This window comes from Sulfurivirga caldicuralii, assembly GCF_900141795.1.
In the GTDB taxonomy this organism is placed as follows: Bacteria; Pseudomonadota; Gammaproteobacteria; order Thiomicrospirales; family Thiomicrospiraceae; genus Sulfurivirga; species Sulfurivirga caldicuralii.
Genome location: NZ_FSRE01000001.1, coordinates 555,545 through 597,711 on the forward strand (window position 1 = coordinate 555,545; position 42,167 = coordinate 597,711).

Consider the following 42,167-nt stretch of genomic DNA (forward strand, 5'->3'; position numbering starts at 1 on the left):
TGTCAATGGTGTGGTCGATAGCCGGCAGCAGGTGGCGATACAGCAGTGTCGCCGCCGCCACGTGAATGGCGGTGGGAATGGTGTCGTTGGAGCTCTGGCTCATGTTCACATGATCGTTGGGGTGCAGCGCCACGCCCAGCTCGCGCTCGGCCAGATGGCTGAGCACCTCGTTCATGTTCATGTTGGTGCTGGTGCCCGAGCCGGTCTGGAAGATATCGATGGGGAACTGGTCCAGATACTCGCCGGCGGCGATCCTTTCTGCCATGCGTGCAATGGCGTCGGCACGGGTAGCGTCCAGCAGGCCCAGCTCGGCATTGGCCTGGGCGCAGGCTTTTTTCACCTGCGCCAGCGCCTGAATGAACGGGGCGGGCAGGGGGCGGCCGCTGATAGGAAAGTTGTTGACGGCACGCTGAGTCTGCGCACCCCACAGGGCATCGGCAGGCACCTCTACAGGGCCCATGGAGTCGGTTTCGATGCGTGTTTTCATGACACGGCGTCCTCGTATTTGGTAACCGCATGCTATTTTAGCGCGCCCGTCGCGGTGCATTCCGCGCCTATGCTAAAATTTGCTATTCAATTTCGAGTTTGGAACCGCTATGGAACTGGGTGGACTCTATTCACGCATCAAGGATTATCGCGAGCGGGCCGAGGGCCTGAAGGACTATCTGCGTCTGGAAGAAAAGCGCGAGCGCCTCGAAGAGGTGAATCGCGAAATGGAAGACCCGGACGTGTGGAACGATCAGGAGCGCGCGCAGGCGCTGGGCCGCGAAAAGGCGCAGCTGGAAAAGGTGGTGGACGGCCTGCAGAACCTGCTCGACGGGCTGGAATCGGCCAAGGAGCTGCTGCAGATGGCGGAAGAGGCCGGTGACGAGGAGCTGGTAGCAGAAGTCACCGAGGAACTGGAGGCATACGGCAAGGTGCTGGAGCAGCTGGAATTCCAGCGCATGTTCTCCGGCGAGATGGACGCCAACAACTGCTACGTGGACATTCAGGCCGGTTCCGGCGGCACCGAGGCGCAGGACTGGGCCAATATGCTGCTGCGCATGTATCTGCGCTGGATCGAGAAAAAGGGCTTCGAGGCCGATCTCATCGAAGTCACGCCGGGTGAAGTGGCCGGTATCAAGTCTGCCACCATTCATGTCAAGGGCGATTTCGCCTACGGCTGGCTGAAGACCGAAACCGGTGTGCACCGTCTGGTGCGCAAGTCGCCGTTCGATTCCGGTAATCGCCGCCATACCTCGTTTGCCTCGGTGTTTGTCACCCCAGAGGTGGACGACAATATCGATATCGAAATCAATCCGGCCGATCTGCGCATCGACGTCTATCGCGCCTCCGGTGCCGGTGGTCAGCACGTCAACCGCACCGAATCGGCGGTGCGCATCACCCACCTGCCCACCGGCATTGTCGTCCAGTGCCAGAACGGCCGCTCGCAGCACCAGAACAAGGATGAGGCCATGCGCCAGCTGCGCGCCAAGCTGTGGGAACATGAGATGCAGAAGCGCAATGCCGAGAAGCAAAAGCTGGAAGAGAGCAAGGCCGACATCGGCTGGGGCAGTCAGATCCGTTCCTATGTGCTCGATTCCGGCCGTATCAAGGATCTGCGCACCGGTGTGGAAACCGGCAATACCCAGGCCGTACTGGACGGCGAGCTGGATCAGTTTGTAGAAGCCAGCCTAAAGGCCGGAATCGGCGAACAGGCGCCCATTTAACCTAATTCACGGACAGCACAAGACCATGACAGAGAAGACAAACGCGCCCGAGCAGCAGGACGAAAACCGCATTATTGCCGAGCGTCGCGCCAAACTGGCGGCGCTGCGCGAACAGGGTCAGGCCTATCCCAACACCTTCCGGCGCGAACATCTGGCGGCGGACATCCACGCTCATTACGACGACTGGGATAACGAGCGCTTCCAGCAGGAAGGGCCGGTGCGCGTCAAAATTGCCGGGCGCATGATGACACGTCGCATCATGGGCAAGGCCAGCTTCGCCACCCTGCAGGACATGAGCGGCCGCATTCAGATATACGTCACCCGCGATGATCTGCCGGAAGGGGTCTATAACCAGCAGTTCAAGAAGTGGGACTTGGGCGACATCATCGGCGTGGAAGGCTATCTGTTCAAAACCAAGACCGGGGAGTTGACCGTCCATGCCGAGCATGTGGAGCTGATCACCAAGGCGATCCGTCCGCTGCCGGACAAGTTCCACGGCCTGCAGGATCAGGAGCTGCGCTATCGCCGCCGCTATCTGGACCTGATCATGAACCCGGAAAGCCGTGAAACCTTTTTGATCCGCTCGCGCATCGTGCAGATGGTGCGCGAGTTCCTCACCCGCCACGGCTTCCTCGAGGTGGAAACCCCCATGATGCAGGTGATCCCGGGCGGGGCGAGCGCCAAGCCGTTTATCACCCATCACAATGCGCTGGACATGCCGCTCTATATGCGTATCGCGCCGGAGCTGTACCTCAAGCGTCTGTTGGTGGGCGGCTTTGAAAAGGTATTCGAGATCAATCGCAACTTCCGCAACGAAGGCCTCTCCACCCGCCACAACCCCGAGTTCACCATGGTGGAGTTCTACGAAGCCTACGCGGACTACCACAAGATGATGGACTACACCGAGGCGCTGTTCAAGGAGATCGCCGAAGCCGTCACCGGCGGGTTTGAGGTCACCTATCAGGGTGAAACCTACGATTTCGGCAAGCCCTTTGCGCGCATGACGCTGAAGGAGTCCATTATCATGCTCAATCCGGGCGTTACCGAAGCGCAACTGGATGACTTCGAGCAGGCAAAGGCGCTGGCGGAGAAGCTGGGCATTGACGTGCAACCGGGCTGGGGGCTGGGTAAGGTGCAGACGGAGATTTTCGAAAAGACCGTCGAGCACAATCTCAAGGATCCCACCTTCATCACCGAATATCCGGCGGAAGTCAGTCCGCTGGCGCGCCGCAACGATCAGAACCCGTTTGTCACCGACCGTTTCGAGCTGTTTGTGGGCGGACGCGAGATCGCCAACGGCTTCTCGGAGCTGAACGACGCCGAGGATCAGGCGGAGCGTTTCCGCAAGCAGGTGGAAGCGAAAGAGGCGGGCGACGAAGAGGCCATGTTCTACGACGAGGACTATATTATCGCGCTGGAGCATGGCATGCCCCCCGCCGCCGGCGAAGGCATCGGCATCGACCGCCTGGTGATGCTGTTTACCGACAGCCCCTCTATCCGCGACGTGATTCTCTTCCCACACATGCGGCCGCAGAAGGATTAAAGGGCGTCAGGGCTGTGAGCCGTGTGTGCGCTTTTACTTCCAGGGTTTTACGCCCGTAGAAGAGGTATTGCCAATAGACTGGTGTCAGGGGTCAAATCCCAAATCTGCTGTAAATTCCCTTGCGCAGGTTTGACATTGCTCCGGTCTCAGTGATCGATACCGACCACCTTATCCGTCTTGTGCTCGGAAGCCTGTTGCGCTTCCCACCATTCGTTAATTTGAGCCGTCGGCGGTATTTCTCCGCCAAGGCCATCACTGCCAGGGCGTCTTCCAGCCCTTCTTCCAGACAGGCCTCCGCCTTGGGGGCTGCATTTTCCATCTCCTCCATCAGGGGGCCTTTTGTCGTGCTTCCTGTGCCGTCTGCGCTCTGAAGATGCGCTTGAGCCCTTCTGTCATGGCCGTTTTGTTCTGTCACCTGTGCAAATTATGCAGGATATGGCGTGGGGAAGCAGTAAAGAAAATATACTCGGAAAATAAAAAAGCCGGCATAAAGCCGGCTTTTTTATGGGTTGGTTGCGGGAGCAGGATTTGAACCTGCGACCTTCGGGTTATGAGCCCGACGAGCTACCAGACTGCTCCATCCCGCGTCATTGGAACGAGGCGTATTATAGGGGCGCCGCGCTCAGGTTTCAACCCTGTTTCAGGCCTGCTGCAGGGATTTTTCAATCTCTACCACCTTCGCCCAGGTGCTGAGCAGGGCGTCCGGGTTCAGGCTGAGGGTGTCGATGCCATGACGCACGAGAAATTCGGCCACTTCGGGGTAGTCCGACGGCCCCTGTCCACAGATGCTGCTGTGGATGCCGTTGCGTTTACAGGCCGCCACTGTCAGTCGCATCATTTCCAGCACGCCTGGGTCGCGCTCGTCGTAGTCAAAGGCCACCTTGTCGGAGTCGCGATCGACGCCCAAGGTCAACTGGGTGAGGTCGTTGGATCCGATGGAAAAACCGTCAAAATGCTGCGCGAAGGCATCGGCCTGAATCACGTTGTTGGGGATTTCGCACATCATGTACACCTTGAGCCCGTTCTTGCCACGCTCAAGGCCGTTGGCTGCCAGGGTCTGCAGGGTGCGTTGCGCCTCATCCACACGTCGGCAGAAGGGGATCATGGGGATGATGTTGTCCATGCCGATGGTTTCCCGGGCCCGCTTGATGGCGGCGCACTCCAGCGCAAAGGCCTCCACATAGTCCGGATGGCTGTAGCGGGCCGCGCCGCGGAAGCCGAGCATGGGGTTATCCTCCTGCGGCTCGAAATGGCGACCACCGATCAGGCGGGCATACTCGTTGGACTTGAAGTCGGAGGTACGCACGACACAGGGTTTGGGCCACACCGCGGCAGCAATGGTGGCAATGCCCTCCGACAGGGTGGTGACGAAAAAGCGGCGGCCATCGCCGTCAAAAGGTCGGGTCAGTTCGGCAGTCTGCGCGCGCTCGCTTTCGTCCAGTTTGTCCGGCTCCAGCAGGGCACGAGGGTGGGCCTGAATGGCCGTGTTGATGATGAATTCCATGCGTGCCAGGCCGATTCCATCGGCTGGCAGTGCCGCATTGGAAAAGGCCTGGTCCGGATTGCCTAGATTGATCATCAGCTCGGTCTGGGGGCGGGGCAGATGGCTCAGGTCGATGCGTTCCACTTTCCAGTTCAGCTTGCCCGGATAGACATGGCCGATTTCTCCTTCGGCGCAGGAGACGGTGACCAGTTCACCCGTGGTCAGACATTCAGTGGCATTGCCAGTGCCGACGATGGCGGGCAGGCCCATTTCCCGCGCCACAATGGCGGCGTGGCAGGTGCGTCCGCCGCTGTTGGTGACGATGGCGCTCGCCCGGCGCATGACCGGTTCCCAGTCGGGCGTAGTGGTGTCTGACACCAGCACTTCACCGTCCTGAAAAGTGGGCAGTTCGCTGACATCGTTGATCACCCGCACGCGGCCGGCAGCGATTTTGGTGCCGACCGCCTGGCCGCTTACCAGTGGCTTGGGATGGTCCAGCAGAATATAGCGTTCCAGAACCGTGCCTTTCTGCTGCGAATGAACGGTTTCCGGGCGTGCCTGCACCATGTAGAGCTGGCCATCGATACCGTCCTTTGCCCATTCCATGTCCATGGGGTGATTGGCGTCCCCATGAATCTGCTGGTAGTGGCGCTCCACCTTGATGGCGTAGTCGGCCAGGATCATGACGTCATCATCGCTGATGGCGTAATGACTGCGCTCGTCATCCGAGGTGGGTACATTGCGGGTGTATTCCACCGCAATATTGTCGGTATTGAGTTCCTCGGAGAGGATCATCTTGATTTTCTTGCTGCCAAGACGGCGTTTGAGTACGGCACGGTAGCCCTTTTCGTAGGTGGGCTTGTGCACATAAAACACATCGGGGTCCACGGCACCCTGCACCACATTTTCGCCCAGCCCGTAGGCAGCATTGATAAACACCACATCGCGGAAACCGGTTTCCGTATCCAGCGAGAACATCACGCCGCTGGCGCCGATGTCGGAGCGCACCATTTTCATGATCACGGCGGAGTTATAGACCTTGAATTGGTCGAAGCCGTGGTCGATCTTGTAGTGGATGGATCGGTCGGTAAACAGGGATGCCATGCAGCGCAGGTAGGCGTCCAGCAGGGCCTGTTCCCCGCGAATGTTCAGGTAGGTGTCATTCTGGCCTGCAAAGGAGGCGTTGGGGGAGTCTTCTGCTGTGGCAGAAGAGCGCACCGCCAGGGAAACATCTTCGCCGTATTCGGCTTTCAGTGCCGCGTAGCCTGCGAGGATTTCTTTTTTCAGATCATCCGGAATGGTGAGCGAGCGGATCAGTTCGCGAGCCGCCTTGCCGCGGCGCTGCAGATCGGCCACGTCATCGGGATCAAGCCCATTGAGAATCTCATGCAGCTTGTCCCAAGCCTGATTAGCAGTCAGCAGGTACCTGTAGGCCTCGCTGGTGACGGCGAAGCCGTTGGGTACGCGCACGCCAAGGGGCGTGAGCGCCCGGTACATTTCACCCAGGTTGGCGTTCTTGCCGCCCACCAGCGGTACATCCTTGATGGAAATTTCCCTGAACCAGCGGATATAACGAGCATTCATAGGACTTCAATCCCTTTTTTGTGGCGGTAGTAGCGTAACACGGCCACCTTGACCGAATCGTTGAAAATAAACCAGCAGGCAGCATACAGCCAGATCGCACCGGCCCATGCCCAGCCAATGGGGGTCATCAGCCCAAAGCCATATACGGCAACAACGGTACCAATAATGGCGGTGGACATGATGGCCCAGAACAGAATACTGCAGGGCTGCGGGCGATGATGCAGCTCATCCTTGACCCGTTCGACGATTTCGCGCACCTGTTGTTCAATCAGCTCACGGTCTGCATCCGGTTCCAGCACGCGGGTCATGGGCGGGCAAGAATTTCCGACAGCGCGATGTATTCCTGCATGGACTGGCCGCGTAGTTCACGCACATCGAGAATCCTGTCGCCGATGTCCAGTTGCCGCGCAATGTATTTGGCCACGGCGAGATTGTCGCCTGTCACCATCTTGACTTCGACGCCCTTGGTCTTGGCTTGCCGGATGGCCTGTTTTGAATCGGGGCGCGGCGGATCGAACAGTGGGATAAGGCCGAGGAAGTGGTAATTGTCTTCGTGGGTTTCCTTCCAGGCGACACCCAGGGTGCGGAAACCCTTTTGCGCAAATGCTTGCCAGTGCAGCGTAGATAAAAAGTGCTTCCGGTGAGGTTTGTCTCAGCAGCCACGGCTCGGCCAGGCTCATGCGGTTCTGCGTAAGGGTGCCGGTCTTGTCGGAGCAGAGGATATCCATCCCCGCCAGTTCTTCAATGGCGGCCAGGGAAACGATAAAGGCGCCCGAAGGCGCCTTTATAACGGATAGAAGGTCCAGGTTTACTGGTTCAGCAGTTCAACGGCTTCCAGAATGTTCAACCCGGCTTCGTTGATGCTGTTCTTGCCAACATAGTGGGCTTCACGTGCCGCCGTATAGGCCTTGTTGAAAGCCTCTTCAGACAGGCCGGAACGCTTGATGGCCTCCTGAATGTTCTTGGGCTGCATGCGAATCTTGCGTTCCTTCACATACAGGGTGCCCACTTCGGAAATGGCCTTGATCACCCGATAGATGGTCGGATTGAGCGGGGCGCCAAAGCCGCTGGGCACACCACTGATGGCCATGTCCACCAGCTCACCAGCCGGGGTTTCCACGATGTTGCCGTCAGCGAGCACTTCTACCCAGCCAAGGGCTTCCAGCTGCTCGAGGGCCCACTTGACCTCTTCCTTGTGCAGCGGGTCGTCATAGAGCGCGAGCAGTTCATCAACCGTGGTGCCATTGGCGCCGATCTTCTTGAAGATTTCTGCTGCAAAGGCGGTCATCAGCGGCAGGCGCTCGATGTTGTCTGCCAGGTCTTCATAGAAGCGGCCGGACTTGGTGGGCCCGAAATCGCCCAGCAGTTTTTCGGCGCGTGCTGCCTGCACCCATTCGATATTGGGGGCGAGGAACAGCTCGTTGGCGTGCATGAGGGATTTCAGCGCCGTGGAGCTGATGCCGCGCGTATCCTGCTTCTGATCTTCCACCACCTGACGGCCGAAGTCGGTCAGGTCAAAGACGGCATGCCCGTTGTCGCTGACGCCTTCGCTGATGAGGTCAAAGGCTTCCAGCGCATAGAGCATTTCGCGCAGGTTGTAGTTTTCCTCGAACCAGCGCATCCTGTCCTTGGTTTCCATAAAGGCCTTCAGCACACGGCTCTTGCGCTTGGGCATGGTCTCCATGTAGCGACCATACTCTTCAGCGAACTTCTTGAACTTGGCGACCTGACGCTCCACCAGTTCGCGATGGATTTCTGCCATGTCCACTAGACGATTGGGGTCGTTGGCGTATTTTTCGTGCAGGTGGTCGATGGTGAGCAGCAGTTCCACTTCTTCTTCGCTCAGGGCAATGGTGTGCAGGTTCTGTTCCGTTTGATCCTTGTAGATGCGCCAGGCTTCCAGTGCGGCTTCACCGGCCGGCGTCAGCTCTTCACCGTTGAAGACCAGATTGAGTTCTTCCAGCGCCACCAGTGCTTCAGGGGCAATCTCCTCGCCGTCGGCCACACGGGCGACATTTTCCAGAATGGAGGCGCTGATGATGTCGCCGTCTTCACGGGTGACACCCATGCGCAGCACTTCTTTGACGGCCTGACCCAGTCCGGTAAAGGTCACCACTTCGCCGTTGGGTACGGAGTAGGCGATCAGGCGCATGGCTTCCAGCTGTTCCTTCATGTTGCCCTCTACCGGCAGGTTGACGGCTTCGGTGGGGCCTTCCGGCGCCTTGTTGATGTATTCCGCCAGTTCCTTGTTGATGGACAGCTCGGGCTCCAGCATGAAATAGACTTCCAGCACCGCCTGACCGGCTTCGTTCACGGCTTTTTTGACAACCTTGGTGTCCTCATCCTTGACTTCGCTGGCCAGTCCGCGTTCGTGCAGGGCGTCCCAGGCCGCATCCGATACCTTGCCTGCGGTCATGCCGGCATCCAGCATGGCGATGACCTCGGAGCCCAGCCAGCGATAGCCGTCCTTCCATTCGCTGACCGGTTTGGTCAGTCCCTTTTGAATGGCTTCGTCGAGTACATGGGCGAGCATGTTGCCGGCGTAGGTGAGGTGAACGGTTGCAGGTGTGGGCAGCGCCACAATACCTGCCATCTGTAGCTCCTGCAGTGCGTTGTCGTTCAGACCTTCAACGGATACGGGCTCTTCGCCGCTTTTCAGCAGGTGTAGCAGTTTTTCAGCGTGAGGTTTTTTGATCAGCATGGTGTGCTCCTTTTCTTGTTGTTTTGTTATCGTTAAATTTGTGGGGGCAGCTTACCGGTTTCCAAGAGCTGCAGGCCGAAAACTTTCGGGTCGGTATAATGCGCGCCATGAAAATGTTTAAGCGTCAGGACTTTGATTTTGAGCTGCCCGAATCGCTGATCGCGCAGCAGCCGACGGCGGAGCGTCCGGCCAGTCGCCTGCTGGTGCTGGGCCCCGATGGCGTGGAAGATCGTATCTTCCGGGATATCGAGGCCTATCTGCAGCCAGGGGATCTGCTGGTTTTCAACGATACGCGCGTAATGCCGGCACGGCTGTTTGGGCAGAAGGCGACTGGCGGCAAGGTGGAGATACTGATCGAGCGGGTCCTCAGTGAGCGTGAAGCGCTGGCTCATGTGCGCGCCAGCCGCAGCCCCAGGCCGGGCAGCGAGCTGCTGATAAAAGGGCAGGTGCCGGTCGCCGTTCTCGGTCGTGAAGCCGAGCTGTTTCGCCTGCAACTGGAAGACGGGGACTGGAAAGGCGTCATGGCGGCCCATGGCCATATCCCCCTGCCGCCCTATATCGCGCGCAGTGACGAGGCGTTTGACCATGAACGCTATCAGACAGTGTATGCCCGCAAGGAAGGTGCCGTCGCTGCCCCCACCGCTGGTCTGCATTTCGATGAGGCCCTGCTGAGCCGACTGAAGGAGAAGGGGGTCGAGCAGGGTTTCGTGACGTTGCACGTGGGGGCGGGCACTTTCAAGCCGGTGCAGGTGGATGATATTCGCGAGCATCGTATGCACAGCGAGTGGATCGAGGTCTCGCCGGAACTGGTGGCCCAGGTGGAGGCCACGCGTGCCCGGGGCGGTCGCGTGGTGGCGGTCGGTACCACCGCGGTGCGCTGTCTGGAAAGTGCCAGTGTTGAGGGACGCCTGCAGCCGATGCAGGGAGAAACGGACATTTTCATTACTCCCGGCTACCGCTTCCAGCAGGTGGATCTGCTGATTACCAATTTTCACCTGCCCGAATCCACGCTGATCATGCTGGTCAGTGCCTTTGCCGGTTATGAACGCACCATGAATGCCTATCGTCACGCGGTGGCAGAGAAGTACCGTTTTTTCAGTTATGGCGACGCCATGCTGGTTTATCCCAAAGAGGATCCTGATGAAATTTGAACTGCTGAAAACGGATGGCCCGGCCCGTCGCGGGCGGATCATATTTGATCGCGGTGTGGTGGAGACGCCGGCGTTCATGCCGGTGGGAACCTATGGCACGGTGAAGGCCATGACCCCGGAGGAACTCAAGGGGATCGGCGCGCAGATTATCCTTGGCAACACCTTTCATCTCGCCTTGCGCCCGGGCACCGAGATTATCCGTGCCCATGGCGATCTGCACGATTTCATGCACTGGGACGGCCCCATTCTGACCGATTCCGGCGGCTTTCAGGTGTTCAGCCTGGGCGAAATGCGCAAGATCCGCGAGGAAGGCGTGACCTTTCGCAGTCCCATCAATGGCGCGAAGATTTTCATGGGACCGGAAGAGTCCATGCAGATTCAGCGCGAGCTGGGCTCTGATATCGTCATGATCTTCGACGAATGCACGCCGTATCCTGCCGATCACGAAACGGCACGCCTGTCCATGGAGCTGTCGCTGCGCTGGGCGGAGCGCAGCAAGCGGGCGCACGCCGACAACCCTGCCGCGCTGTTCGGCATCGTTCAGGGGGGCATGTATGAGGATTTACGCAAGCGTTCTGCCGAGGCACTGCAGCAAATCGGCTTTGACGGTTATGCCATTGGCGGCCTGTCTGTGGGAGAACCCAAGGACGAGATGATGAAGGTGCTCGATTTCACCGCCCCCGAGTTGCCACAGGATCGGCCCCGTTATCTGATGGGCGTGGGCAAGCCGGAAGATCTGGTGGAATCCGTGCGGCGCGGCATGGACATGTTTGATTGTGTGATCCCCACCCGCAATGCCCGCAACGGCTTTCTTTTCACCTCCACCGGCGTCGTCAAGATTCGCAATGCCGTGTACAAGCACAGCACCCAGCCACTGGACCCGGACTGCGACTGCTATACCTGCCGCAACTATACGCGAGCCTACCTGCACCATCTGGATCGCTGCGGCGAAATTCTCGGTGCACGGCTCAATACCATCCACAATCTCCACTACTACCAGCATCTCATGCGGCAGATGCGCGAGGCGATCGAAGCCGGGACATTCGAGGCGTTTGTGGCGGATTTTTATGCGCGCCGCGGGCTGCCGGTGCCACCGCTGGCATAAGCGTGGCCTTTGTGCCACAATAGCGCCGATTTGTCATTTGAATTGAAGGAGTAAACCATGAGTCTGTTTATCAATGAAGCCTGGGCAGAAGGAGCAGCGGGTGCCGCGCAAGCACAGGGTGGCGGCTGGGAAGGCCTGATTCCGCTGCTGATCCTGTTTGTCATTTTCTATTTTCTGTTGATCCGTCCGCAGCAGAAAAAGGTCAAGGAACACAAGGCACTGGTGGAATCTCTCAAGAAAGGGGATGAAGTGGTGACCTACGGCGGCATTGTAGGTAAGATCCGTGATTTGGATGACAACTTTATCGATATGGAAATCGCTGACGGCATCGTGGTCAAGGTCGAGCGCCAGCAGGTTGCGCGCCTGTTGCCGAAGGGCACCCTGAAAGGCAAGGCAGCCGAATAAGTCGATCCGGGATACAGGAAAAGGGGCGCAGGCCCCTTTTTGCGTTTGTGCCAATACGTTAAGAGCTTCTCATGTTTCAAACCAATACCCAGACCATCGCCAATCGTTATCCGCTGTGGAAATATGTGCTGATCGCACTGGTCATTCTCGTCAGCACGCTATATGCGCTGCCCAACCTGTTTGGCGAGGATCCGGCGGTTCAGGTACAGCCGGCCAAGATGGTCAGTTTCGATCAGAAAGTGGTCAACGAGATCGAGCAGGCCCTGCAACAGGCAGGCCTGAAGCCCAGGAAGGTCGAGTTCGACGGCAAGCAGCTGTTGATCCGTTTCGACAATCCGGAAGATCAGCTCAAGGCCAAGTCGGTCATTAAAAAGCTGATCGATCGCAAGGCAGTGGTGGCGCTGAATCTGGCGCCATCCACGCCGGCATGGCTGGAGGCGATTGGTGCCAAGCCCATGTATCTGGGTCTGGATCTGCGCGGCGGGGTGCATTTCCTGCTGGATGTGGACATGGAAGCTGCGGTGGAAAAGGCCTATCGTCGTTTCGGTGAAGAGATCCGCACCCTTTTGCGCGAAAACAGGGTCCGCTACGGCATGATCAAGGGCGAAAAGGATCGTCTGGTAGTGGGCTTTCGCAACGCAGCGGATGCCGAAAAGGCCAAAGCACTGATCCTTGAGCAGTATGGCGAGGATCTGCAGCTGGATGAAAAGGCATCTGACTCGCTGCATCTCGTTTTCCGCCTGACGCCCAAGACGCTCAAGGCTACTAAAGATTATGCGCTGAAGCAGAACATCACCACGCTGCGCAATCGTATCAACGAACTGGGTGTGGCTGAGCCCATCGTGCAGCAGCAGGGTGATCGCCGCATCGTCGTGCAGCTGCCGGGTGTGCAGGATACGGCCCGCGCCAAGGAAATTCTGGGGGCGACCGCCACACTGGAATTCCGTCTGGTGGACGAGCGTCACGACCCTGAGCAGGCGGTGCGTACCGGGCGCGTCCCACCTGGCAGTCGTCTGTATCACTTCCGCGATGGCCGCCCCATTCTGCTGAAGGATCGCGTGATCGTTTCGGGTGAAAACGTGATCAACGCCCAGTCTGGTCTAGAACAGCAGACGGGGACACCAATGGTGTCGGTGACGCTGGATGCAGCGGGCGGACGCAAGATGCTGGCCACCACCAAGAAGAACGTGGGCAAGCGCATGGCGGTGGTCTATATCGAAAACAAGGTGGAGACGGTTGTCGGGCCGGATGGGCGCAAGATCAAGAAACGCAGCGTCAACAAGGATGTGATCAATGCGGCGGTGATTCGCGATCAGTTTGCCAACCGTTTCCAGATTACCGGCCTCGACAGCCCGCAGGAAGCGCAGAATCTGGCGCTGCTGCTGCGTGCTGGCGCGCTGGCCGCACCCATGGAGATCGTAGAAGAGCGTACCATTGGCCCCAGCCTTGGCGCGGACAACATCAAACAGGGCTTCATGTCCGTGGTGGTGGGCTTCCTGCTGGTGCTGGTGTTCATGGTGTGGCGCTACAAGGTCTTCGGCGTGATTGCCGATATCGCGCTGGCGCTGAACCTGATCATCATCGTGGCGGTGCTGTCGCTGCTGCAGGCTACCCTGACGCTGCCAGGCATCGCCGGTATCGTGCTGACTGTGGGGATGGCGGTGGATGCCAACGTGCTGATTTATGAGCGGATCAAGGAAGAACTGCGCAACGGGCAGTCGATTCAGACCGCCATTCATGCCGGCTACGAAAAGGCGTTCATGACCATCGCCGATGCCAACATCACTACGCTGCTGGCGGCGATCGTGCTGTTCAGCTTTGGCACCGGGCCAATCAAGGGCTTTGCGGTGACGCTGTCCATCGGTATCGTCACCTCCATGTTTACCGCCATTATGGTGACCCGCGCCATTGTGAACTGGCTCTACGGCGGCAAGCGCGTCGAAAAGCTCTCCATTTGAGGATTGACCATGTTTGACCTGGGCGACAAGAAAATTGATTTCATGAAGCTGCGCAAGTGGGCGCTGCTGTTTTCAGCCACCCTGATTGCACTCTCCATTCTTGGCATGGTGCTCAAGGGGTTCAATTTCGGCATCGATTTTACGGGCGGCACCGTCATCGAGGTGAGCTACAAAAAGCCGGTTGCCCTGAATGAGGTGCGCGATGTGCTGCGCCAGGGTGGTTTTGACAAGGCGGTCGTGCAGCACTTCGGTTCCGCCACCGATGTGCTCATCCGCATTCAGCCGCGCGAAGGCATGACCAGCGCACAGGTGAGCAATCAGGTGCTGGAGCTGCTGAAAAAACACCATCCCGATGTGGAGCTGCGCCGCGTGGAATATGTGGGTCCTCAGGTGGGGGATGAGCTGAGCGAAGACGGGGTGCTGGCAGTGCTCTATGCCCTGATCGGCATCCTGATCTATGTGGCGTTGCGTTTTGAGTTTCGTTTTGCGCTGGGCTCGATTGCGGCGCTGGTGCACGATGTCATCATCACGCTGGGGGTATTTGCGTGGACCCAGGCGCAGTTCGATCTGACGGTGCTGGCGGCAGTACTGGCGGTCATCGGTTACTCTCTCAACGACACCATCGTCGTATTCGACCGTATCCGCGAGAACTTCCGCATTCTGCGCGACAAGACGCCGGAGGAGGTGATGAACATCTCCATCAACCAGACGCTGTCGCGCACCATCATGACCTCACTGACCACCTTGCTGGTGGTGTTCGCGCTCTATTTCCTGGGCGGCGAGATCATTCACAACTTTGCCCTGGCGCTGATCGTGGGCATTGGTGTGGGAACCTACTCCTCCATCTATGTGGCCTCGGCCCTGGCGCTGATTCTGGGTGTGAGCAAGGAGGACCTGATGGCGCCGCCCAAGGATGAGGTGGACCGCGAGGCGCTGGAGAAAGAGATGCAGCAGGCCTTTCTGGAAGCAGAGGCGCAGCGCAACCGCTCCTGATTTTCCCGTTTGAGAGGGGGGGTCCCCGACTTTTTTAACGCGCGCATTTTTGCGCGCGCTTTGTTTGCAGGATATGCAGGCCAAAATGAGTAATCTGATCGAAGAAATCAATAAACGGCGCACATTCGCCATCATTTCCCACCCGGATGCGGGAAAAACCACCGTCACGGAAAAGCTGTTGCTGTACGGAGGTGCGATTCAGCTGGCGGGTGCGGTCAAGGGCCGCAAGGCGGATCGACACGCCACGTCCGACTGGATGCAGATGGAGCAGGAACGTGGCATTTCCGTCACTTCGTCGGTGATGCAGTTTCCCTACAAGAATGTGGTCATGAACCTGCTGGATACCCCGGGGCACGAGGACTTTTCCGAAGATACCTACCGTACCCTGACGGCGGTGGACTCGGCGCTGATGGTTATCGATGCCGCCAAGGGCGTGGAGGAACGCACCATCAAGCTGATGGAGGTTTGTCGTCTGCGGGATACACCGATTCTCAGTTTTATCAACAAGCTGGACCGGGAAGGGCGTGACCCCATCGATCTGCTGGATGAAATTGAGGAGATTCTCAAGATTCAGTGTGCGCCCATGACCTGGCCCATCGGCATGGGCAAGCGCTTCCGTGGCATTTATCACCTGTATAACGATCAGGTACGCATTTTCGAGCAGGTGGAGAACGAAACGGCTGCCCAAGGGGAGGTGATCGAAGGATTGGATAACCCGCGCCTGGATGAGTTGCTGGGCGATCAGGCAGAGGAGCTGCGCGAGGAGATCGAGCTGGTACGGGGTGCCAGCCATGCATTCGACCTTGAGGCGTTTCTTGAGGGGCGCCTGACTCCGGTCTTTTTTGGCTCTGCCATCAACAACTTTGGCCTGCAGGAACTGCTGGACGCCTTTGCCGTGTATGCCCCGCCGCCCCAGTGTCGCGAGGCGCGTGAGCGGACCGTGTGCCCGGACGAGCCGCAGCTGACCGGGTTTGTCTTCAAGATTCAGGCGAACATGGATCCCAAGCACCGTGATCGCATCGCCTTTATGCGCATCGTCTCCGGTCAGTATCGCAAGGGCATGACGCTGCGGCATGTGCGCATCGGCAAGGATATCAAGATCGCCAAGGCGCTGACCTTTCTGGCCAACGAGCGCGAGCAGGCGGAAACGGCCGTGGCGGGGGATATCATTGGTCTGCACAACCATGGCACCATCCAGATCGGTGATACCTTCACCGAAGGCGAAACGCTCAAGTTTACCGGCATTCCCAATTTCGCCCCCGAGCTGTTCCGGCGAGCTCGCCTGAAGGACCCCATGAAAATGAAGGCGCTGCATAAGGGTCTGCAGCAGCTCTCCGAAGAGGGGGCGACGCAGCTGTTTCGCCCGGTGATGAATAATGACCTCATTCTGGGTGCCGTGGGTGTGCTGCAGTTTGAAGTAGTGGCACAACGGCTCAAGGACGAGTACAAGGTGGCGTGTGACTTCGAGCCGGTTTCGGTCAATACGGCGCGTTGGGTCATCGGGCCGGAAAAGGAAATTGAGCGCTTCAAGGCCAGGGTGCAGGAGCATGTGGCCTACGATGCAGCGGATCAGCTGGTCTATCTTGCGCCCAGCCGTGTAAATCTGCAGTTGATGGAAGAGCGCTGGCCCGAACTGCAATTTGTCGCCACGCGGGAGCACTGATGGGAAAGAAACGAAACAAGCCCATGGAACGCGTCTGCGATGGCTGTACCGCCTGTTGCGATGGGTGGGTGCGTATCACCATTGACGGTCAGGAAGCCTGGCCGGGGCACCCTTGTCCCCACAGTACCGGCAGCGGATGTGCCATTTACGAGAACCGCCCCGACGATCCCTGTCGGCAGTTCTGGTGCGGCTGGATGTTGCCTAACAGTCCCTTGCCGGACTGGATAAAGCCTGATGAGGCGAAGGTCATGGTGCTGTTTGCCAAGCTGACTTGGCAGAGCCTGCCAGTGGATGTGGCCCTGCCGGTGGGTAAACGGATTCCGCCGCGTGCCCTCAACTGGCTGAAGGCCTTTGCCGAACGGGAAATGCGTCCGCTCATCTGGGCAGAGTGCATCGAGGAAAACGGGGAACTGCAGAAGGAACAGCTGCTGTATGCCTGGGGACCACCGGCTTTTCAACAGGCGGTGCAGCAGTGGCAGGCAGAAGGGCGCAAGCTCTGGTAGTTGGCGCGGATTTAACGGGCCCTTGAAAGGCCTTGTGAGCAGGTTGGCCGTTTTCAGGCCTTGCCGAGTACGCCGCCTTGCGGACTGCGGGCGGAAGATTTTCGTCCCAGCTTCTCGGCATAAGTGGGATCGGCTTGCCGTCCCGCCAATAGCGCCAGAAAGCCTTCGTTAATTTGCGCCAGGCGCGTCAGGGTGAGCCCGTTTTCCAGGTGCAGCGCCTGCGCCGCCTCGCTTACCTCGATAAACCGCTTCAGCGTTTGCAGGGTATCGTCGGAGCTGGCATGCACCTTCAGGTAGTGCTGCAGGGAAGTGCCATCGGGCAGGTGCGCCTGCAGGGATTGGGTCGAAGGGGAGATTTGGTCAATCAGGGCGCTTTTCTGTTCACTCAATGCCACGATGGCATCGGCATCCATGCGGGCCAGCGCGTCTTTTTCCTGCTTCAGGACAGACAAAAACTGCTCCAGCAAAGGGAGCAGTTCGTCGATGATTTTGAACAGGTGATCAGTTGTGTTGGCGTGTGCATGCGTCATGCCTTACAGCGTACTGAATAATGCTTCCGTTTGCAGCAGTTTTTTGGCGACCGCCTGAACGTCCACGTCATAGCTGCCTTCGGCAATGGCCTGCTTGAGCGCTTCGATCTTTTCGCGGTTGTCCACCTGCACATCACGTGCCTTTTCATTCAGCGCCTGAGCCTGACGGGAGGCGTCGGTTACGGAAACCTGTTCGGCACCGTTTGTCCCTGCCTGACCGCTGCGAGCCTCGGCGCCTTTGGCTTGTGGTTCGTCCGCCTTGCGTGCCGCATCATTCTGGCGAGTGTTCTGCAGAGCTGAATTGATATGTTTGATGTCCATCAGCGTTGTTCCTGTGTTCTGGTCGGTCGTTATCTTTGTTTTCGGCCGTTCTTAAATAAAGTTTAGCGGAAAATCATGTTTTTCGTGTTTTTTTGCCGTATTCACCGCTGTTATCGGCACTCTGTCGAGGAACTTTAGGGGACGAGCACCGTATTGGGTGCGATCACCATCCCCCGTACTTTCCGTCCTGAACGCAGGTTGCGCACTTCAACCACCTCGTTTTCCACCGCATCACGCAGGGCGATGCCCTTGGTGCGGATTTCGATCGTGCCAATGCGTGTCATGAGAATGACAGGCTTGTTACGAAACACCCAGTAAGGCGGCAGCAACATCTGTGCCGTAATGATTTGCCCCGCTGCAATGGCGCGGCGTGCCCGTTTACCGATGACTTGATCGGGTTGTGTTGCGCCCTGGCGTGGCACCTGGCTGGCATCTATCAGCCGTTGCGCCACCATATCGGCCTTGATGGTCGCCATGCGGGGGATAAGCGTGGTGCTGACCATCACGGGACGCTGGCCGCTAATGCGGTAGCTGATGAATACTTTCCAGTGGGGTTCATTGCAGCGCACCAGCGCTGTGAAACGCCCCGTCAGTTTTCGTCGAGTGTTGTCCGGAAGCTGGATCGAGACGGGTGTTTTACAGGCGGGCAGACGGGTGCGTTTTCCGAGAGGCTGAATGGAAATTTTTGGATTGATCAGATCTTGGCCGATTTTTTGCTTGATCTGGTTGGCAAGCTGTTCATAGGCCGGTGACCAGTCCTGAAACGGCTCAGCTGCCCAGACAGCCGGGGTCAGCAAGGTGAGCAGCGTCAGCAGCAGGAGATTGTGTAGCGGTTGCATTGGTCGCAGGGCCGGTTAAGATGGATTTAAATTTATTCTATGGCAAGACGAGGTAGGCCATGTCGAGTAATTTTCTGAAAAGCGTGGATATGCGCACCTCGCTGGCGGGCATGAACCGCATGGAACTGCTCATGTTCCAGCTGGATGGTCCGCAGCTGTTTGGCATTAATGTGTTCAAGGTGCGCGAGGTCATTCAAACACCCAAGATCTCGCCGGTACCCAAGGCGGACGATCGCATTGTCGGTGTCGCGGATATCCGCGGACAGACCATGCCAATTATCGATCTGCCCAAGGCGCTGGGGTTGAAGCCGATCGATGACCTGGAAAACTCCCTCACGATTGTGACCGAATTCAACTCGGCTATTCAGGGCTTTCTGGTGCGCGCAGTGGATCGCATCGTGCATTTGCGTTGGGAGGACATCATGCCGCCGCCGGATACCTTGGCGCATGTCACCTATCTGACAGCTGTGACCCGCTTTGAGGGACGGATCATCGAAATCCTCGACGTTGAGAAGGTATTGGCTGAAGTGTCCGGCATGGAAGACGTGGTCACCGAAGAGACCATTGCCCTGGCCAGGGAGCGCATCGGCGAAGCGGCGCGCAATTACTTTGTGCTGGCGGCGGATGACTCGGCCGTGGCGCGTCAGCAGCTGCGCACCATCTTTGAGAGTCTCGGCCTCAACTACAAAATCGTGGACAACGGCCGCAAGGCGTATGACCTGTTGAAGAAATGGGCAAAGGATGCCGAAGACGGCATGGCGCCGCCGGTCGCCGAACGCGTTCTCATGCTGGTATCCGATATTGAAATGCCGGAAATGGATGGCTACACACTCACTCGCAAGGTGCGCGAGGACGAGCGTCTCAATGACCTGTTTATCGTTCTGAACAGTTCCCTCTCGGGTGGCTTCAATGAGAACCTTACCAGCAAGGTGGGCGCAAACCGCTTCCTCTCCAAGTGGCACTCTGATGAGCTGGCTCAGCTGGTGATGGAGCGCCTGGAAGAGATGGAAACGAAAAAGGCCCAGGCTGCCGGGTGATGATGGTGCGTGCTGTCCTGTTTCGCCCCGTGCTGTTTCTATTGTTGTGTGTGGCGCAGGCCGTCGCCGTGGCAGCCCCTGCGTGTGAGCAGGCCGATGATCAGGGCTGTGTGATTTCCCGGGGCATGGCGAGTTATCAGGGCAAGGACACCGCATGGGCTCGGCAGATGGCCTTGCGTCAGGCCCTGGAAAATGCAGCCTTGCACTGCAATGCCGAGGTGAGCAGCCTTCAGCAGGCAGAAAACTTTCAGCTGACCCACTCTCAGGTAAGCGTGCGCACTCGCGCCGTGGTCAGGGGCTTCAATATTCTTGAGGAGGATGCGGATCCCGAGACGCATCTTTATACGGTACGCGTCAAGGCGTGCCTTGCCCCAGCCAAATCCGCATGCTCCAATCCCATGGCGGCCGACTACATGCCGCGCGTGGTGATCGTGACGCCCGCCCTCATTGACCCTTATCAGGCGCGGGACCTGCGGGAGCTGTTGCCGGGCTGGGTAAGCGGGCTGGAAGCCGCTTTCCGTCAACAGGGATATCGGAATGTCACCACCGATGACATCGATGCAGGACTCTTTCCGGGAGCTCAGGTGAGACCGAATCTGGATCCGGCTGTGCTCGAGCGGCTGCAGGAAGATACCGGAGCACAGTTTGCCCTGCTGACGGTTTTTCGGGATCTTTCCACGCAGTATCAGCCGGACAATCCCTATATTCCGGATGCAGTGGAGCAGGTGGGGCACAAGATCGCGCGCAGTTATACCTATGATGAATCCCCCAATACACGCATCGTTTCGGTGGACTGGTACCTGGTGGATGTCAACCATGGCCGCATCGTCCGCCAGGGGCATATCGACTGCGTGGCAAAAGGGGCGGTGCGGGTAAGCCGCGATCTCGTGTTTGGCAGTGGTGCCTTTGCTGCCACGCCGACAGGGCGTGCACTGATGGACGCCTTGCAGGCGGAGCTTCGGCAGGCGCTTGATCCGTTGAAGTGTGCCGTGCTCGCGAGTCGCATCCTTGAAGTTCGCAACGAAAACGGCAAGAAGCAGGTCATCTTTTTCGCCACACCCGAAAGCGGATTGCGCAAAGGGGATCAGCTGACTGTTTACCATCGTCAGGGGGCAGAGGTGCGCATGGGTGGGCGCAATCTGGGTGCCGATGAGGTGCCGGCTGGCTTCGTGCGTGTGGTGCGGGTGCTGGATCGCTTTGCCATCGCCGAGGTGATCGCAGAAAAGGAGCCGCTGAGCGTGGGCGACTGGCTGCGCAGCTGGTAAGCCGAGCAGACATTCCATTTTTTCAAGGCGCGCTTCGGCGCGTTTTTTTGTGTCTAGAAGAAAAGGCTAAAGTTTTGCCGCCTGCTGCCGATAGCGGCAACTTTTTGCCGACTTTAGTAAAAAAACATCCTTTTCGCACGTTTTGGCATTGGCCTTGCTTAATCCCTTCACAGAAGAAGGGAGTGTTGGAAACATGGCACATTCACTGTTTGGCATTCATGAGCAGGCACTGCAGGTTCGTTCCGAGCGCGCCAAGCTGCTGGCACAGAATCTAGCCAATGCCGATACCCCAAACTACAAGGCACGGGATATAGATTGGCGGGGTGCGCTCACGCAGGCGCAGCAGGGGCTGAAGAGCGAGCCGCCGGTGCATCTGGCTCGTACGAACTCACGGCATATCGATGCCCAGGGCGAGCCGATGGATGGTGATTCATTTGTCAAATACCGTATGCCGACCCAGCCTTCGCTGGATGGCAATACGGTAGAGCCGCACATTGAAAAGGCGCAGTTCATGGAGAACGCCATCCAGTATCAGACTACGCTGGAATTTATCAACGGGCGCATCAAGGGCATCCGTAACGCCCTGCGCGGCGGTAACTGAGGGAGCATGAGCCATGAGCATGTTTGACATCCTCGACATTTCAGCCACGGGCATGCATGCCCAGACCGTGCGGCTGAATACCACCGCCTCCAATCTGGCCAATGCCGATTCGGTCAGTTCCAATGCCGAGGAAACCTATCGGGCGAAAAAACCGGTTTTTCAGACGATTCTGGAGTCCCAGGCCGAAACGGGCATTGATCCACGCGGGGGCGTGCGTATCAAGGAGATTGTGGAGTCGCAGGCACCGCTGAAAATGGAGTACAACCCCAACCACCCCATGGCAAACAAGGACGGCTATATCTTTCGACCCAACGTCAATGTGGTGGAAGAGATGGCCGACATGCTGTCTGCTTCGCGCTCCTATCAGACCAATATCGAAGTAATGAATACCTCCAAGCAGCTGATGCTGCGCACCATCCAGCTGGGCAAATAAGGAACTGAATCATGGAGATAAATACCGCTCCCACATTACCCACGACGCAGCCCTCACCCGATGAGCTGCTGTCTGCGCTCAATGCGCCATCGGACCCGTCGAAACTTAAAAATGGCATGCAGCAGCTGGGGCAGGAAGATTTCCTGCGCCTGTTGACCACGCAGTTGCAAAACCAGGACCCAACCGATCCGCTGGATCCCAAGGACATGATCACCGACCTGACCGGCTTCAACCAGCTGGAAGCGACGCTGAAGCTCAACAAGTCCATGGCCGAAGTGGTGCAGGGCTTTGCCAATCTGCAGACCATGCAGGCGGCCACGCTGATCGGCAAGCATGTGAAGGTTCAGGCAGAGTCGCTGGAGCATGTGGCAGGACAGCCGGAGCAGATCAAGCTGGATATTGCCACCCCTCTCAAGGATGCGAAGTTGGTTATCAGTGACGGCAGTGGCGTAGTGAAAGAGATGGATCTTGGCACGGTCAATGCAGGAGAGCAGGTGATTAACTGGGATGGCACGGACAGCCTTGGGCAGAATGTGCCGGCCGGGCCCTACAAGGTAATCGCCTACGGCGAAGATGAAAACGGTGAGATTCAGAGCATTGCCACTATTTTGCCCACTCGGGTGACCAGTGTGGCCATCCAGGATGGCGGCACCTTGAAGTTGACCTTGGCCACGGGCGAAGTGGTTGACATGAATAACGTGCGCGAGATTTCACAATAAATCACAATCAAACAAAGAGATATCACACAAGGGAGATGAGACGATGGGTGTGGCTTACGACTTGACAGCATTGAGCGGCATCAACGGTGCCTCGCAGGGCATGGCGGTGATTTCCAACAACCTGGCCAATGCGCAGACTTTTGCCTTCAAGAGTTCCCGGGCCGAGTTCGCCGACATTTTTTCCGGAGCACAGACCAACCCGGGACGGGGCGTGCGCGTCAATGCCATTACCCAGGACTTCAGCCAGGGGGCGGTGATGCAGACAGGCCGTGAACTGGATATGGCCATCGACGGGGAAGGATTCTTCATTTTGGAAGACCAGAGCGGCAAGTATCCCCAGCTGTACACCCGCAACGGCTCGTTCAAGGTGGACAAGGACGGCTACCTGACAACCCAGGACGGCAACAAGGTGCTGGGCTACCTGCGCAACGATGCCCTTTCCACCGAAACCAATCCCGTTTTCGATACCGCTCTGAATCCCATTGACCTGGATGAGTTGAACAAGACGCCGCGGGCGACCGATGAGATGCAGTTCGACATCAATCTGGATGGCGAGGCGACACCCAACCTTGTTAATGGCGCGGATCCCAATAATATTGCGGTAGGGGATTCGGTCGGTGACACGGACAATCTGAAAAAGCTGATTGCGCCCAAGGGCGACTCCATCAATCCAGGTACTCCAAACGGCAGCTACAACGGCTTTCCCGATTTTTCCACCAACAAGATCGTCTATGATTCGCTGGGCGGCGAGCACCGTCTGACCGCCAACTACTATAAGCGTGGCGTCGTCAGCTCGGCATCCGACCTGGACCTGGACGGCGATGCTAACAATGACAAGTATACCAGCTGGATCGTGCAGTATACGATGGAGGACAAGGATCCCGCCACCGGTGAATGGAAAACCTCCGGCTGGCGCTATGATCCCGCTTCAGCCGATCTGAACGGGGCGACCGCAGACTCGGGCCAGGTGTTTGAACTGATCTTCGACACCAATGGCAAACTGGTCAGGACCTACATGCCTGACTACACCAATGTCCAGGGCCCGACCGATTCAAACGCCAACGGCACGCCCGACGATCCGCTGCCCCATACATCCTGGGTCGATGTGACTGGCAACCCCGCCATGCAGTGGATCGTCGGCAAGTGGCAGGACACCGGCGGTGATGGGGTCTACACGCCCGGCACGGATACCTTCACGCCCTCCACCGGTGCCACCGACCCGCTGGGCAATCCCAAGGCGACAACCCTGGAAATCAAGCTGGATGTGAGCCCGATGACGATGTATTCCGGCACCTACAATGTGCGCGGCGTGACTCAGAACGGCTACAAGGTGGGTGATCTGGTCGGCCTGTCAACGGGCCGTGACGGTGTGATCGAGGCACGCTACTCCAATGGTCGCTCCGTGCCGGTGGCGAAACTGGCGCTGGCTAATTTCACCGACAAGAACGCGCTGGAAAAACTGGGCGGCCAGACCTACGCGGAAACCTACCAGTCCGGCCCGCCCAGCATGAGCTCGCCGTCGCAGAACGGCTTTGGTTCGCTGGTGTCCGGCGCCATCGAGTCCTCCAATGTGGATGTGGCCAATGAGCTGGTGAACCTGATTCAGACCCAGCGCATGTATCAGGCCAGTGCGCAGGTGATCTCCACCTCCAAGCAGCTTACGCAGACCATCCTCAACCTGTAATGCTTTAATCATTTAATTTTTCTGGTCGGTTGCCGGCAATTTTTGCCGGCTTTTTTATGGCAAAAATTTGCCATAACTTTTATCGGCCAACTTTCGTGAAACTTTAGCTAAAGTTGGCACGCTCTTCGCTATAACTTCATCGACACCAACGTCAGGCGTCAAGTCGCTGACACACAAGGGAACGATATAAAACCAAATGGTGTCCCGGGTGGTCCAGGCCACCCGGATTTATCTACACCAGAAAAAACGTTATACAAGGGACGTGACCATGGACAGAATGGTCTACATAGCCATGAGTGGCGCCAAGGAGGTAATGTTGGCCCAGGCCAACAACGCCAACAACCTGGCCAATGCCACCACCGATGGCTTTAAGAAGGACTTCAATCAGTTCCGCGCCATGCATGTGGAAGGGCCGGGCTGGGATGACCGCGCCTATGCGCTGGATGAGCGCCCGGCCACGGATTTCACACCGGGACCGGTCAAGGTCACCGGGCGCGACCTGGATGTGGTGGTGCCCAACGGGTTCCTCGCTATTCAGGCACCGGACGGCACCGAAGCTTACACCCGTACCGCCAGTATGAGCGTGCTGGAAAACGGTGATCTGGTGGATGCCCATGGCAACCCTATTCTGAATATCACCGGAGCGCCCATTTTTCTGCCACCCTACCGCAAGATCGACATCGGCCAGGATGGCACCATTTCCATCGTGCCTGCCGATGCTCCCAACAATAACCCCGTTGTAGTGGATCAGCTGCGCATGGTGTCTCCCAATGTAAAGGATCTGGAAAAGGGACTGGATGGCTATATCCGTTTGAAGCCCGGGGTGCTGCAGGGTGAGGAAGGGCTGGTGCGTGCAGATCTGCATCTGATCAAGGGCGCGCTGGAAGGCTCCAATGTCAATGTGGCCGAAGCGCTGACCACCATGCTGGCCCTGTCGCGCAAATACGAGATGCAGGTGAAGATGATGCAGACGGCCAAGCAGCATGCCGCCGAATCGGACAAGCTGCTGCGTCTGAGCTAAGGAGAGTGAGCCATGATTCGTGCAATGTATGTCGCCAAAACCGGCCTTGAGGCTCAGCAGACCCGTCTGGCCGCCATTTCCAACAACCTGGCCAATGCCAACACCTATGGCTACAAGGCCGGGCGTGCCGAATTCGAAGATCTGCTCTATCAGAACGTGCGTCAGCCGGGTGCGCAGAGTACCCAGGACGAGGCCAATACGCTGCCATCCGGCCTGCAGCTGGGCACCGGCGTGAAAACCGTCGGCGTGCAGAAGCTGCATACCCAGGGCAACCTGATCATGACGCAGCAGCAGCTGGATGTGGCCATCAATGGCAAGGGCTTCTTTCAGGTGCTGGACCAGAACGGGCAGATCATGTACACCCGTGACGGCTCGTTTCAGCTGAACCAGAATGGGGATATCGTCACCAGTTCCGGTTATCTGCTGGAGCCCAATATCAATGTGCCGCAAAACGCTACTGAGATCATGATTTCGCAGGATGGGCAGGTGTCGGTGCGTGTACCCGGTGATATCGCGCCCAATGTAATCGGCCAGATTCAGCTGGCCACCTTCATCAATCCGGCGGGTCTGGAAAGCATTGGTCAGAACTTCTACCGGGAAACCCAGGCTTCCGGGGCACCCACGGTAAACAACCCGGGGACTGAGGATGCGGGGAGTGTGATTCAGGGGGCGCTGGAGGCGTCCAACGTGAATACGGCCGAGGAGCTGATCAACATGATCGAAGCACAGCGTACCTACGAAATGAACTCCAAGACCATCGCCGCCGCCGACGGCATGCTCAAGTTCCTCAATAACACCGTCTGATGAGGGGTAAGCCATGAACGCACTGCGCATACTGCTTGCACTGACCGCCACCGCCGCACTGGTGGGGTGCTCCACCGCGCCGGAGCGGATGGAAAAATTCAGCTACGAGCCCTATTACCCGCCAGGTGCGGTCAAGAAGACCTCGCCTAAGAATGGATCGTTGTATCAACCTCACCAGGCGATGACCTTGTTCGATGACGCCAGCGCCCACAATGTAGGCGACATCATCACCATCAACCTGATCGAAAGCTTCAAGGCGAAGAAGAAGGATGAGGCGAAATACAACAGGAGCAACGATTACGATGGCGGCTCAGTCAAGCTGTTCGGTCGCACCGACAGTCAGATCCTGAAAGAAGCAACAGGCTTTTTCAATCCGCTCTCCATTTCGGGCTCCAAGACCGCCTTTAACGGCAAGAGTGATGTGAAACAGGACTCCAGCATTACCGGCAAGATCGCCGTAATGGTGACCGAAGTGCTGCCCAACGGCAATCTGGTGGTGCGGGGGGAAAAGTGGATTACGGTATCCGATGGGGAAGAGGTGGTGCGCTTTGCCGGCATCATCCGTCCACAAGACATCCAGCCCGACAACACCATCGACTCCACCAAGGTGGCGGATGTGCGTCTGATCTACAAGGATACCGGCTATGCGGGTGATGTAACCCGACCCAGCGCCGTCAACAAGTGGTTCACCAAATACTGGCCGCTTTGATGCACAACTTTGACTGATCGATCTAAAATTTGGGAAAAATCGTTTCCACACCGGTCTGCTTTTTCTGATCTCCTTTTTGGCAGGCCGGTTTTTTATGCCCGCAAACCGCCGCAACGCTTGTTTCGGCCGTTTCTCGTTTTTCTTTAGCTTTTTGGCACACCTTCTGCTTCCTTTCATGCGACAGAGACAAAAAGCCGACAGTCGCTAACACACAAGGAAGCATGACCATGACCAGAAAACTCATCCTCACTGCCCTGTTGCTGATCTCGGCCACTACGGCGTGGGCCGAGCGCATCAAGGATCTTGCCTTTGTTACCGGCGTCCGCCCCAATATGCTGGTGGGCTACGGTCTCGTGGTTGGTCTCAATGGCAGTGGTGACAAGACCCCCTTTGCCGAGCAGAGCCTGAAGTCTATGCTCAACAAGTTCGGTATCCATATTCCACCTGGATTGAAGACCAACTCAAAGAATATTGCAGCCGTAGCCGTTCACGCGGAGTTGCCCGCCTTTGCCAAGCCGGGGCAGAAGATCGATGTGACGGTTTCTTCCTTGGGCAATGCCAAGAGTCTGCGCGGCGGTACGCTGCTGATGACGCCGCTGAAGGGGATTGACGGCAATGTCTATGCCATCGCGCAGGGCAATCTGGTGGTCAGTGGTCTGGATGCCAGCGGCGCGGACGGCTCGCGCATCACTGTCAACGTGCCCAGTGTAGGCCGCATCCCGGACGGCGCGCTGGTGGAGCGTGCGGTACCGACCGGTTTCGAGCGGGGCAACACCATCACTCTTAACCTGCGCACGCCGGATTTCACCACCGCCACCCGTCTGATGAATGCCATCAACAAGCAGTTTGGCGAAGGTACCGCCCGCGCACTGGATGCGGACTCCGTCCAGGTGCAGGCACCGCGCATTCCATCACAGCGTGTTTCGTTCATTTCCATGCTGGAAAACATCGAAGTGGACCCGGACGATGGTCCGGCGAAAGTGATCGTCAACTCCCGTACCGGCACGGTTGTGATCAGCAAGAGTGTGCGCGTCATGCCCGCAGCGGTGACCCACGGAGGACTGACGGTGAAGATTTCGGAAAACAATGTGGTCTCGCAACCCAACCCGTTTGCCGGCGGCAATACGCAGGTGACCCCCAGTAGTGCTGTCAATGTGGAAGAAGCGGGTGACAAGCGCATGTTCAAGTTTGGTCCGGGCACCACGCTGGATCAGATCGTGCAGGCGGTTAACAAGGTGGGGGTAGCCCCCAGTGACCTGGTGGCGATTCTCGAAGCGCTCAAGCAGGCCGGTGCCCTGCAGGCCGAGCTGATGATCATCTGAGGAGGCAAGGCATGGACATGACCAACCTGACACCCGATGCCGCGGCCAGTTGGGAAACCTATACCAACCTCAAGGGTCTGAACGAACTGCGCAGTCTGTCGCATACGGATGAAAAGGCCGCACTGAAACAGGTGGCCAAACAGTTCGAGGCACTGTTTCTGGAAATGGTGCTCAAGCAGGCGCGCAAGGTGAACTTTGACGATGAGCACCTGATGACCTCCGAGCGGCAGGCATTTTTTGAGGATTGGCGTGACAAGCAGTTGGCGCAGGATATTGCGGCTAAAGGTTCAATGGGTTTGGCCGATCAACTGGTGGAGCAGCTCTCACCGAAGCACCCGGTGCTGTCGGTGGACGAATACGAAAAACTCAAACAAGAGAACAAGCTGCCATCCACCCTCGATCAGCTCAAGCTGCGCGGGTTCAACCGACCAGAAGGATAATGCATCATGGCTGACATGCTCACCATTGCCCTGAGTGCGAACAAGGCGTTTCAGCGCGCCCTGGATGTCACCAGCCATAACGTGGCCAATGTCAATACCGAGGGCTATAACCGCCAGCGGGCTGAAATAGTCAGCAATTCGCCGCAAATTTTCGGTGGTGCCTTTGGCGGGGGCGGCAGCCGCGTGGATACCATACAGCGCGTATATGCCGACTATGTGTGGCGGCAGCAACTGCAGGCCACCTCACTGGAGCAGCGCTATGACGGCGCGCTTAATAGTGCTAAGGAAGTGGAGGGCATCATCGCTGCCAATGACAATGGCGTGCAACAGTTCCTGCAACGCTTTTTCGATAGCTTGCAGAACCTCTCCAATGAGCCGCTATCCAGTGTAAACCGTCAGATGGTGCTGGACGAGGCGACCAATCTGGAGAGTCACATCCAGAACATCACGGCCTTCCTCACCGATAACCAGAGCCAGACCAATGCCCAGATCAGTGCACTGGTGGACGAGGTCAACCAGCAGCTGGATGTGATTCAGCGCGCCAATGAGGCGGTGTTCAAGGCGCAGAATAACGGCACTTTTCCGCCCAATGACCTGCTGGACAAGCGGGATCAGGCTGTGATGGAGCTGGGCAAGCTGCTGGATGTGCGCGTGTTCGAGCAGAAAAACGGTTACCTTGACGTGTATGTGGGCAATGGCAGCTTGCCGCTGCTCTCTGACAACACGCGTACCAGCTTCACGGCCGAGCGTAGCCCCTATACCAACGAAGACCGCACCGAACTTTACATGACCATCGGTGATCAGAAACGCATCGTCAGCGATCTGATCAGCGGCGGGCAGCTTGGGGGGGTGCTGGATTTCCGCAAGAACATGCTCGATCCGGCGCAGGAAGCCCTGGGACTGACACTAGCCGGCTTCACCGCCGCCATGAACAACCAGCACCGTCAGGGATGGGACTTGGGTGGCAACCCAGGTGGCGATCTGTTTGCGCCACTGGATACGACTGCGCTGGGCAACCGTGACAATGCGGGTGCCGAAGATGGCACTGGCATTCGCATTACCAACAACATTCCGGATTACACCACCCCCCCATTAAGCCTCACACCCGCACAGGTGGAGCAGGCACAGGCCGATATGGTGCCGCGCAGTTACAGGCTGGAGTGGGACGGTACCCAGTTCCAGGTGTTCGATGCCGCCTCTGGGCAGAACCTGGGCACCATCGCAGATGGTACCAAGACTCTGTTTGAAGGACTGGTATTCGACACCACAAGCACCACTGCCAAAACGGCCGGGGATACCTATATCGTGCATCCCTATCAGGACATGATGCAGCAGTTTGGCAAGGTGATCTCCGACCCTAACGACCTGGCGACCCGTGGCGAGGATCCCAATGTGCCGGGCACACCTGCGCCTGCGGGCGACAACACCAATATCGCCAATCTGGCCAACCTGGCCAACAAGGAAATTCTCTACAAGGATGCCAGCGGTCAGCCGGCCGAGACGATCCTGGGGGGCTATTCGCGCATGGCCTCACAGGTGGGGCTCTATACCCATGGCACGCAGATCAATCTGGACAGCCAGCAGCAGGTGCTCAAGCAGGTGACTGACCGTTTGCAGTCCATTTCCGGCGTTAATCTGGATGAAGAGGCGGCCAACCTGATGCGTTTCCAGCAGGCGTATCAGGCTTCGGCACAGATCATTCAGGTTTCCAACACGCTGTTCGACACCCTCATCGGCGTGATCCGCTAAAGGAGTTCAGGCATGGTTGCACGTATTTCCACCACCCAGTTCTATCACACCAGCCTCGATGCCATGGAAACCCACGCCAACAAACTGCTGCAGATTCAGGAGCAGCTGAGCAGCGGCAAGCGCGTCAACCGTCCCAGCGATGACCCGGTCGCGGTAAGCAAGCTGCACAAGCTTAACCACGCGCTCAATACCATCGATCAGTTCGTGGAAAATGGCCGCTACGCCAAGTCGCAGCTGGAGCTGGAAGATACCGTGCTCAACGACGCCACCAGCGTGCTGCAGCGGGCGCGCGAGCTCACCATTCAAATGATGAACGACACCTACAGTCCGGCCGATCGGCAGGCGACGGCACAGGAAATCGATCAGTTGATCAAACAGATGGTCAATCTGGCCAATACGAAAAACCCCGAAAAGGAACTGCTGTTTGCCGGCTTGTCAAGCAATGCAACCGCTGCCTTTGCGACCACGATTGTTGCTGACAGTGGCGGGCAAGTGGACACCTACTACGAATATGTAGGGGATGATGCTGGCGCCCGCTTTGTGCAGATCGGCTTTGATAACGATAACTATCTGGCGCCCAATGATCAGGGGGATCCGTCGCGGGTGCGCATCGGCGACCGTGGCGACAAGGTGTTCTCTGTTAATGGCACCACGGGGGGAACCATTACCATCGACCGTCCCAATGGGAATACCGCTACGGTGGACAACAATGTCATCAACGTGTTGGTCAACCTGCGCGACTGGCTGCAGTCGGGTCAGCAGCCGCCGCCGCAAATCGCCGATCAGCTCTATCAGGGCATAACCAATATCAGTCAGGTGCAGGCCGAGCTGGGTGGACGCATCAACCGTATCGACAGTCAGTACGACGCCCTGCAGAATTTCCAGCTGGCACTGAAAGACCACAAGAAGAATCTGGAAGAAGTGGATGTGGTCAAGGCCACGGCGGACTTTACCCAGACCCAGGTGGCGCTGCAGTTTGCGCAGCAGGCGTTCGCCAAGGTACAGCAGGTTTCGCTTTTCAACTATCTGCGCTGACAACTGGCATTGATTTTGCGATACTTGCGGCATGATGACGAAATCCCGACACATGCCCACGTTGCCCATGTATCTGTTGCTGGGCAGTATTGCCTGGAGCGCGCTGTCCGTTGTCGGGCTGGCGGCCTTTCTTGTCTGGCACCAGGATACTGACGGGCCGACTGCCGCCCAGAGCATGAACGTGTCTGCACTGGTGCGGGGTGTTGAGGACCTTTCGCCTGTTTCACTCCCCCTGAAAAGCGAAGAAAATACCGCTGCAAGCATCAAAATGCCGTCTGAGAGCCGTTTTTCTCAGAGCGTAGAACGGGCGCAAAAACCCGACTTGAAAAAAGTCGGGGACCCCCCTGTCAATCCGGCGCAAGTGGATGGCAAGATCGCCAGCGATGCACCACTGGACTACATGGTTTTCGGTGATGAAATCATCGTGCTGCTGGATACGGCGCGTCTTGACGAGCGCGCGCAGCAGCGGGTGCTGGTGCGGCTGATGTTGCTGCCGGAGCTGAAAAGTGTCGAGCAGTTGCTGGACACCAAGGGCATTGCGCTGCTTCGCCTGCCGAACTTTTACGGCCGTATTCTGTGGCAGGGCAAGCCGGTGCGCTATCCGCTGCAGGCGCAGCAGATGGCCAGGGCACTGCTTGCCAGGGCACGCCCCGTGCAGGAGCTGGGCCATACCTGGCGCGAAGTGCACATTCCGCTCAAGGAGGTGGCCTACCATGATCGCGCCGTGCGCTGGCACGACCTCATTGTGCGCGAAAGCCGCCGCAACCGTCTCGACGTGGCCCTGGTTTCTGCCATCGTGGAAACGGAAAGCGGCTACCGGCCCCACGTGAAAAGCCGCTCTGGCGCCGTGGGCCTGATGCAGGTGATGCCGAAACAGGCGGCACAGGATGTGATGAAGCAGCTGGGCAAGCGCCTTGATGAGCGTGCACTGCTCAACCCGGAAACCAATGTGGCCGCCGGCAGTGCCTATCTGGCGTTGCTGAAGCACCACTATCTGGCCGGGGTGAAAAATCCGCGCAGCCGCGAATACCTTATGGTGGCGTCCTACAACGGCGGCATCAATGCGGTGCTGAAGCAGTTCGGCAAGACCCGCGAGCAGGCCATCGCCCGCATCAACCGCCTCAAGCCGGAGCAGGTTTACCGCATTATTCGTTATCAATTCCCGCGGCGGGAAACGCGTCTCTATCTGGAAAAGGTGGTGCAGCGCAAGGCCCGCTATCAACAATGGTGGCAGCAGAATGTCTGATTTCTGGCAGGATCGTCCGGTACTGGTGACCGGTGCCGACGGTTTTATCGGTTCGCACCTGAGTGAACAGCTGGTTAAGCAGGGCGCCCGCGTCCGCGCACTGGCCCAGTACAACAGCTTCAACAGCTGGGGCTGGCTGGATGAATCACCGCTGCACGATCAGATGGAAGTGGTGGAGGGGGATATCCGCGATCCCCTGTGCTGCCGCACCATCAGTGAAGGGGTGGACACAGTCTTTCACCTGGCTGCGCTGATTGCGATTCCCTACTCCTACCGGGCGCCGCAGAGCTATGTGGATACCAATGTCTCCGGCACGCTTAACATGGTGCAGGCAGCGAAAGAAGCGGGCGTGCGCCGCTTTATGCACACGTCCACCTCCGAAGTGTATGGGACGGCCCAGTATGTACCCATCGACGAAAAGCACCCATTGCAGCCGCAGTCGCCCTACAGCGCCAGCAAGATCGGGGCGGATCAGATGGCCCTGTCCTATTGGCACGCCTTTGCGCTGCCGGTGACGGTCATGCGGCCATTCAATACCTATGGCCCGCGCCAGTCCGCCCGTGCCGTCATTCCCACCATCATCACACAGATTGCCGCAGGTGCCGAGCAGATCCAGCTGGGCGACGTAAGCCCCACGCGGGATTTCAATTACGTGGAAGACACCTGCCGCGGCATGCTGGCGCTGGCCGAATGTGATGCCTGTGTTGGCGAGGTGGTGAATATTGCCTCCAATTATGAGATTTCCGTGGGCGATACGCTTGAGCTCATCCGGGAACTGATGGGCTGGGACGGGCAGTTTGTGCAGGACCCGCAGCGCCTGCGCCCGCCAGGCTCGGAGGTGTTTCGCCTGTGGGGCGACAACCGCAAGATCCGCGAACTGACCGGCTGGCAGCCCCAGATCGACATCCGCGAAGGGCTGCGCCGCACCATCGAGTGGTTCACCAATCAGGACAACCTGCGCCGCTACAAGGCCGACCGCTACAATGTCTGACCTTTCGCCCCTGATCGAACTGCTGCGTGCGGGTTATGCTACGGATGAAACCGTGCCGCTGCATGCGCCCTGTCTGGATGAAACGGATGCCGAAGCTGTTGCCAATGCGGTACGCAGTGGCTTCGTCTCCTCCGTGGGGGCAGAGGTGGCAGCGTTTGAGCAGGCGGTAGCCGACTACACCGGTGCGGCCCATGCCGTGGCCGTAGTGAATGGCACCGCCGCGCTGATGCTGGCGCTCAAGGCAGCGGACGTACAGCCCGGCGATCTGGTCATTACCCAGAGCCTCACCTTTATCGCCACCGCAAACGCCATCGTGCACGCCGGCGCCGAGCCGGTGCTGCTGGATGTGGACAAGACCCTGGCGTTGTCGGCGGACGCCCTGGAAGCCTTTCTGCACGAGGAATGCAACGGCAATATCCATCGCGCAAGCGGGCGTCGCATTGGCGCCATCGTGCCCATGCACACCCTGGGCTTTATGGCCGACATGCCACGGATCATGGCACTTGCTGAACAGGCAGGCATTCCTGTCATTGAAGATGCGGCCGAAGCACTCGGAAGTCGGCAGCGTGGTCGCCATGCCGGCACGTTCGGGCGGGCAGGCGTGCTCAGTTTTAACGGCAACAAGATTCTCACCGCCGGCGGGGGCGGCATGGTGTTGAGCGACGATGTCGTACTGGCCGCGCGCGTGCGTCATCTCTCCACCACGGCCAAGCAGCCTCATCCCTGGCACTTTGTGCACGACGAGGTGGGCTACAACCTGCGTCTGCCCAATCTGAATGCCGCGCTGGGCCTATCGCAGCTGAAAAAGCTACCAGAAATGCTCGCATTCAAGCAGCGGCAAAAATCGGCCCTGCAAAAAGTCGGGGACCCCCCTTTGCTGACGGGAAAAACCCCGCATCAGCAACCTAATTACTGGCTGCTGGCGGTGCGAACGGCTGGTGCGAGAGCGCGTGACGCCCTTCTGCAGGCGGGGAGCGATCACAAAGTGCAGATGCGCCCCTTCTGGACGCCGCTGCATCAACAGCCGCCGTATCGGCAGGCATTGCGATATGGGGATATGACGCACACTCAGGCGCTGTTTGAAACAGTGGTTTGTGTGCCCTCTTCACCACGGTGTGCCTATGGCTAAGCGCTTGCTGCTGATCGGCAATGGTGGCCATGCGGCAAGCATTGTGGAGATGGTTTCTCATCTGCCGGCGTGGACCATTTGGGGTGCGGTAGAACGACCCGGTTTGCCATGCCGCCGTCATAAACCGGCGCGCATCGTGGGATTTGATCGGGATTTGCCCCGCCTGTTGCGTCAGGCAGATGGTGTGGTGATTGCGGCCGGGCAGATCAAAGGTGCGCAAGTGCGCCGCCGACTCTTTGCACAGTTGCAGCACCTGAATGCGCCGCTTGTCACGCTGATTGCCCACAATGCCAGCGTTTCCAGAACAGCCTGGCTGGGCAGAGGGACAGTGGTGATGCAGCAGGCGCTGGTAAACCGCTTTGCGCAGATCGGTATGAACGGTATCATCAATTCACAGGCGCTGGTGGAGCACGATGTGAGCATCGGCGATCATGTGCATGTGGCCACTGGCGCGCGCATCAATGGCGAAGCCTGCATTGGCAGTGGCTGCACCATCGGCTCGGGGGCGATTGTGCTGCAGGGGATTCACGTTTGTGATGAGGTGATTGTGGGGGCGGGCAGTGTGGTGACGCGAAATATTACCGAGCCGGGCGTTTATGTGGGTGCACCGGCGCGGAGGGTGTCATGAGCGTATTCATCATCGCCGAGGCGGGCGTCAATCACAATGGCGACATCACGCTGGCACATCGACTGATTGACGTGGCAGCGCAGTCAGGCGCGGATGCAGTCAAGTTCCAGACCTTCATTCCAGAAAAACTGGTAGCGTCTGCTACCCCGCAGGCGGCGTATCAGGCACGCAATACCGGCCAGCAGCAGAGCCAGCTGGAGATGCTGCGACAGCTTGCGCTGCCGCTGGAGGCCTTTGCTGAGCTCAAGGCACACTGCGACGAGGCGGGCATTGAGTTCATGTCCACCCCTTTTGAGGAGGACAGCCTTGAATACCTGCTTTCGATCGGAATGCGGCGTATCAAGGTCCCATCCGGCGAGTTGCTGTCCACGCCGTTTCTTCGTGCCATTGGTCAGGCGGGGCTACCTACAATTCTTTCCACCGGCATGGCCACACTGGAGGAGGTGCGTCATGCGGTCGAAACCCTGTTGCAGGCCGGCTTGCCCAAGGCGGATCTCACCATCCTGCACTGCACCAGCGCCTATCCGACACCGCCTGAGGCGGTCAATCTGCGCGCCATGCGCACACTGGCGGATACTTTCCATGTGCCGGTGGGTCTTTCGGACCATACCGAAGGTCTGAATGCTGCGGTAGCGGCAACCGCACTGGGCGCAAGTGTATTGGAAAAGCATTTCACATTGGATAAATCCTTGCCGGGGCCCGATCACCGCGCCAGCCTGACGCCCGGTGAACTGCGTGCGCTGGTGGATGCTGTGCGCGAAACGCAATGCATGCTCGGCAGCGGCGAAAAGATGGCCATGGAGGCAGAGGCGAATACACGCAGCGTGGCCCGGCGGCGCATAGTGGCTGCACGGCCGATCCGTGCAGGCGAGGCCTTTACGCCCGAGAAAGTGACGCTCAAGCGTGCGCCTTCCGGCTGGTTTGGCGACCGGTGGGATGATGTGATCGGGCAGGTGGCGCCACGGGATTACGCAACGGACGAGGGTATTGCGTGGTGATGCGCATTGCCGTTGTCACCACCACCCGTGCCGACTACGGCATTCTCAAGCCCTTGATCAAGGCGCTGGAAAAGGCTGACTGGGCACAGCTGCAACTGCTTGTCACCGGCAGTCATCTGCTCGAAAGTCAGGGCAGCACGCAGCACGAAATCGAGGCAGATGGCGTGCCTGTCGCCGTTAAAGTGCCCATTTTTTCCGAAAGCGATACCAGCGCGCTGCATGCGGCTCAGGCCTTTGGCCGTGCGGCCGAGCAGATCGCGCCGGTGCTCGATCGGCTCAAACCGGATGCGCTGGTGGTGCTGGGCGACCGCTTTGAAACCCTGGCCATTGCCGCGGCGGCGGCGCTGCTGCACATCCCCATTGTGCACCTGCACGGCGGGGAGCAGACGTTTGGTGCCCTGGACAACCGCTTTCGTCATGCCATCAGCCAGTTGGCCGACTGGCATCTGACCGCTACAGCACGGGCGCGGGAAACGCTGATTCGCATGGGGCTGCCGATGCAACGGGTTTTCCATGTGGGCGCCCTCGGGGTATGGAATGTGCTCAATCAGCCACGGCTGTCGCGGGAAGCATTGCAGGCGCAAAGCCCCATTGCGCTCAAGGCGCCGCTTTTTCTGATCACCTTTCATCCGGAAACGGATACCGGCCAGACGCCGCAGGCGCAGGTTGAAGCGCTGATCAAGGCGCTGGAGGCGTTCCCGCAAAGTTCGCAGATCATTACCTACGCCAATGTGGACGAGGGTGGTGAAGCCATCAATGCATTGTGGCAAGCCTATGCAGCGCGTCATCCGGATCGCGTGTGGCTGACGCCATCGCTGGGGCAGCAGCGCTATCACAGTCTGATGGCCATCGCCGATGCCGTAATCGGCAATTCATCCAGTGGGATTCTCGAGGCCCCCAGTTTTGGCGTGCGGACCGTCAATATCGGTGCCCGCCAGGCGGGCCGCGAGCGTGCCGCCACTGTGGTCGATGTACCGGCTGAAAGCGGCGTGATCATTGCTGCCATTGACAGGGTTTTGACGCAAGGGAAAGTGGATTCGGCTCAAAATCCATACGCCTGTGCCGATACATTAGGCAAGATATTGAAAATAATACGAGAAAAGGTGGCCCCATGAGCAGCAAGGACTGGAAAAAGGCCTGCATGGACGAGCAGACGCCGCTCAAGCGTGCAATTCGCATTATTGATAGCGCGGCCCTGCAGATCGGGCTGGTCACTGACGCGGCAGGTCGACTTAAAGGTGTCGTGACCGATGGCGATATCCGCCGTGCGCTGCTCAAGCCGGATACCACCTGGGACATGCCTATCAGAGCGGTGATGAACCCGAACCCTGCCGTGGTCAAGCCAGCCATTTCCCCGGCACAGGCGCGGGCACGCATGCAAAAGCGCTCCCTGCGCCATCTGCCCATCGTGGATGACAGCGGGACACTTGTCGGATTGCACACCTGGGATGAAACCGTTACCCAGCGCAAGGACAACTGGGTCGTGCTGATGGCCGGTGGCTTCGGCACCCGCCTGCGTCCGCTGACCGATGAGACCCCCAAGCCTCTGCTGCCGGTGGGCAACAAGCCGATTCTTGAACATATTCTGGAATCCTTTATCGAAGCGGGCTTCTATAAGTTCTTTATTTCCGTGCACTACAAGGCTGAGATGATCAAGCGCCACTTTGGTGATGGCTCAGAATGGGGCGTGCAGATCCAGTATCTGGAAGAGTCCGAGCCGCTGGGTACTGCAGGCTGCCTGAATCTGCTGCCCGAAAAGCCAGATAAGCCCCTCATTTTGATGAATGGCGATTTGCTCACCAAGGTGGACTTTGAGCGGTTGCTGGAATTCCACGAATCCGAACAGGCGTTTGCGACGCTGTGCGTGCGCGAATATACCCAGCAAGTGCCCTACGGCGTGATCGATGCCGATGGCAGCCGCCTGCAGCAGATCGTGGAAAAGCCGGTACAGCGCTATTTTGTTAATGCCGGCATCTACGTGATGAGTCCCGAATTTGTGCGTGCCTTGCCAAAAGGACGCAGTGATGTGCCGGATCATCTGCAGTCCGCTGCAGAGCTGCAGCGGAATGTGACCATTTTCCCCATTCACGAATACTGGCTCGACATCGGCCGCATGGATGACTTCCAGCGCGCTCAGGACGAGTACCTGCGCCAGTTTGCATGAAGATGGTCGGTTCCGAGGAGGTGTTGAGTCTGGTCCTGCCAATGGTGTGTCAGCGTTCATTTGAGGCGGATGCGGAGTATGTCGACTGTATCCAGCATGGGGTTTGCAGAGGCGTGTTCGAGCGTGCTGGCATGCAGCCACTGAATTTCCAGCGGAGCGAGATGATTGTCCCAAATTACTTTGAACCCTTCGAACAGCGAAATGTGCCTGTTTATTGTGTGGCGGACCCGGTTCCGGAAGGGGTGCTTTATCGGCAATTCAAGGCCGATGGTGATCAGGATCGCCCCAATCTACTGGAGCAGATATGAGTTATCAGGGTAAGACCTTTCTGGGCGTGATTCCGGCGCGGGGGGGCAGTAAGCGCCTGCCAGAAAAAAATATCCGTCCCCTGGCGGGGAAACCCCTTTTGGGGTGGACAGCAGAAGCCGCCTTGCAGTCCAAGTATCTGGATGATGTGCTGGTTTCGACGGATAGCGAAGCCATTGCCCAAGTGGCCAGAGATTTCGGCGTGGCAGTGCCGTTCATGCGGCCGACCCATCTGGCTACGGACGAAGCCTCCACATTCAGCGTACTCCGGCATGCCCTGTCGCAATGGGAGGCGTTGCATGGGCCGGTCGATTACGTTGTGGTGCTGCAGCCCACATCCCCTCTGAGAACAGCGCAACATATCGATGAAGCAATTGAACTGGCCGTTGAAAAGGCTGCCGGTGGGGTTGCCAGCGTGTGCCCGGTGGATCACCCACCGGAATGGATGAACACCCTGTCTGAAGATGGGCGGATGGATAACTTCCTGCGCCCGCAAGTGATTGGCAAGCGTTCTCAGGAGTTTCCGCAGCAGTATCGTCTCAATGGTGCAGTGGGAATATCCCGTGCCGAGAACATTCGGGAAGGGCGAGATTTCTGGCATACACCCAGGCTGTACGCCTACCGGATGGATCCCCTGCACAGCGTCGATATCGACTCGGAGCTGGATTTTCTGCTGGCGGAAACCATTCTCCGCCAGCGAGGTCATTCTTGATCAAGTCGGTTCAGCAATTCCTCGGCCTGTTGTCTGAGTCCTGCATCAGCGGTTTTTTCCAGCACATGTAGAGCACACTGTTGTGCGGCAATCATATCGCCACCCTTGAAAGCAGCCTCGCCCGCTTTGAGCCATACTGAATAGTCATCCATATGTTTGCTCAGATAATGGTCGTATAGCTGCACCGCACCAGCGAAATCACCTTGGGCAGCCAGCAAATCCGCATAGAGAATCAGGTAGCGTTCGTCATACTGAATCAGCATTTCCAGTGCCGGCATGGCCAGCTCTAGATTGCCTTGCCGAAGTGCAATCTGTGCAATGCGATTCAGTGCTTTGGGAAGGATGTCGGTTTCATTGACCTGTAGATAGGCCTGCAGTGCTTCGGCTTCCTTTCCACTGAGTTCAGCCAGATAACCACAGCCGAGGGCGTGAATTTGCTCAGCGCGCTGCGTGCCGCCATCCTTGAGTGCCGGTAGCAAAATCTCTATGCCATGCTTGTCCCGGGCTTCAAACAGTTCATTCAGGAGTTTGAGTTGATGTTCCAGTTTCTGAGCCTGGCTTTGCAGGCGGTTGACCAGTTTGCTTTCCAGGTCGTTATGAAGTTTGTCTTCGTGCAGACTCTGAAGTTTTTCCACCAGCTTGCGATCTTTATCATTCAGCTCTGCTGGTGAAAGAGCATGGAACTTGAGCCACCAGTAAATGCGCCCCTCCATGCCGTTTTCGATCCAGAAACGGGTGCATTTTTGCAATTTGGCCGGATCCAGAGCATCGATCTCGTTTTGAATATGTTTTATTGATCGTTCCAGTGCGTGCCGCAAATCGGTGGCGTTTTTATGGAAGGCTTCGAAATAATTGGTGAGAGACGTTTTGATCTCATCGTGGCTCTGTTCCTGCTCCTCATCCTGAGGACGCATGAATTCTTTGTAGCTGCCGACGGCATACTGGAATAGGAGCTCCAGTTCGTCCTTGTGTCTTGACTCCAGTTTCTTTTTGATCCGGACGATGCCTTGTGTCAGTCGGTCCAGTTGCTCATAGTCCTCGAACAATCTTGATGCTTTCTCCATGCCTTCCTTGGCAAGTTTCTGTACAGAGCGGATTTTCTTCAGTTCTGTCTGCACTTCCCCCAGCGCCTCCTGCAGATAGCGTTTACGTGTGGGGGGATCTTTTTGCAGATGACCTGCGATAGCAGTGCGTACCTTTTTAATAGTTTCCCTGCTGTTTAGTTGTACTTTCTCGAAACGGGCAAGTGGTACACCCTTGAGTCGGGCGGATTCGTGGCCTAGTTGATAGACATGCAGGTTTGGGCGTTCATGGCGGATTTCCTGAACAAAGCTTTCCATAGCCTGGGCGGCCTGATAAAAAGGTGTGTTTGTCAGTGCCTGTCGTCCGGAATAGGTTTCGATACGCAGATCTGACTCATGGGCATTTTTGGCCATCTTTGCTTCCAGACTGCCGGACTCATGGGTTTCACCCCGTGGACCAAAGCAGAAATCCACACCCAGAAGATAAATATTCTCTGCACCCATGTAAGTGACAAGCTGCAGCAGGGTGTTGGTCACCGTAGGGCCCACCGTGGGAAGGTTGCGAACCTCGGCTTCCGTATGCCAGGGGTAACGATATTCACTGAAGGCGTCCAGGTTGCGCCATTCGCCCAACAGGGCGCTATTGGTGTAATTGGTGTGCAGCAAACAGGTTTCTCCCTCAAACGGGGTTATCCATTTCGAATTGTCATAACTCACGTCATTGGGATCGACCGCTGCAAAAAAGTCCGGTGTGATGCCTTCCTCTTTAAGGCGTCTGCCTATTCTCGCTACTGCGGCGATGATCAGCTGGTCACGATTTTGCTTGATCCACTCTATGCCATTGTCCAGGGTAGGCCCACCTCCCAAGAGCAGGACACTGCGGCCCTGAAGTACATCCTTGAGGTCGGCAACCGGTTTTTCATTGAAAGGAACATTGAAGAGCTGTGCATCGATGAACCGACGGGTGCCGAGCAGGGATGCCTGGGAGAACTGAAAGATCTTGTAGGTTTCCAGCAGTTCTGGCCACATGGCAGCATAGTCCGGATTGACATTGTCAAGAATGGCAAGGCTGCGCACCACCATGTAGCGATTGTGGTCGATGTATTCGGGATATGCCTCGGCCAGCGCCTTCATGTCCAGCGTTTCGAAAGGCCGCACCTCAACGCATTTTGCCTTGGGAGACTCAATCTGCTCCAGCACATCTTCCCTTTCCAGAATGATGAACTTTTTACGCTCACCGCATTTTTGTTCCAGGTGCCTGGAAAGCAGTCCACTATCGCTGCCACAGATGAGATAAAGCATGTCCGGTTGGTCAAACGTATCACCAAAGGTGCGTTCAAAAATGACGTTGGCTGGCTGCTGTGCAAAGGCGGGCCCGTTGATCTCTGTCAGCCAGCGATCGCCAAATCGATTTTCCTGCCAGGGCATGTCTGTATCACTCCGGTTCATTTTTCAATGTGTGTACATAGCATGAGTCATGCCGGATTTTGTGTCAAAAAAATGTTAAAGATCATCGCGCCCGGCCGATACAGGAAGTGAGAATGGAGGCAGAGACCTCCCAATCAACTGCCAAGCAAGCCAAAAAGGAGATCAATCATGGCATTGGTAATCAACACCAACATGTCGTCAGAAAACGCTGTACGACTGCTGGATCAGACTTCCCG

The 42,167-nt window shown here is 57.8% G+C and carries 41 protein-coding genes and 1 tRNA gene (1 of these 42 cut by a window edge); 31 read left to right on the forward strand and 11 right to left on the reverse strand.

Annotated features, from left to right (window positions below):
- Nucleotides 1-487, reverse strand: partial view of a class II fumarate hydratase gene (locus tag BUQ81_RS02900; protein WP_074200874.1) — the start only. The gene continues 950 nt to the left of window position 1, outside the view; only the first 487 of its 1,437 coding nucleotides appear in the window; its start codon is at nucleotides 485-487; its stop codon lies off the left edge, out of view.
- A gap of 109 nt (nucleotides 488-596) precedes the next feature.
- Between BUQ81_RS02900 and prfB the strand changes: the two genes are divergently transcribed.
- Together prfB and lysS are read left to right on the forward strand one after the other, a co-directional pair.
- A complete protein-coding gene (gene prfB, locus BUQ81_RS02905; RefSeq protein ID WP_074200875.1) occupies nucleotides 597-1,709 on the forward strand; it encodes a peptide chain release factor 2 in 1,113 nt (370 codons plus the stop codon).
- A 25-nt stretch (nucleotides 1,710-1,734) separates the two neighbouring features.
- The gene (gene lysS, locus BUQ81_RS02910; RefSeq protein ID WP_074200876.1) at nucleotides 1,735-3,252 is read left to right on the forward strand and encodes a lysine--tRNA ligase; all 1,518 of its coding nucleotides are present in this window, start codon (nucleotides 1,735-1,737) and stop codon (nucleotides 3,250-3,252) included.
- Between the two features lie 510 nt (nucleotides 3,253-3,762).
- Here lysS and BUQ81_RS02920 read toward each other — a convergent pair.
- The 5 genes from BUQ81_RS02920 to BUQ81_RS02940 all read right to left on the reverse strand — a co-directional run bounded on the left by BUQ81_RS02920 (nucleotide 3,763) and on the right by BUQ81_RS02940 (nucleotide 9,020).
- Nucleotides 3,763-3,839: transfer RNA gene (locus BUQ81_RS02920), tRNA-Met, on the reverse strand.
- Nucleotides 3,840-3,892: 53 nt separating this feature from the next.
- Nucleotides 3,893-6,319 (reverse strand): phosphoenolpyruvate synthase, encoded by a 2,427-nt coding sequence (gene ppsA, locus BUQ81_RS02925; RefSeq protein WP_074200878.1) that lies wholly within the window; start codon nucleotides 6,317-6,319, stop codon nucleotides 3,893-3,895.
- On the reverse strand, nucleotides 6,316-6,627 hold the full coding sequence (locus BUQ81_RS08785; RefSeq protein WP_074200879.1) for a hypothetical protein: 312 nt from the start codon (nucleotides 6,625-6,627) through the stop codon (nucleotides 6,316-6,318). Before BUQ81_RS08785 ends, ppsA begins: the two co-directional genes overlap by 4 nt.
- Nucleotides 6,624-6,938 (reverse strand): HAD family hydrolase, encoded by a 315-nt coding sequence (locus BUQ81_RS08790; RefSeq protein WP_200770541.1) that lies wholly within the window; start codon nucleotides 6,936-6,938, stop codon nucleotides 6,624-6,626. Before BUQ81_RS08790 ends, BUQ81_RS08785 begins: the two co-directional genes overlap by 4 nt.
- Nucleotides 6,939-7,127: 189 nt before the next feature.
- Nucleotides 7,128-9,020, reverse strand: a complete 1,893-nt coding sequence (locus BUQ81_RS02940) for a DUF505 domain-containing protein (protein ID WP_074200880.1) — start codon at nucleotides 9,018-9,020, stop codon at nucleotides 7,128-7,130.
- Between the two features lie 107 nt (nucleotides 9,021-9,127).
- Between BUQ81_RS02940 and queA the strand changes: the two genes are divergently transcribed.
- The 7 genes from queA (at nucleotide 9,128) to BUQ81_RS02975 (ending at nucleotide 16,798) form a co-directional block, all read left to right on the forward strand.
- Nucleotides 9,128-10,171, forward strand: coding sequence for a tRNA preQ1(34) S-adenosylmethionine ribosyltransferase-isomerase QueA (queA, locus tag BUQ81_RS02945; protein ID WP_084188200.1), 1,044 nt, complete (start codon nucleotides 9,128-9,130; stop codon nucleotides 10,169-10,171).
- Entirely contained in the window at nucleotides 10,161-11,276 is a 1,116-nt protein-coding gene (tgt, locus tag BUQ81_RS02950) for a tRNA guanosine(34) transglycosylase Tgt (protein WP_074200881.1), read from the forward strand. Before queA ends, tgt begins: the two co-directional genes overlap by 11 nt.
- A gap of 57 nt (nucleotides 11,277-11,333) precedes the next feature.
- Nucleotides 11,334-11,681: a preprotein translocase subunit YajC gene (gene yajC / locus BUQ81_RS02955; RefSeq protein ID WP_074200882.1), complete on the forward strand. Its 348-nt coding sequence runs from the start codon at nucleotides 11,334-11,336 to the stop codon at nucleotides 11,679-11,681.
- 71 nt (nucleotides 11,682-11,752) lie between these two features.
- Nucleotides 11,753-13,639, forward strand: coding sequence for a protein translocase subunit SecD (gene secD / locus BUQ81_RS02960; RefSeq protein ID WP_074200883.1), 1,887 nt, complete (start codon nucleotides 11,753-11,755; stop codon nucleotides 13,637-13,639).
- Between the two features lie 9 nt (nucleotides 13,640-13,648).
- Nucleotides 13,649-14,632 (forward strand): protein translocase subunit SecF, encoded by a 984-nt coding sequence (gene secF / locus BUQ81_RS02965; RefSeq protein WP_074200884.1) that lies wholly within the window; start codon nucleotides 13,649-13,651, stop codon nucleotides 14,630-14,632.
- Nucleotides 14,633-14,717: 85 nt separating this feature from the next.
- Nucleotides 14,718-16,295 carry a peptide chain release factor 3 gene (locus tag BUQ81_RS02970; RefSeq protein ID WP_074200945.1) on the forward strand — a complete coding sequence of 526 codons (1,578 nt, stop codon included), beginning with the start codon at nucleotides 14,718-14,720 and terminating at the stop codon, nucleotides 16,293-16,295.
- Nucleotides 16,295-16,798 carry a hypothetical protein gene (locus tag BUQ81_RS02975; RefSeq protein WP_234947305.1) on the forward strand — a complete coding sequence of 168 codons (504 nt, stop codon included), beginning with the start codon at nucleotides 16,295-16,297 and terminating at the stop codon, nucleotides 16,796-16,798. The genes BUQ81_RS02970 and BUQ81_RS02975 overlap by 1 nt, the downstream gene beginning before the upstream one ends.
- 53 nt (nucleotides 16,799-16,851) lie before the next feature.
- Here the strand turns inward: BUQ81_RS02975 and flgN are convergent, their stop codons facing one another.
- The 3 genes from flgN to flgA all read right to left on the reverse strand — a co-directional run bounded on the left by flgN (nucleotide 16,852) and on the right by flgA (nucleotide 18,488).
- On the reverse strand, nucleotides 16,852-17,328 hold the full coding sequence (flgN, locus tag BUQ81_RS02980) for a flagellar export chaperone FlgN (protein WP_074200885.1): 477 nt from the start codon (nucleotides 17,326-17,328) through the stop codon (nucleotides 16,852-16,854).
- A gap of 3 nt (nucleotides 17,329-17,331) precedes the next feature.
- Nucleotides 17,332-17,649 carry a flagellar biosynthesis anti-sigma factor FlgM gene (gene flgM, locus BUQ81_RS02985; protein WP_074200886.1) on the reverse strand — a complete coding sequence of 106 codons (318 nt, stop codon included), beginning with the start codon at nucleotides 17,647-17,649 and terminating at the stop codon, nucleotides 17,332-17,334.
- 134 nt (nucleotides 17,650-17,783) lie between these two features.
- Nucleotides 17,784-18,488 carry a flagellar basal body P-ring formation chaperone FlgA gene (gene flgA, locus BUQ81_RS02990; RefSeq protein ID WP_074200887.1) on the reverse strand — a complete coding sequence of 235 codons (705 nt, stop codon included), beginning with the start codon at nucleotides 18,486-18,488 and terminating at the stop codon, nucleotides 17,784-17,786.
- A 59-nt stretch (nucleotides 18,489-18,547) separates the two neighbouring features.
- Between flgA and BUQ81_RS02995 the strand changes: the two genes are divergently transcribed.
- The 9 genes from BUQ81_RS02995 (at nucleotide 18,548) to BUQ81_RS03035 (ending at nucleotide 26,761) form a co-directional block, all read left to right on the forward strand.
- Nucleotides 18,548-19,525, forward strand: a complete 978-nt coding sequence (locus BUQ81_RS02995) for a chemotaxis protein (RefSeq protein ID WP_074200888.1) — start codon at nucleotides 18,548-18,550, stop codon at nucleotides 19,523-19,525.
- Nucleotides 19,525-20,790 carry a hypothetical protein gene (locus BUQ81_RS03000; RefSeq protein WP_074200889.1) on the forward strand — a complete coding sequence of 422 codons (1,266 nt, stop codon included), beginning with the start codon at nucleotides 19,525-19,527 and terminating at the stop codon, nucleotides 20,788-20,790. The genes BUQ81_RS02995 and BUQ81_RS03000 overlap by 1 nt, the downstream gene beginning before the upstream one ends.
- A 193-nt stretch (nucleotides 20,791-20,983) precedes the next feature.
- Nucleotides 20,984-21,391 carry a flagellar basal body rod protein FlgB gene (flgB, locus tag BUQ81_RS03005; RefSeq protein WP_074200890.1) on the forward strand — a complete coding sequence of 136 codons (408 nt, stop codon included), beginning with the start codon at nucleotides 20,984-20,986 and terminating at the stop codon, nucleotides 21,389-21,391.
- Between the two features lie 13 nt (nucleotides 21,392-21,404).
- Entirely contained in the window at nucleotides 21,405-21,824 is a 420-nt protein-coding gene (gene flgC, locus BUQ81_RS03010; RefSeq protein ID WP_074200891.1) for a flagellar basal body rod protein FlgC, read from the forward strand.
- An 11-nt stretch (nucleotides 21,825-21,835) separates the two neighbouring features.
- Entirely contained in the window at nucleotides 21,836-22,543 is a 708-nt protein-coding gene (locus BUQ81_RS03015; protein WP_074200892.1) for a flagellar hook assembly protein FlgD, read from the forward strand.
- A 43-nt stretch (nucleotides 22,544-22,586) separates the two neighbouring features.
- Nucleotides 22,587-24,227 (forward strand): flagellar hook protein FlgE, encoded by a 1,641-nt coding sequence (locus BUQ81_RS03020; RefSeq protein WP_074200893.1) that lies wholly within the window; start codon nucleotides 22,587-22,589, stop codon nucleotides 24,225-24,227.
- A gap of 268 nt (nucleotides 24,228-24,495) precedes the next feature.
- Nucleotides 24,496-25,248, forward strand: coding sequence for a flagellar basal body rod protein FlgF (locus BUQ81_RS03025; protein WP_074200894.1), 753 nt, complete (start codon nucleotides 24,496-24,498; stop codon nucleotides 25,246-25,248).
- 12 nt (nucleotides 25,249-25,260) lie between these two features.
- Nucleotides 25,261-26,052 carry a flagellar basal-body rod protein FlgG gene (gene flgG / locus BUQ81_RS03030; RefSeq protein ID WP_074200895.1) on the forward strand — a complete coding sequence of 264 codons (792 nt, stop codon included), beginning with the start codon at nucleotides 25,261-25,263 and terminating at the stop codon, nucleotides 26,050-26,052.
- A gap of 13 nt (nucleotides 26,053-26,065) precedes the next feature.
- On the forward strand, nucleotides 26,066-26,761 hold the full coding sequence (locus tag BUQ81_RS03035; protein WP_074200896.1) for a flagellar basal body L-ring protein FlgH: 696 nt from the start codon (nucleotides 26,066-26,068) through the stop codon (nucleotides 26,759-26,761).
- Between the two features lie 22 nt (nucleotides 26,762-26,783).
- Here the strand turns inward: BUQ81_RS03035 and BUQ81_RS03040 are convergent, their stop codons facing one another.
- The gene (locus BUQ81_RS03040; protein WP_143598439.1) at nucleotides 26,784-27,005 is read right to left on the reverse strand and encodes a hypothetical protein; all 222 of its coding nucleotides are present in this window, start codon (nucleotides 27,003-27,005) and stop codon (nucleotides 26,784-26,786) included.
- Between BUQ81_RS03040 and BUQ81_RS03045 the strand changes: the two genes are divergently transcribed.
- The 13 genes from BUQ81_RS03045 to BUQ81_RS03105 are packed head-to-tail and all read left to right on the forward strand — an operon-like array spanning nucleotide 26,989 to nucleotide 39,481.
- Complete coding sequence (locus BUQ81_RS03045) at nucleotides 26,989-28,083, forward strand: flagellar basal body P-ring protein FlgI (RefSeq protein ID WP_234947307.1); 1,095 nt, start codon at nucleotides 26,989-26,991, stop codon at nucleotides 28,081-28,083. The two genes, BUQ81_RS03040 and BUQ81_RS03045, sit on opposite strands and share 17 nt — an antisense overlap.
- An 11-nt stretch (nucleotides 28,084-28,094) precedes the next feature.
- The gene (locus BUQ81_RS03050) at nucleotides 28,095-28,523 is read left to right on the forward strand and encodes a rod-binding protein (RefSeq protein ID WP_074200899.1); all 429 of its coding nucleotides are present in this window, start codon (nucleotides 28,095-28,097) and stop codon (nucleotides 28,521-28,523) included.
- 6 nt (nucleotides 28,524-28,529) lie between these two features.
- Nucleotides 28,530-30,272: a flagellar hook-associated protein FlgK gene (gene flgK / locus BUQ81_RS03055; protein ID WP_074200900.1), complete on the forward strand. Its 1,743-nt coding sequence runs from the start codon at nucleotides 28,530-28,532 to the stop codon at nucleotides 30,270-30,272.
- A gap of 12 nt (nucleotides 30,273-30,284) precedes the next feature.
- The gene (gene flgL, locus BUQ81_RS03060) at nucleotides 30,285-31,307 is read left to right on the forward strand and encodes a flagellar hook-associated protein FlgL (protein ID WP_074200901.1); all 1,023 of its coding nucleotides are present in this window, start codon (nucleotides 30,285-30,287) and stop codon (nucleotides 31,305-31,307) included.
- Nucleotides 31,308-31,338: 31 nt separating this feature from the next.
- Nucleotides 31,339-32,553, forward strand: coding sequence for a transglycosylase SLT domain-containing protein (locus tag BUQ81_RS03065; protein WP_084188201.1), 1,215 nt, complete (start codon nucleotides 31,339-31,341; stop codon nucleotides 32,551-32,553).
- On the forward strand, nucleotides 32,546-33,544 hold the full coding sequence (locus tag BUQ81_RS03070; RefSeq protein WP_074200903.1) for an NAD-dependent 4,6-dehydratase LegB: 999 nt from the start codon (nucleotides 32,546-32,548) through the stop codon (nucleotides 33,542-33,544). The genes BUQ81_RS03065 and BUQ81_RS03070 overlap by 8 nt, the downstream gene beginning before the upstream one ends.
- Nucleotides 33,537-34,673, forward strand: a complete 1,137-nt coding sequence (locus BUQ81_RS03075) for a LegC family aminotransferase (protein WP_074200904.1) — start codon at nucleotides 33,537-33,539, stop codon at nucleotides 34,671-34,673. Before BUQ81_RS03070 ends, BUQ81_RS03075 begins: the two co-directional genes overlap by 8 nt.
- The gene (locus tag BUQ81_RS03080) at nucleotides 34,666-35,301 is read left to right on the forward strand and encodes a NeuD/PglB/VioB family sugar acetyltransferase (protein ID WP_074200905.1); all 636 of its coding nucleotides are present in this window, start codon (nucleotides 34,666-34,668) and stop codon (nucleotides 35,299-35,301) included. The genes BUQ81_RS03075 and BUQ81_RS03080 overlap by 8 nt, the downstream gene beginning before the upstream one ends.
- Nucleotides 35,298-36,299 carry an N-acetylneuraminate synthase gene (gene neuB / locus BUQ81_RS03085; RefSeq protein WP_074200906.1) on the forward strand — a complete coding sequence of 334 codons (1,002 nt, stop codon included), beginning with the start codon at nucleotides 35,298-35,300 and terminating at the stop codon, nucleotides 36,297-36,299. Before BUQ81_RS03080 ends, neuB begins: the two co-directional genes overlap by 4 nt.
- A complete protein-coding gene (gene neuC, locus BUQ81_RS03090; protein WP_084188202.1) occupies nucleotides 36,299-37,414 on the forward strand; it encodes a UDP-N-acetylglucosamine 2-epimerase in 1,116 nt (371 codons plus the stop codon). The genes neuB and neuC overlap by 1 nt, the downstream gene beginning before the upstream one ends.
- Nucleotides 37,411-38,463 (forward strand): nucleotidyltransferase family protein, encoded by a 1,053-nt coding sequence (locus BUQ81_RS03095; protein WP_074200907.1) that lies wholly within the window; start codon nucleotides 37,411-37,413, stop codon nucleotides 38,461-38,463. The genes neuC and BUQ81_RS03095 overlap by 4 nt, the downstream gene beginning before the upstream one ends.
- A complete protein-coding gene (locus BUQ81_RS03100) occupies nucleotides 38,460-38,771 on the forward strand; it encodes a hypothetical protein (protein WP_074200908.1) in 312 nt (103 codons plus the stop codon). The genes BUQ81_RS03095 and BUQ81_RS03100 overlap by 4 nt, the downstream gene beginning before the upstream one ends.
- Nucleotides 38,768-39,481 (forward strand): acylneuraminate cytidylyltransferase family protein, encoded by a 714-nt coding sequence (locus BUQ81_RS03105; protein ID WP_074200909.1) that lies wholly within the window; start codon nucleotides 38,768-38,770, stop codon nucleotides 39,479-39,481. The genes BUQ81_RS03100 and BUQ81_RS03105 overlap by 4 nt, the downstream gene beginning before the upstream one ends.
- Here BUQ81_RS03105 and BUQ81_RS03110 read toward each other — a convergent pair.
- Nucleotides 39,472-41,637, reverse strand: a complete 2,166-nt coding sequence (locus BUQ81_RS03110) for a 6-hydroxymethylpterin diphosphokinase MptE-like protein (RefSeq protein ID WP_159432257.1) — start codon at nucleotides 41,635-41,637, stop codon at nucleotides 39,472-39,474. The two genes, BUQ81_RS03105 and BUQ81_RS03110, sit on opposite strands and share 10 nt — an antisense overlap.
- Nucleotides 41,638-42,167 lie beyond the last annotated feature (530 nt).

Bases quoted from the DNA above. Each gene is read 5' to 3' on its own strand.
- BUQ81_RS03025 (WP_074200894.1), top strand. From the start codon at position 24,496: ATGGACAGAATGGTCTACATAGCCATGAGTGGCGCCAAGGAGGTAATG.
- BUQ81_RS03075 (WP_074200904.1), top strand. From the start codon at position 33,537: ATGTCTGACCTTTCGCCCCTGATCGAACTGCTGCGTGCGGGTTATGCT.
- flgC (WP_074200891.1), top strand. From the start codon at position 21,405: ATGAGCATGTTTGACATCCTCGACATTTCAGCCACGGGCATGCATGCC.
- neuC (WP_084188202.1), top strand. From the start codon at position 36,299: ATGCGCATTGCCGTTGTCACCACCACCCGTGCCGACTACGGCATTCTC.
- flgK (WP_074200900.1), top strand. From the start codon at position 28,530: ATGGCTGACATGCTCACCATTGCCCTGAGTGCGAACAAGGCGTTTCAG.
- BUQ81_RS03105 (WP_074200909.1), top strand. From the start codon at position 38,768: ATGAGTTATCAGGGTAAGACCTTTCTGGGCGTGATTCCGGCGCGGGGG.
- BUQ81_RS03040 (WP_143598439.1), bottom strand. From the start codon at position 27,005: ATGAGTTTTCTGGTCATGGTCATGCTTCCTTGTGTGTTAGCGACTGTC.
- neuB (WP_074200906.1), top strand. From the start codon at position 35,298: ATGAGCGTATTCATCATCGCCGAGGCGGGCGTCAATCACAATGGCGAC.
- BUQ81_RS02995 (WP_074200888.1), top strand. From the start codon at position 18,548: ATGTCGAGTAATTTTCTGAAAAGCGTGGATATGCGCACCTCGCTGGCG.
- BUQ81_RS03000 (WP_074200889.1), top strand. From the start codon at position 19,525: ATGATGGTGCGTGCTGTCCTGTTTCGCCCCGTGCTGTTTCTATTGTTG.
- queA (WP_084188200.1), top strand. From the start codon at position 9,128: ATGAAAATGTTTAAGCGTCAGGACTTTGATTTTGAGCTGCCCGAATCG.
- BUQ81_RS03035 (WP_074200896.1), top strand. From the start codon at position 26,066: ATGAACGCACTGCGCATACTGCTTGCACTGACCGCCACCGCCGCACTG.
- BUQ81_RS02970 (WP_074200945.1), top strand. From the start codon at position 14,718: ATGAGTAATCTGATCGAAGAAATCAATAAACGGCGCACATTCGCCATC.
- secD (WP_074200883.1), top strand. From the start codon at position 11,753: ATGTTTCAAACCAATACCCAGACCATCGCCAATCGTTATCCGCTGTGG.
- BUQ81_RS03070 (WP_074200903.1), top strand. From the start codon at position 32,546: ATGTCTGATTTCTGGCAGGATCGTCCGGTACTGGTGACCGGTGCCGAC.
- BUQ81_RS03020 (WP_074200893.1), top strand. From the start codon at position 22,587: ATGGGTGTGGCTTACGACTTGACAGCATTGAGCGGCATCAACGGTGCC.
- flgB (WP_074200890.1), top strand. From the start codon at position 20,984: ATGGCACATTCACTGTTTGGCATTCATGAGCAGGCACTGCAGGTTCGT.
- prfB (WP_074200875.1), top strand. From the start codon at position 597: ATGGAACTGGGTGGACTCTATTCACGCATCAAGGATTATCGCGAGCGG.
- tgt (WP_074200881.1), top strand. From the start codon at position 10,161: ATGAAATTTGAACTGCTGAAAACGGATGGCCCGGCCCGTCGCGGGCGG.
- BUQ81_RS08785 (WP_074200879.1), bottom strand. From the start codon at position 6,627: ATGACCCGCGTGCTGGAACCGGATGCAGACCGTGAGCTGATTGAACAA.
- flgN (WP_074200885.1), bottom strand. From the start codon at position 17,328: ATGACGCATGCACACGCCAACACAACTGATCACCTGTTCAAAATCATC.
- secF (WP_074200884.1), top strand. From the start codon at position 13,649: ATGTTTGACCTGGGCGACAAGAAAATTGATTTCATGAAGCTGCGCAAG.
- flgL (WP_074200901.1), top strand. From the start codon at position 30,285: ATGGTTGCACGTATTTCCACCACCCAGTTCTATCACACCAGCCTCGAT.
- BUQ81_RS02940 (WP_074200880.1), bottom strand. From the start codon at position 9,020: ATGCTGATCAAAAAACCTCACGCTGAAAAACTGCTACACCTGCTGAAA.
- flgM (WP_074200886.1), bottom strand. From the start codon at position 17,649: ATGGACATCAAACATATCAATTCAGCTCTGCAGAACACTCGCCAGAAT.
- BUQ81_RS03100 (WP_074200908.1), top strand. From the start codon at position 38,460: ATGAAGATGGTCGGTTCCGAGGAGGTGTTGAGTCTGGTCCTGCCAATG.
- flgG (WP_074200895.1), top strand. From the start codon at position 25,261: ATGATTCGTGCAATGTATGTCGCCAAAACCGGCCTTGAGGCTCAGCAG.
- BUQ81_RS03095 (WP_074200907.1), top strand. From the start codon at position 37,411: ATGAGCAGCAAGGACTGGAAAAAGGCCTGCATGGACGAGCAGACGCCG.
- ppsA (WP_074200878.1), bottom strand. From the start codon at position 6,319: ATGAATGCTCGTTATATCCGCTGGTTCAGGGAAATTTCCATCAAGGAT.
- BUQ81_RS02975 (WP_234947305.1), top strand. From the start codon at position 16,295: ATGGGAAAGAAACGAAACAAGCCCATGGAACGCGTCTGCGATGGCTGT.
- lysS (WP_074200876.1), top strand. From the start codon at position 1,735: ATGACAGAGAAGACAAACGCGCCCGAGCAGCAGGACGAAAACCGCATT.
- BUQ81_RS03015 (WP_074200892.1), top strand. From the start codon at position 21,836: ATGGAGATAAATACCGCTCCCACATTACCCACGACGCAGCCCTCACCC.
- yajC (WP_074200882.1), top strand. From the start codon at position 11,334: ATGAGTCTGTTTATCAATGAAGCCTGGGCAGAAGGAGCAGCGGGTGCC.
- BUQ81_RS03050 (WP_074200899.1), top strand. From the start codon at position 28,095: ATGGACATGACCAACCTGACACCCGATGCCGCGGCCAGTTGGGAAACC.
- BUQ81_RS03110 (WP_159432257.1), bottom strand. From the start codon at position 41,637: ATGAAGGCGCTGGCCGAGGCATATCCCGAATACATCGACCACAATCGC.
- BUQ81_RS03045 (WP_234947307.1), top strand. From the start codon at position 26,989: ATGACCAGAAAACTCATCCTCACTGCCCTGTTGCTGATCTCGGCCACT.
- BUQ81_RS03065 (WP_084188201.1), top strand. From the start codon at position 31,339: ATGATGACGAAATCCCGACACATGCCCACGTTGCCCATGTATCTGTTG.
- flgA (WP_074200887.1), bottom strand. From the start codon at position 18,488: ATGCAACCGCTACACAATCTCCTGCTGCTGACGCTGCTCACCTTGCTG.
- BUQ81_RS03080 (WP_074200905.1), top strand. From the start codon at position 34,666: ATGGCTAAGCGCTTGCTGCTGATCGGCAATGGTGGCCATGCGGCAAGC.